Source organism: Sphingorhabdus sp., assembly GCF_046154385.1.
In the GTDB taxonomy this organism is placed as follows: Bacteria; Pseudomonadota; Alphaproteobacteria; order Sphingomonadales; family Sphingomonadaceae; genus Sphingorhabdus_B.
On sequence record NZ_JBJXFW010000045.1, the window covers coordinates 171,509 to 228,305 of the forward strand.

General features: G+C 56.2%; 50 protein-coding genes (1 of these 50 only partly in view). 36 read left to right on the forward strand and 14 right to left on the reverse strand.

What is annotated here, in order from left to right:
- Positions 1–291, forward strand: partial view of a methyl-accepting chemotaxis protein gene (locus ACKVOS_RS09340; protein WP_409211737.1) — the 3' end only. 975 nt of this gene lie to the left of the window's left edge; only the last 291 of its 1,266 coding nucleotides appear in the window; its start codon lies beyond the left edge, outside the window; the stop codon is at positions 289–291.
- Positions 292–411: 120 nt separating this feature from the next.
- Here the strand turns inward: ACKVOS_RS09340 and ACKVOS_RS09345 are convergent, their stop codons facing one another.
- Positions 412–1,194, reverse strand: a complete 783-nt coding sequence (locus ACKVOS_RS09345) for an SDR family oxidoreductase (protein ID WP_409211738.1) — start codon at positions 1,192–1,194, stop codon at positions 412–414.
- A gap of 128 nt (positions 1,195–1,322) precedes the next feature.
- Between ACKVOS_RS09345 and acs the strand changes: the two genes are divergently transcribed.
- The 4 genes from acs to ACKVOS_RS09365 all read left to right on the forward strand — a co-directional run bounded on the left by acs (position 1,323) and on the right by ACKVOS_RS09365 (position 7,985).
- Positions 1,323–3,308 carry an acetate--CoA ligase gene (acs, locus tag ACKVOS_RS09350; RefSeq protein WP_409211739.1) on the forward strand — a complete coding sequence of 662 codons (1,986 nt, stop codon included), beginning with the start codon at positions 1,323–1,325 and terminating at the stop codon, positions 3,306–3,308.
- Positions 3,309–3,403: 95 nt separating this feature from the next.
- On the forward strand, positions 3,404–4,558 hold the full coding sequence (locus tag ACKVOS_RS09355) for a CaiB/BaiF CoA transferase family protein (protein ID WP_409211740.1): 1,155 nt from the start codon (positions 3,404–3,406) through the stop codon (positions 4,556–4,558).
- 2 nt (positions 4,559–4,560) lie between these two features.
- Positions 4,561–5,775 (forward strand): acetyl-CoA C-acetyltransferase, encoded by a 1,215-nt coding sequence (locus tag ACKVOS_RS09360; RefSeq protein WP_409211741.1) that lies wholly within the window; start codon positions 4,561–4,563, stop codon positions 5,773–5,775.
- Positions 5,776–5,789: 14 nt separating this feature from the next.
- Positions 5,790–7,985, forward strand: a complete 2,196-nt coding sequence (locus ACKVOS_RS09365; RefSeq protein WP_409211742.1) for a 3-hydroxyacyl-CoA dehydrogenase NAD-binding domain-containing protein — start codon at positions 5,790–5,792, stop codon at positions 7,983–7,985.
- A 229-nt stretch (positions 7,986–8,214) separates the two neighbouring features.
- On the opposite strand, the gene ACKVOS_RS09370 is transcribed toward ACKVOS_RS09365, so the two are convergent.
- The gene (locus ACKVOS_RS09370; protein WP_409211743.1) at positions 8,215–10,803 is read right to left on the reverse strand and encodes a TonB-dependent receptor; all 2,589 of its coding nucleotides are present in this window, start codon (positions 10,801–10,803) and stop codon (positions 8,215–8,217) included.
- Between the two features lie 220 nt (positions 10,804–11,023).
- Here ACKVOS_RS09370 and ACKVOS_RS09375 point away from each other — a divergent pair, with 220 nt between their 5' ends.
- From ACKVOS_RS09375 to pgl, 7 genes are all read left to right on the forward strand, one after another.
- On the forward strand, positions 11,024–13,216 hold the full coding sequence (locus ACKVOS_RS09375; RefSeq protein WP_409211744.1) for a thiamine pyrophosphate-dependent enzyme: 2,193 nt from the start codon (positions 11,024–11,026) through the stop codon (positions 13,214–13,216).
- Complete coding sequence (locus ACKVOS_RS09380; RefSeq protein WP_409211745.1) at positions 13,213–14,247, forward strand: ACP S-malonyltransferase; 1,035 nt, start codon at positions 13,213–13,215, stop codon at positions 14,245–14,247. Before ACKVOS_RS09375 ends, ACKVOS_RS09380 begins: the two co-directional genes overlap by 4 nt.
- 99 nt (positions 14,248–14,346) lie before the next feature.
- Positions 14,347–15,792, forward strand: coding sequence for a glucose-6-phosphate dehydrogenase (gene zwf / locus ACKVOS_RS09385; protein WP_409211746.1), 1,446 nt, complete (start codon positions 14,347–14,349; stop codon positions 15,790–15,792).
- A complete protein-coding gene (gene edd, locus ACKVOS_RS09390) occupies positions 15,785–17,608 on the forward strand; it encodes a phosphogluconate dehydratase (protein ID WP_409211747.1) in 1,824 nt (607 codons plus the stop codon). Before zwf ends, edd begins: the two co-directional genes overlap by 8 nt.
- Positions 17,608–18,579, forward strand: coding sequence for a glucokinase (glk, locus tag ACKVOS_RS09395; protein ID WP_409211787.1), 972 nt, complete (start codon positions 17,608–17,610; stop codon positions 18,577–18,579). The genes edd and glk overlap by 1 nt, the downstream gene beginning before the upstream one ends.
- Positions 18,576–19,190, forward strand: coding sequence for a bifunctional 4-hydroxy-2-oxoglutarate aldolase/2-dehydro-3-deoxy-phosphogluconate aldolase (gene eda / locus ACKVOS_RS09400; protein ID WP_158898017.1), 615 nt, complete (start codon positions 18,576–18,578; stop codon positions 19,188–19,190). Before glk ends, eda begins: the two co-directional genes overlap by 4 nt.
- Positions 19,191–19,205: 15 nt before the next feature.
- The gene (pgl, locus tag ACKVOS_RS09405; protein ID WP_409211748.1) at positions 19,206–19,913 is read left to right on the forward strand and encodes a 6-phosphogluconolactonase; all 708 of its coding nucleotides are present in this window, start codon (positions 19,206–19,208) and stop codon (positions 19,911–19,913) included.
- A 105-nt stretch (positions 19,914–20,018) separates the two neighbouring features.
- Here the strand turns inward: pgl and ACKVOS_RS09410 are convergent, their stop codons facing one another.
- Positions 20,019–20,405 carry a PilZ domain-containing protein gene (locus tag ACKVOS_RS09410; protein ID WP_409211749.1) on the reverse strand — a complete coding sequence of 129 codons (387 nt, stop codon included), beginning with the start codon at positions 20,403–20,405 and terminating at the stop codon, positions 20,019–20,021.
- Between the two features lie 127 nt (positions 20,406–20,532).
- Positions 20,533–20,898: an RNA polymerase-binding protein DksA gene (gene dksA, locus ACKVOS_RS09415; RefSeq protein WP_409211788.1), complete on the reverse strand. Its 366-nt coding sequence runs from the start codon at positions 20,896–20,898 to the stop codon at positions 20,533–20,535.
- Between the two features lie 481 nt (positions 20,899–21,379).
- Here dksA and ACKVOS_RS09420 point away from each other — a divergent pair, with 481 nt between their 5' ends.
- The 3 genes from ACKVOS_RS09420 to surE all read left to right on the forward strand — a co-directional run bounded on the left by ACKVOS_RS09420 (position 21,380) and on the right by surE (position 24,727).
- A complete protein-coding gene (locus ACKVOS_RS09420) occupies positions 21,380–22,480 on the forward strand; it encodes a PEP-CTERM sorting domain-containing protein (RefSeq protein ID WP_409211750.1) in 1,101 nt (366 codons plus the stop codon).
- Positions 22,481–22,679: 199 nt separating this feature from the next.
- Positions 22,680–23,960, forward strand: coding sequence for a serine--tRNA ligase (gene serS / locus ACKVOS_RS09425; RefSeq protein ID WP_409211751.1), 1,281 nt, complete (start codon positions 22,680–22,682; stop codon positions 23,958–23,960).
- Positions 23,960–24,727 carry a 5'/3'-nucleotidase SurE gene (surE, locus tag ACKVOS_RS09430; RefSeq protein ID WP_409211752.1) on the forward strand — a complete coding sequence of 256 codons (768 nt, stop codon included), beginning with the start codon at positions 23,960–23,962 and terminating at the stop codon, positions 24,725–24,727. Before serS ends, surE begins: the two co-directional genes overlap by 1 nt.
- A 112-nt stretch (positions 24,728–24,839) precedes the next feature.
- Here surE and ACKVOS_RS09435 read toward each other — a convergent pair whose 3' ends face one another.
- Entirely contained in the window at positions 24,840–25,241 is a 402-nt protein-coding gene (locus tag ACKVOS_RS09435) for a DUF1761 domain-containing protein (protein ID WP_409211753.1), read from the reverse strand.
- 76 nt (positions 25,242–25,317) lie between these two features.
- Here ACKVOS_RS09435 and rimO point away from each other — a divergent pair, with 76 nt between their 5' ends.
- Together rimO and ACKVOS_RS09445 are read left to right on the forward strand one after the other, a co-directional pair.
- On the forward strand, positions 25,318–26,700 hold the full coding sequence (gene rimO / locus ACKVOS_RS09440; protein WP_409211754.1) for a 30S ribosomal protein S12 methylthiotransferase RimO: 1,383 nt from the start codon (positions 25,318–25,320) through the stop codon (positions 26,698–26,700).
- A gap of 187 nt (positions 26,701–26,887) precedes the next feature.
- Positions 26,888–28,105 (forward strand): cytochrome P450, encoded by a 1,218-nt coding sequence (locus ACKVOS_RS09445; RefSeq protein ID WP_409211755.1) that lies wholly within the window; start codon positions 26,888–26,890, stop codon positions 28,103–28,105.
- A gap of 31 nt (positions 28,106–28,136) precedes the next feature.
- Here ACKVOS_RS09445 and ACKVOS_RS09450 read toward each other — a convergent pair whose 3' ends face one another.
- From ACKVOS_RS09450 to ACKVOS_RS09460, 3 genes are all read right to left on the reverse strand, one after another.
- Positions 28,137–28,703 (reverse strand): hypothetical protein, encoded by a 567-nt coding sequence (locus ACKVOS_RS09450; protein WP_409211756.1) that lies wholly within the window; start codon positions 28,701–28,703, stop codon positions 28,137–28,139.
- A gap of 114 nt (positions 28,704–28,817) precedes the next feature.
- Positions 28,818–29,633, reverse strand: a complete 816-nt coding sequence (locus ACKVOS_RS09455; RefSeq protein ID WP_409211757.1) for a DUF1295 domain-containing protein — start codon at positions 29,631–29,633, stop codon at positions 28,818–28,820.
- Positions 29,630–30,235, reverse strand: a complete 606-nt coding sequence (locus ACKVOS_RS09460) for a lysophospholipid acyltransferase family protein (RefSeq protein ID WP_409211758.1) — start codon at positions 30,233–30,235, stop codon at positions 29,630–29,632. The genes ACKVOS_RS09455 and ACKVOS_RS09460 overlap by 4 nt, the downstream gene beginning before the upstream one ends.
- Positions 30,236–30,350: 115 nt before the next feature.
- Between ACKVOS_RS09460 and ACKVOS_RS09465 the strand changes: the two genes are divergently transcribed.
- The gene (locus ACKVOS_RS09465; protein WP_409211759.1) at positions 30,351–31,490 is read left to right on the forward strand and encodes a beta-ketoacyl-ACP synthase III; all 1,140 of its coding nucleotides are present in this window, start codon (positions 30,351–30,353) and stop codon (positions 31,488–31,490) included.
- 26 nt (positions 31,491–31,516) lie between these two features.
- On the opposite strand, the gene ACKVOS_RS09470 is transcribed toward ACKVOS_RS09465, so the two are convergent.
- Together ACKVOS_RS09470 and ACKVOS_RS09475 are read right to left on the reverse strand one after the other, a co-directional pair.
- Entirely contained in the window at positions 31,517–31,837 is a 321-nt protein-coding gene (locus tag ACKVOS_RS09470) for a PilZ domain-containing protein (RefSeq protein ID WP_409211760.1), read from the reverse strand.
- Between the two features lie 82 nt (positions 31,838–31,919).
- Positions 31,920–32,096, reverse strand: a complete 177-nt coding sequence (locus ACKVOS_RS09475) for a PspC domain-containing protein (RefSeq protein ID WP_409211761.1) — start codon at positions 32,094–32,096, stop codon at positions 31,920–31,922.
- A 393-nt stretch (positions 32,097–32,489) separates the two neighbouring features.
- On the opposite strand from ACKVOS_RS09475, the gene recF reads away from it, so the two are divergent.
- Positions 32,490–33,551 carry a DNA replication/repair protein RecF gene (gene recF, locus ACKVOS_RS09480; protein WP_409211762.1) on the forward strand — a complete coding sequence of 354 codons (1,062 nt, stop codon included), beginning with the start codon at positions 32,490–32,492 and terminating at the stop codon, positions 33,549–33,551.
- Positions 33,552–33,680: 129 nt separating this feature from the next.
- The gene (locus tag ACKVOS_RS09485) at positions 33,681–34,307 is read left to right on the forward strand and encodes a transposase (protein ID WP_409211763.1); all 627 of its coding nucleotides are present in this window, start codon (positions 33,681–33,683) and stop codon (positions 34,305–34,307) included.
- Between the two features lie 47 nt (positions 34,308–34,354).
- On the opposite strand, the gene clpA is transcribed toward ACKVOS_RS09485, so the two are convergent.
- Together clpA and ACKVOS_RS09495 are read right to left on the reverse strand one after the other, a co-directional pair.
- On the reverse strand, positions 34,355–36,697 hold the full coding sequence (gene clpA / locus ACKVOS_RS09490) for an ATP-dependent Clp protease ATP-binding subunit ClpA (RefSeq protein WP_409211764.1): 2,343 nt from the start codon (positions 36,695–36,697) through the stop codon (positions 34,355–34,357).
- A 128-nt stretch (positions 36,698–36,825) separates the two neighbouring features.
- Positions 36,826–37,023, reverse strand: coding sequence for a DUF1192 domain-containing protein (locus ACKVOS_RS09495; protein ID WP_409211765.1), 198 nt, complete (start codon positions 37,021–37,023; stop codon positions 36,826–36,828).
- Positions 37,024–37,097: 74 nt separating this feature from the next.
- On the opposite strand from ACKVOS_RS09495, the gene ACKVOS_RS09500 reads away from it, so the two are divergent.
- A complete protein-coding gene (locus ACKVOS_RS09500; protein ID WP_409211766.1) occupies positions 37,098–38,096 on the forward strand; it encodes an NAD(P)H-quinone oxidoreductase in 999 nt (332 codons plus the stop codon).
- On the opposite strand, the gene ACKVOS_RS09505 is transcribed toward ACKVOS_RS09500, so the two are convergent.
- A complete protein-coding gene (locus tag ACKVOS_RS09505) occupies positions 38,093–39,052 on the reverse strand; it encodes an alpha/beta fold hydrolase (RefSeq protein WP_409211767.1) in 960 nt (319 codons plus the stop codon). The genes ACKVOS_RS09500 and ACKVOS_RS09505 overlap by 4 nt on opposite strands.
- A gap of 161 nt (positions 39,053–39,213) precedes the next feature.
- On the opposite strand from ACKVOS_RS09505, the gene ACKVOS_RS09510 reads away from it, so the two are divergent.
- The 10 genes from ACKVOS_RS09510 to ACKVOS_RS09555 all read left to right on the forward strand — a co-directional run bounded on the left by ACKVOS_RS09510 (position 39,214) and on the right by ACKVOS_RS09555 (position 50,456).
- Positions 39,214–39,915 carry a DUF1013 domain-containing protein gene (locus ACKVOS_RS09510; protein WP_409211768.1) on the forward strand — a complete coding sequence of 234 codons (702 nt, stop codon included), beginning with the start codon at positions 39,214–39,216 and terminating at the stop codon, positions 39,913–39,915.
- A 475-nt stretch (positions 39,916–40,390) separates the two neighbouring features.
- Positions 40,391–41,500: an MBL fold metallo-hydrolase gene (locus ACKVOS_RS09515; RefSeq protein ID WP_409211769.1), complete on the forward strand. Its 1,110-nt coding sequence runs from the start codon at positions 40,391–40,393 to the stop codon at positions 41,498–41,500.
- Positions 41,501–41,517: 17 nt separating this feature from the next.
- Complete coding sequence (locus ACKVOS_RS09520; RefSeq protein WP_409211770.1) at positions 41,518–43,200, forward strand: long-chain-fatty-acid--CoA ligase; 1,683 nt, start codon at positions 41,518–41,520, stop codon at positions 43,198–43,200.
- Between the two features lie 483 nt (positions 43,201–43,683).
- Entirely contained in the window at positions 43,684–44,802 is a 1,119-nt protein-coding gene (gene dinB, locus ACKVOS_RS09525; protein WP_409211789.1) for a DNA polymerase IV, read from the forward strand.
- A 56-nt stretch (positions 44,803–44,858) separates the two neighbouring features.
- Entirely contained in the window at positions 44,859–45,503 is a 645-nt protein-coding gene (locus ACKVOS_RS09530; protein WP_409211771.1) for a TetR/AcrR family transcriptional regulator, read from the forward strand.
- 38 nt (positions 45,504–45,541) lie between these two features.
- Positions 45,542–46,483 carry an NAD(P)H-dependent flavin oxidoreductase gene (locus tag ACKVOS_RS09535; RefSeq protein WP_409211772.1) on the forward strand — a complete coding sequence of 314 codons (942 nt, stop codon included), beginning with the start codon at positions 45,542–45,544 and terminating at the stop codon, positions 46,481–46,483.
- 8 nt (positions 46,484–46,491) lie between these two features.
- The gene (locus ACKVOS_RS09540; protein ID WP_409211773.1) at positions 46,492–46,887 is read left to right on the forward strand and encodes a ribose-phosphate pyrophosphokinase; all 396 of its coding nucleotides are present in this window, start codon (positions 46,492–46,494) and stop codon (positions 46,885–46,887) included.
- Positions 46,884–48,212, forward strand: a complete 1,329-nt coding sequence (locus ACKVOS_RS09545; RefSeq protein ID WP_409211774.1) for a phosphotransferase family protein — start codon at positions 46,884–46,886, stop codon at positions 48,210–48,212. Before ACKVOS_RS09540 ends, ACKVOS_RS09545 begins: the two co-directional genes overlap by 4 nt.
- 143 nt (positions 48,213–48,355) lie before the next feature.
- Positions 48,356–49,621 carry an acyl-CoA dehydrogenase family protein gene (locus ACKVOS_RS09550; protein ID WP_409211775.1) on the forward strand — a complete coding sequence of 422 codons (1,266 nt, stop codon included), beginning with the start codon at positions 48,356–48,358 and terminating at the stop codon, positions 49,619–49,621.
- 7 nt (positions 49,622–49,628) lie between these two features.
- Positions 49,629–50,456, forward strand: coding sequence for a TIGR03084 family metal-binding protein (locus ACKVOS_RS09555; protein ID WP_409211776.1), 828 nt, complete (start codon positions 49,629–49,631; stop codon positions 50,454–50,456).
- On the opposite strand, the gene ACKVOS_RS09560 is transcribed toward ACKVOS_RS09555, so the two are convergent.
- The gene (locus ACKVOS_RS09560) at positions 50,443–51,519 is read right to left on the reverse strand and encodes a DUF2855 family protein (protein WP_409211777.1); all 1,077 of its coding nucleotides are present in this window, start codon (positions 51,517–51,519) and stop codon (positions 50,443–50,445) included. The two genes, ACKVOS_RS09555 and ACKVOS_RS09560, sit on opposite strands and share 14 nt — an antisense overlap.
- Before the next feature lie 183 nt (positions 51,520–51,702).
- Between ACKVOS_RS09560 and ribB the strand changes: the two genes are divergently transcribed.
- From ribB to ACKVOS_RS09585, 5 genes are all read left to right on the forward strand, one after another.
- Complete coding sequence (ribB, locus tag ACKVOS_RS09565) at positions 51,703–53,004, forward strand: 3,4-dihydroxy-2-butanone-4-phosphate synthase (RefSeq protein ID WP_409211778.1); 1,302 nt, start codon at positions 51,703–51,705, stop codon at positions 53,002–53,004.
- Positions 53,004–53,423, forward strand: coding sequence for a 6,7-dimethyl-8-ribityllumazine synthase (gene ribH / locus ACKVOS_RS09570; protein WP_409211779.1), 420 nt, complete (start codon positions 53,004–53,006; stop codon positions 53,421–53,423). Before ribB ends, ribH begins: the two co-directional genes overlap by 1 nt.
- 45 nt (positions 53,424–53,468) lie before the next feature.
- Entirely contained in the window at positions 53,469–55,067 is a 1,599-nt protein-coding gene (locus tag ACKVOS_RS09575) for a carboxyl transferase domain-containing protein (protein ID WP_409211780.1), read from the forward strand.
- A gap of 550 nt (positions 55,068–55,617) precedes the next feature.
- The gene (locus ACKVOS_RS09580) at positions 55,618–56,061 is read left to right on the forward strand and encodes an endonuclease domain-containing protein (RefSeq protein WP_409211781.1); all 444 of its coding nucleotides are present in this window, start codon (positions 55,618–55,620) and stop codon (positions 56,059–56,061) included.
- Positions 56,058–56,726: a lysostaphin resistance A-like protein gene (locus tag ACKVOS_RS09585; RefSeq protein WP_409211782.1), complete on the forward strand. Its 669-nt coding sequence runs from the start codon at positions 56,058–56,060 to the stop codon at positions 56,724–56,726. Before ACKVOS_RS09580 ends, ACKVOS_RS09585 begins: the two co-directional genes overlap by 4 nt.
- The last annotated feature ends 71 nt before the right edge of the window (positions 56,727–56,797 follow it).

Genomic DNA, 56,797 nt, shown 5'->3' on the forward strand with positions numbered 1-56,797 from the left:
GGCCATGGCGAAATTGTAGAGGCAATGGAGCAGATCAGCGCAATATCCGAACAAATCGACACAGCGGTAGTCGAGCAAAGTGCGACCAGTCTGGTCATTGCAGGCTTTGTCGAGCAAGCTGCAGACGCAACGTCCGACATAAGTGCGCGGGCCAATGATATTGGTGCGCGCGCCAGTCAGGTTCATGCCAATGCAGGCGAACTCGCGCGGGTATCGGCCTTGTTGCTATCTTCCGCCAAGGATATTAGTGAGCACAGCCGTTCATTCGTAAGCTCCATTCAATATGCATGACGCGATCGCGATAATGGGTTCCAATCTATCTAACCACGGCGCGGAACGGCTGAGACAAGGGCTGCTCTGTTATGGAGTTTGGGCATAAACTTATCCTGTAAAAAATTATCGAATGGATTGTTACCCGCCCGGAGACGCTGCCGAACCGGCCAATAAACCGCCATCTAAATGGACCTCGCTGCCGGTCATAAAAGTGGCATCATCCGACGCAAGCATCAGGGCGATAGCGGCCACTTCTTCGACTGTGCCGAACCGCTTTAGCGGCGTATCGGCGACCATTGCCGCCTTGCGTTCTTCCAGGTCCGGACCATCGCCGATCAATGCTTCCCACATTGGGGTCAAGATGGCAGCCGGATGGATCGAGTTGCAGCGGATGTTGAGACCCTGTTGCGCGCAATAGAGCGCGACGGATTTGCTGTGATTGCGAATGGCGGCCTTGGACGAGGCATAGGCGGCCGCGCCCGGTATGCCGACAAGGCCGGAGCGGGACGACATATTGATGATTGAGCCAGCCCCCTTTGCCCGCATTGCGCCAATCGCATAGCGGCATCCCAAAAAGGTGCCATCGAGGTTCACCGCATGGACACGGTGCCATTCGGCCAAGCTGGCGTGTTCGGGGTCGTGCGGGCCGGGGCTGTCTTCGAACCCGGTGATCCCGGCATTATTGACGACAATGTCGATTTCGGGAATTGCGCTGGCCAGATTCTGCCAATCTGCTTCGGATGCGACGTCGAGCCGGAAAAAGCGGCCGCCGATTTCTGCGGCGAGGGTCGAACCTGCTTTGGTGTCGATATCGCCAACAATGACATGGGCGCCTTCCTCGGCAAAGCGTCTGGCGATGGCCGCGCCAATTCCGCGCGCGCCGCCCGTGACGAGGGCGGATTTGTTCTGTAATTTGGGCATAGGGTTATCCTGTAGAATGGACTTCAAGGCGAACGTCATGCTGAATCTGGTTCAGACCGACGGACGTTATTTCGAAAGGCGTTCTGCTCTTTACCCTTGAATCACCGGACATACTCCACTTAAGCAGGATGCAGCATAAGGCCCAGCGCAGGAGAGAGCAAGTGAGTGAGCAACAGGACTGGTTTCCCGTTCCCGAAAGCGCAACCGAGCACACATATTGCACCGCTGCGGACTATGACCGGCTTTATGCCGAAAGCATTACCGAACCCGACGCCTTTTGGGCAACGCAGGCCGAGCGCATCGACTGGTTCACGCCGCCCACGAAAATCGCGAACTGGTCCTATGATCCTGTTTCGATCAAATGGTATGAAGATGGCGTCCTGAACCTGTGCCACAATGCGGTGGACCGCCATGTTGCCGTGGGGCGCGGGGATGCGATCGCCTTTATCTTTGAACCCGATGATCCCGCACAGGATGCCCGCCGCGTCAGCTATGCCCAGTTGCAGGGCGACGTCATTCGCATGGCCAATTGTCTCAAACAGTTGGGCGTTGCCAAGGGGGACCGGGTTACAATCTATATGCCCATGTGTGTCGAAGGCGCGGTCGCGATGTTGGCCTGCGCGCGGATTGGCGCTGTGCATAGCGTTGTCTTTGGCGGCTTTTCGCCGGAAGCCATCGCCGGACGGATCGAAGATTGCGCCAGCCGCTTTGTAATCTGCGCCGACACCGCCGTCCGGGGTGGCAAGTCAGTGCCGTTGAAGGCGAATATCGACGCGGCGCTTGAAAAGGTTGGCGGGGTGGATGCGGTACTGGTCGTGCGGCATACGGGCGAAGCCGTTGCGATGCACGAGGGTCGCGATCATTGGTTCCACGACATGCAGGTTTCGGGCGAATGCCCCTGCGAGCCCATGAATGCCGAAGATCCGTTGTTCATTCTCTATACGTCGGGTTCGACCGGAAAGCCCAAGGGCGTTCTGCATACGGTCGGGGGCTATTCCGTATGGACCGCGGCGACGTTCCATTATGTGTTTGATTACCAGCCCGGCGAGGTCTTTTTCTGCTCGGCGGATATCGGTTGGGTCACGGGCCACAGCTATGTGGTGTACGGTCCTCTGCAAAATGGCGGGACCAGCCTGATTTTCGAAGGAATACCGAGCTATCCCGACAGCGGACGCTTCTGGGACATTATTGACCGGCATCAGGTCAACATTTTCTACACCGCGCCCACAGCTTTGCGCGCTTTGATGCGCGACGGCGACGGGCCTGTGAAGGCACGATCACGGCAATCGCTCCGGCTTTTGGGCACGGTAGGTGAGCCGATCAACCCCGAAGCATGGCGCTGGTACCATGCCACGGTGGGTGAGGGGAAATTGCCCATCGTCGATACATGGTGGCAGACCGAGACGGGCGGGGTGATGATCACCACGCTGCCCGGCGCACATGGCATGAAACCGGGAAGCGCAGGCCGACCCTTTTTCGGCATCCGCCCGCAACTGGTCGATGCCGAAGGTGCTGTGCTGGCAGATGAGCAGATCGGCGGCGCGACAAGCGGCAATTTGTGCATCACGCATAGCTGGCCGGGGCAGGCGCGCACGGTGTATGGCGATCATGACCGTTTCGTGCAGACCTATTTTTCGACCTATAAGGGCAAATATTTCACAGGCGACGGCTGTCGCCGCGACGAAGACGGCTATTGGTGGATTACGGGGCGGGTGGACGATGTTATCAATGTCTCGGGCCATCGCATGGGTACCGCCGAAGTCGAAAGCGCGCTGGTGCTGCACGACAAGGTGGCCGAGGCGGCGGTTGTCGGTTTTCCGCATGATATCAAGGGGCAGGGCATTTATTGCTATGTCACGCTCAACATGGGCGAGGAGCCGTCGGACGAACTGCACGCCGAATTGCGGCAGCAGGTGCGGATCGAAATAGGCCCCATTGCATCGCCCGACCATATCCACTTCACCACCGCCTTGCCCAAGACCCGGTCGGGCAAGATCATGCGGCGCATCTTGCGCAAGATTGCGGAAAATGACTTTGCCGCGCTGGGCGACACATCGACCTTGGCAGATCCCAGCGTGGTTGATGCGCTGATCGAGGGACGGCAAAACCGTTAGTTGACGCTTGCGTCAACCTGAAGGACGGGGTAGAAGGCCGCAGTTAATCGTGCGGTTAAATATCTGTGCCGCCCGTTCCGTAACGGAAGGATGCCATGACTGATTCCTCTGCCAAGGCCGGCCCGCTATCCGGCATCATGGTCATTGAACTGGCCGGTATTGGCCCCGGTCCCTATGCGGGGCAATTGCTGGCAGATATGGGCGCGGATGTGGTTGTGATTGACCGGCCGGGCGGTGGAATGCCCAAGGCGGTTGATGGTCGCGGCAAGCGGTCCATTGTGCTCGACCTCAAAAAACCCGAAGCGGTCGAAGCCTTGCTGAAGCTGGTCTCCAAAGCCGATGTGCTGATCGAAGGCCTCCGTCCCGGCGTGACCGAACGCATGGGTGTCGGGCCAGAAGCGTGTCACGCGATCAATCCGGGCCTTATTTACGGCCGCATGACTGGCTGGGGTCAAAGCGGTCCGTGGAGCCATATGGCAGGTCACGACATCAACTATATCAGCATGACCGGCGTCCTGAACGCCATCGGCAAGGACGGACAACCGCCCGTTCCGCCGCTCAACATGGTCGGCGACTTTGGCGGCGGTTCGATGTTCTTGCTTGCCGGTATATTGGCCGCGCTGGTCGAGCGTGGGCGGACCGGCAAGGGTAATATCGTAGATGCCGCGATCATTGACGGCACGCACAGCCTGATGAGCTTTGTCCACGGCATGGCGGGTCTCGGCCAATGGCAGACCAGGCGTGAGGCCAATCTGCTCGATGGCGCTGCGCCTTTTTATCGTTGTTACATGACGGCGGACGGCAAATTCATGGCGGTCGGCTGTATCGAATCGCAATTCTTTGCGGCGATGATGGAGCGTTTGCCCATCGATCAGGAAGCGTTCGGACATCAGCATGACGTGGCCGCCCGGGCGAAACAGCACGAGATGCTGGAAGATGTGTTCGCGACCAAAACCCGCGATGAGTGGGAGGCGATTTTTGCCGGGACCGATGCGTGCGTCACGCCGGTGCTGGACTATGTCGAAGCAGCAGCGCACCCCGCCAATGCCGAGCGGCAAGCTGTCCTGCAGGATGGTCGCTGGCTGCACCCGCAAATCGCGCCGCGCCTTGCAACGCAGCCGCTGGCTACCCATTTCGAAATTGCAACAAAAGGCGGTAACTATGCAACGATTTTGGACGAAGCAGGGTTATCCGATTCCGAAATATCCCAATTGATCGCGGCGGGTGCCGTGGTCGCAAACAAGGACTGATTATGACTGAAGCCTATATCTATGACACGGTACGAAGCCCTCGCGGCAAAGGGCGTTCCGATGGCGCGCTGCATGAAATTACACCGCTTGATCTGGCGGCGCAGGTCTTGGCAAGTGTGCGTGATCGTAACGGTCTTGCGCCTGATGCGGTGGAAGATATCGCCTTTGGTTGCGTCTCCCCGGTGGGCGAACAGGGGGCGGTGATTACGCGAACAGCCGCGCTTCAGGCCGGGTACGCGCACACCACGTCAGGTATTCAGGTAAACCGTTTCTGCGGATCAGGGCTTGAGGCATCGAATATTGCGTCAGCGAAAGTTATGTCGGGCGAATGCGATCTGGCGATTGGCGGCGGCGTTGAATCGATGAGCCGTGTGCCAATGGGTTCGGACGGCGGCGCTTGGCCGATTGATCCGCGCTCGGCCATCGCCAATTATTTCATTCCGCAGGGAATATCCGCCGATCTGATTGCGACGATCTATGGATATAGCCGCGACGATGTTGATGCCTATTCGGTCGAGAGCCAAAAACGCGCGGCTAAAGCTTGGGCTGAAAAGCGGTTTGCAAAATCTATCCTACCCATCCGCGATGTGATTGGCGAGGTGATCCTTGATCATGATGAACTCATGCGCCCCGAAACGGACATGCAATCGCTTGGCGCCTTGTCGCCAGCTTTCCAGATGATGGGCACCATGATGCCTGGCTTCGACGATATTGCCATGATGCGGTATCCCGAGGTCGAGAAGATCAACCACGTGCATCATGCAGGGAACAGTTCGGGCATTGTCGACGGGGCTGCTGCGGTGTTGATCGGCAATAAGGAAGCCGGAGAACGACTCGGCCTGAAACCGCGCGCACGCATTGTTTCAATGGCGTCCATCGGTTCTGAACCGTCGATCATGCTCACGGGCCCCGAATTTGCTGCACAAAAGGCTATGTCGCGTGCGGGAATGGACAAGGGCGACATTGATGTGTGGGAATTGAACGAGGCATTTGCTGCCGTTGTCCTGCGCTTCATGGAGGCACTCAACATCGACCATAATGATATCAACGTGAATGGCGGCGCGATTGCTATGGGCCACCCGCTGGGTGCAACCGGCGCGATGATCTTGGGCACCGTTCTGGACGAACTGGAACGATCCGGAAAATCGACCGCGCTCACCACCCTGTGCATCGGCGCAGGCATGGGCACTGCGACTATCATCGAACGCGTGAATTGATCGGGATTTCGAACATGACTTACAAAACTTTTTCCGTCGACATCGACAGCGACGGCATCGCGCTTGTCACCATCGACATTCCCGGCGCGACCATGAATGTCTGGAATGGCGACCTGATTGCCGAATTCGGTGCGTGGGTCGAAGACTTCACAACCAACGACGCGGTCAAGGGTGCCGTTATTACATCCGGCAAAGCTAACGGATTCCTCGCGGGCGCAGACCTCACCATGCTGAGCGGGGCAAAGGCGAACAGCACGAAAGAAGCCTTTGACCAGGCATTCGCGCTAAACGCCTTGCTGCGCAAGATGGAAGCCGGCGGTAAGACCGCCAAGGCGTTGACCAGCGGTCAGGCCTCGGCAAAGCCGGTCGCATGTGCCCTTAACGGCCTCGCTCTGGGCGGTGGCTTGGAACTGGCCCTTGCGTGCCATTATCGCGTTGTTGCCGACAATCCGAAAATCCAGCTCGGCATGCCCGAGGTGATGGTTGGCCTGTTGCCCGGTGGCGGTGGTACCCAGCGTACACCTCGCCTGATCGGCCTGCAAAATGCGGCCATGATGATCATTCAGGGCAAGTCGCTCGACCCCGCAACGGCAAAGGCGCAGGGTTTGGTGCATGACGTTGTCCCGGCTGCGGACCTGATCGCCAATGCCAAGGCATGGGTAAAGGCCAATCCGAAGGTCACTGCACCTTGGGATAAGAAGGATTTCAAATTCCCGGGCGGTGCAGGCGCAATGGACCCACGTTCGGTTCAGCTTTTCGTCGGACTGAACGCCATGGCGCACAAGGAAAGTAAGGGCAATTTCGATGCCGTGAAGGCGATCTTGTCCTGCCTTTATGAAGGCTCGATCCTTCCGTTCGACACGGCGCTTCGCGTGGAATCGAAATATTTCACCAAGCTGCTTTCGGGCAGCCAGGCCAAGAATATGATCCGCACGCTGTTTATCAACAAGCAGGCTGCAGAAAAGGGCGCCGGACGTCCCAAGGATGTGCCTCCCGTCGAAATCAAGAAAGTCGGCGTTTTGGGCGGCGGCCTGATGGGATCGGGCATCACCCATGTGACCGTCAAGGGCGGCATGGATGTTGTTGTTCTCGACCGCAGTCTGGAAGACGCCAACAAGGCGGTCGAATACAGCCGCAAGATTATCGACAAGGCCGTGGGCCGTGGCAAAATGTCCAAGGAAGCAGGCGAGGCATTCATGGCCCGCATTACGCCGACCGATAATTATGACGATCTGAAAGATGTCGACCTGATCATCGAGGCGGTGTTTGAACGCCCCGACGTAAAAGCCGACGTCATCAAAAAGGCAGAGGCGGTTATTCGTCCCGACGTCGTATTTGCTTCCAACACGTCAACTTTGCCTATCACCGGCCTTGCGAAAAATTCGGTCCGTCCGGAACTGTTCATCGGACTGCACTTTTTCTCGCCCGTAGAAAAAATGCCGCTGTTGGAAATCATCCCCGGCGAACTGTCGGGCGACCGCGCTTTGGCCGCAGCATTTGATTATAATGCGAAGATCAAAAAGACCCCCATCGTCGTCAAAGACGTGCGTGGTTTCTTCACCAACCGCGTTTTCCCACCTTATATGGGCGAAGCGATGAAGCTGGTGACCGAAGGCGTGAAGCCTGCCCTGATCGAAAATGCGGCCAAGTCGCTGGGCATGCCCATCGGTCCGCTGGCGTTGCTCGATGAAACCACGTTGCAGCTTGGCTATGATGTGATGCAATCGACCAAGAAGGAATTGGGCGACGCTTACCAGCCAAGCGGAACCGAAGATTTCATGGAACTGATGGTCGTCAAGCTGGGCCGTAAGGGCCGCCGCTTCGGCTCTGGTTTTTACGACTACGATGAAAAGGGCGAGCGCCTGACTTTGTGGCAGGGAATGGCCGATCATTATCCCCTGGCGGAAAACCAGCCGACGGTGGAAGAGGTCAAGCAACGCCTTCTCTACATCCAGTTGATTGCGACGGCGCAATGCTTTGAAGAAGAAGTCGTGTGCGATCCGCAAAGCGCGGATCTTGGGGCGATCTTCGGATGGGGTTTTGCGCCCTATACCGGCGGTCCGATGAGCTATATCGACACCGTCGGCCTCGAAAACTTCGTCCGCACCGCCGACAGTCTGGCACAGCGTTTTGGCAGCCGTTTCGCGCCGCCGAAAAGCTTCCGCGAAATGGCGGATACAGGGGCGACACTTTATAAGGCGGCTGCTTAAAGACGCGGGTTAGCGTTCTAATCTAAGTCCTTCCGTTCGTGTCGAGCGAAGTCGAGACACCAATCGGTAGCGAACTACTGCACGGCATCTCGACTACGCTCGATGCGAACGGATTGGGCATGGAAGTATTCAGGGTGACGGTCGCTATAATTTGAACCTGTTTAGTATTTGCGCGCAAAAAAAGGGGCGGCCTCCACTGGGAAGGCCGCCCCTTTTTCGATTTAGCTTCTTAGAACTTCGCGCGAACCGTTACGCCATACATGCGGGGTTCTTCGACAAAACCGATCAGCGAACGGGTGCCAGCGCCACCACGCAACGGGGTGTTGGCGGTAATGCCGCGGGTAATTTCGTTCGTCAGGTTCGTGCCCCACAATTCAAAGGTGAAACGCTCATCCGGCGTGGTGAGCCCGATGCGCGCATTCATCTTGAAATAATTTTCCTGCTCCGCAAGCGGAATGGGAAGACCATTTGTGTCCAGATTGATAGTCCGTGTGGTCCGGCTGTCCGAATAGTTCATGCTGCCGTTGACCAGCAATCCCCAGCCTGAGCTGTTGAGCGGACCGTCATAGGTCAACCCGATGACGCCGGTGAATTTCGGAGCGTTGGTAAGATCTTGACCGCAAAGCCGGGTTACAGAACCCAACGCAGCGGGGGCGACACCGTTGGCGCAATTGCTCGGATAACGCGCATCGGCATAGGTTAGGGCCAGATTGCCTTTCACATAATTGCCGAAATCACCGAACAGTTCGAGCTCCGCACCGGTTGAACGGGCGGAGTTTACGTTAAAGGTCAGAAACTGGACGCCGGTGAATTCGAGAACCTGGAAATCGCTCATTTTCATATCGAACAAGGCAAGGTTCGCCTTGATCGGTCCGAAGGTGCCTTTCACCCCGATTTCGATCTGGTCCACTTTTTCGGATTTGAACCGCGGATCTGCAAAAATCGGAGCAACCGTGCCGCCACCCGCCAGCACGGCGCCGGAATTGGTGATATTGGCCGCCGTTGGATCAAGGTTAAACCCGCCCGATTTGAAGCCGTGGCTGTAACCCGCGTAAAGCAAAAGATCCGGATTGGCTTTATATCCGACTTGCGCCGTGTAGGTAATTTCGTCGTCTTTGAAGACGTTCGACCATTCACGCGGCAAGGGCAGGAAGTTGCTGGCAAGGCCGCCGCCCAATCCCGCAGGTGCCGCCAAGGTGACTGGTGCTGCGAACGGGAAGCAGTTAAGCCCAACAATGCCTGATTGAACTGCGCCGGGCAATCCAGCGCCAGAGAACGCGCCGGTCAGAACGCCGTTCACACTTGCCTGGCATGCGCCGTTTATAGAATTAAGCTGGTCAAATGATGCCGTCTTTTTCTCGTCAACATAGCGCGCGCCTAATGTCAGGCTCAATTTATCGGTGAAGTTGATGACATTATGCGTAAAAATAGAGAAGCTTTTAGCATCTTGACTAAACCGGTTTTCTGCAAAAGCACCCGCCGAGTTTACCGGAATTCCGCCATTGCCCAATGCGGTAAATGCAAATAGTGGATTAACTCCGAGTGCATTTGCAAAGTTAAACGCGCTATTGGCCCGTTGGTAATCGGTCCCGAATGTCATGGTCTGGTCTTCGACAATATCTTCCGTCGAATAGAAACCGCCGACCAGCCAGTCGAGATGATCGTTGAACGCCGTTCCCTGAAACCGCAGTTCGTGGGTCATTGTTTTGATCCGGTTGCCTGTTGGCAAAATGCCGGGACGGGAATTTTGGCCACCTGCACCGGTTGTAAATATGGCCAATGACACGAAATCTGATTCCTGCGTCGAATTGGATTCAAAGTTTCTATACGAACCGATATACGTCATTTTGACGCCACCAAGGTCCCATTTCAGTTCGCCCGAAACACCCCATTGTTCGGCACCATTGACGAAAAGCTGACCATTGGTTGCCAGATTATTCAACGCTGAAGGACCAGATTGATCGACCCCATCATTCGCCAATCCATGGAACGCAAAGAAGGGTGCCAGTTCGGTTTCACGAACGATAACGGCGTCGCAGCAATTTTCGTCGACCTTGGAATAATCAGCAAGCAAGCGGATGCTGACATCGGCATTGGGCTCGATATAGAGTTGGCCGCGCAACATATAACGGTCGCGGTTGTTGCTTTCCGCGCCGGTTGAGCTTTTCAGATATCCATCCCGTTTGCGATAGGTACCCGAAATTCGGAATGCTGCGACATCCTGTGCGATCGGGACGCTGACCCCGCCTTGCACATTGATGAAATTGAAATTGCCATAAGATGCGTTGGCAAAGCCTTCAAATTCGGAGAGGTTGGCGCGCTTCGTTGTGATATTGAGCGCACCGGCCGATGTATTGCGTCCGAACAACGTGCCTTGTGGCCCACGCAAAATTTCGAGCCGTTCCAGGTCGACTAGGTCGCCAAGCGCTACGCCGGGGCGCGATTGATAGACGCCGTCAATGAAAACGCCGACCGAGCTTTCCAGGCCGGTGTTATTGCCGGTGGTGCCGACGCCGCGAATTTTGATCGAGGTGCCCTGGGTTTCAGTCTGTGATGACTGGATGTTGAAACTGGGCGAAATCGAGGACAAAGTTTTGATGTCCGAAACACCTTCGCGTTCCAATGCCTCGGGCGCTACTGCTGTCACAGCGAGGGGAATGTCCTGCACATCCATCGCACGCAAAGTTGCGGTCACAATGATCGGCTCATCCCCATCGTCATCGGCTGCGGACTGTTGGGCAAAGGCGGCAGGTACCGCCAAAGTGCTGCAAATCGTGCCGCACAAAGCGGCCGTCATTATACGGTTAAAACGACGCATTTCTCTCTCTCCTCCATATTGACTGTGGATTTTGCGACATTTTCTGTTCGTCTCGATCCAGCAGTCACTTACAAATTCACTGGGATTTCCCGGGGAATAAGCTCTCTCTCAATCAACATCCTATCGAAGAATTTTCACAAATCCAGTGATTTAATCAAGCGATTGAATTTTGCGATTTGGTGTGGCTTTTGCGTGTCGCTTCGTTATTCAGTGTCGGGATATGTTTGACCGACCCACTATAATCGATGACGCTTTTACGCGCCGTGTTGCGGCGCAAGATTTTCCGGCACCGCGCAGCAATATTGCACCATTTTCAATTTCAACGCATCAACTGGTCGATCTGTTCGACAGCCAGATCATGAGCCGCCATCTCGATTTGTGGGCGCGGCGGTCGAAGGGGAAGACATTTTATTCGATTGGCAGTTCCGGCCATGAAGGCACCGCAGCGATGGCGACGGCGACGCGGCACACCGATATGGCGTTCCTGCATTATCGCGATGCTGCGTTCCTGATCCAGCGTAAGAAGCAGTTCGGCGGCCTGACCCCGTTATACGATATGGCTCTGTCTTTTGCCGCCTCTGCTGATGATCCGATATCGGGCGGAAGGCACAAGGTATTGGGCTGCGCCAATACGTTCGTTCCCCCACAAACCAGCACCATCGCCTCGCACCTGCCAAAAGCGGTGGGCGCGGCGCATTCACTGGGGATGGCACAGCGGTTGAAGCTTGAGGACGCTATCCTGCCGCATGATGCGGTGATCTTGTGCTCCTTCGGCGATGCGTCGGCGAACCATTCGACGTCGCAAGGGGCATTCAACTCGGCCTGTTGGGCCGCCTATCAGCATTTGCCGATGCCGATCATCTTCCTGTGTGAAGATAATGGCATCGGGATATCGGTGCGCACGCCGGGCGGCTGGATCGAAGCGAACTTCGCGCACCGGCCTGCGCTGCATTATATACAGTGCGACGGGGCAGACCTGAACGATGCCGTGCGCGGGTGCAAGGAAGCAGTCGACTATGCGCGGGCGCGGCGCAGGCCGGTGTTCCTGCATATGCGCACCGTCCGCCTGATGGGCCATGCCGGGGCAGACGTAGAGGCAAGCTATTCGGCGCTCGCCAATATCGAGGCTGCCGAGGCGCAGGACCCGTTGCTGCACAGCGCCCGCATTTTACATGAACAGGCGGGGCTTTCAGGGGACGAAATCGTCCAACGCTATCAGGATATGCGCGCTCGCGTCGACCATGTGGCGCAGGACGCGCTGGCCAAGCCACGGATCGAGACTGCGACTGACGTCATGGCGTCGATTGACCCCATAAAAGGTTTCAAAGCATCGCCGACTTTGCCGGATGCACCGGCCCGTGATGCCCTGTTTGCCAAGGATCAGCGCAATTTGGCCAAGCCAGTAACGCTTGCGAAGTCCATCAACTTTGCGCTCGCCGATCTGATGCAGCGCTACCCCAATGTCGCGCTATTTGGCGAAGATGTGGCGCGCAAGGGCGGAGTGTACGGGGTGACCCAGGGGCTGCAGGAGAAATTCGGCGCGGCGCGGGTCTTTGATACATTGCTCGACGAACAGACCATATTGGGCCTCGCCATCGGGATGGGGCATAATGGCTTTGTACCGATTCCGGAAATCCAGTTTCTGGCCTATCTGCACAATGCCGAGGACCAGATTCGCGGGGAGGCGGCCACTCTGTCCTTCTTCTCCAACCGCCAGTATCGCAATCCGATGGTCGTCCGCATCGCCGGACTTCCCTATCAAAAGGGCTTTGGCGGGCATTTCCACAACGACAATAGCCTTGCGGTGTTGACCGATATTCCGGGTATCGTCGTCGCCTGTCCCTCAAATGCCGCAGACGCGCCCGCCATGCTGCGCGAATGTGTCCGGATGGCGCATGAGGATGGCAAAGTGGTTGTATTTGTCGAACCCATCGCGCTCTATCACACAACCGATTTGGTGGAGGCCAATGACGGGGCGTGGACGGCACCTTATGTTGCGCCCGCCGACGCGCAGCATATCGGCTTTGGCGAATTGCACCAGCATGGGAGTGGTTCGCAACTTGCGATCATAACCTACGGAAATGGTTATTTTCTTTCGCGGCAAGCAGAGGCTGAATTGCGCGCAGGGGGGATTGATTTGCGGATCATCGACCTGCGCTGGCTACACCCGTTGAACGATGCCGCCATAGTGGAGGTTGTTGCCGACTGCCGGAATATCCTGATCGTCGATGAAAGCCGCCGGACAGGCAGTTTGAGCGAGAAGCTGATGACCATACTTGCCGAGGCGGGGCGTGGGGATAGTACACGCCGGGTCACTGCCGAAGATTGCTTTATCCCCTTGGGCCCCGCCGCAGAGCTGGTTTTGCCAAGCCGCGAGTCGATCATCGCAGCGGCAAAGGCGGCTGTGGCATGAAAGAGACTGCACTTGTCGTCTGCCCCGGACGCGGCACCTATAATGCGCCGGAACTTGGTTATCTGAAAACCCATCATGCCGGCCGCTGGGCGATGGTCGAACAACTCGACGCGCTCCGCCGTTCGCTGGGGCAGGTGCCGATTTCGGAACTGGACGGTGCCGAGAAATATGCGCCGTCGGTCCATATGACGGGCGATAATGCATCCCTGCTAATCTACGCCTGTGCCTTGGCCGATTTCGCGGCGATTGACCGGGAACGCTACGATATTGTTGCGGTCACCGGCAATTCAATGGGCTGGTATTTGGCATTGGCTTGCGCCGGAATACTCGATTTCGAAGGTGGAGCGCGGTTGGTCAACAATATGGGTGGTATGATGCACCAGCATGGCGTCGGCGGGCAAATCGTCTGGCCGATTGTGGATGCCGATTGGCGTGTCGATCCCGAAAAAGACAAATTAGTCAGTGAGATACATCAAGAAGTTGTATCTCTCCCTGATATAGAAGTCCATATTTCCATCCATCTCGGTGGCATGATCGTGTTCGCGGCGGATGATAATGGCCTGAAATGGTTGGCGGAGCGTTTGCCCAAGGACGACCGCTTCCCCATGCGTCTGATGCACCATGCGGCTTTTCACAGCCCGCTGCTCGACCATATCCCGGAAATGGCGCGCGCCGCCAATCCGTTGGCAGATTTCGGTGCCGGTGGGCTTTCGGCGGTGGACGGGCAGGGCAAGGTCTGGTCTCCCAAGGCATTCGATCCGGCTGCGATCTATGATTATACTCTGGGAGCGCAGTTGAACCGGACCTATGATTTTACCCGCGCGGTTCAGGTCGCGGCGGCCGAATTTGCGCCGGATAAGATCATTGTCCTAGGCCCCGGCACAACGCTCGGCGCACCTACCGCGCAGGCCCTGATCGCATCAGACTGGCGCGGCCTTTCCGGAAAAACGGATTTTCAGGCCCGTCAGGCGGAAAATCCGGTGATATTGTCGATGGGAATAGCCGATCAGAGGGCGCAGGTGGTCCGTTAAGGGCGGTGCATACGAATAAGCGCTAGACGCGAGGGGTCGGCAAGCTAAGTGATGGCGCGTAATCGACGCGCAGGACGCCGATTGTTGGAGATAGGCTGCATGAGCGAGCATAGTTCGACCCTCTTGTTATTCGGCGCGACCGGCGATCTTTCGCGGCGGATGTTGCTACCTTCCCTTTATGCGCTGCACGCCGACGAGCTGATCGACCCTGCCTTGCGCATTTTCGGCACCGCGCGCAGCGCCTATAGCGATGCCGAGTTCCGCGAATTTGCGCGCACCGCACTTTGCGAATTTCTGCCGGAAGACCGCAAGGCAGAAGGCATGATCGATGCCTTCCTGCAGCGTCTCCACTATCAGGCGCTGGATGCGTCGCAGCCTGACGGCTTTGCTGCGTTGGCCGACAAAATCGGCGACATTTCGGGCGGCCTTTCGATATTCCTATCGACCGCCCCGTCGTTGTTCGAACCCACCATCAGAGGACTGCACAGCGCAGGGCTCGCGGGCGACAATGTGCGTATCGGTCTGGAAAAGCCATTAGGCAATGATCTCGCCAGCAGTTGCCAGATCAACGATGCGGTCAACGCCGTCTTCCCGGAAAAGCGGACGTTCCGGATCGACCATTATCTCGGCAAGGAAACGGTGCAGAACCTGATGGCGCTGCGCTTTGCCAATATGCTGTTCGAGCCGTTGTGGAATGCGAATGCTATCGAGCATGTCCAGATTACCGTGAGCGAAACGGTCGGTCTGGAAGGACGTGCCGGCTTTTATGACGACACCGGTGCGCTACGCGATATGGTGCAGAACCATATGCTCCAGCTCGTGGCGCTAACCGCGATGGAGCCACCCGCCAATCTGGATGCCACTGCAATCCGCGATGAAAAGGTCAAGGTGCTCCGCGCCTTGCGGCCCGTTGCCGAGGGCGATGTTGTGACCGGCCAATATGGCGATGGCGCAGTCAAGGGCGAGGCGGTGAAAAGCTATGATTCCGATCTGGGCAAGCCATCCGACACCGAAACCTTTGTCGCCATCAAGGCCTATGTCGATAATTGGCGCTGGCAGGGTGTACCCTTTTTCCTGCGCACCGGAAAGCGTCTGCCTGAACGGCGGAGCGAGATTGTGATCCAATTCAAACCGGTACCGCACAATGTGTTCGGCGCGCGCGGCGGACGGTTGGAGGCCAACACCCTGATCATCCGGTTGCAGCCGGAGGAATATGTGCGTCTGCTGGTCATGGCCAAGGAACCGGGTCTCGATCGCGGCGGGGTTACGCTGCGTGAAGTGCCGCTCGACCTGTCGCTTACCACCGCTTTTGCAGGATCGCGCCGCCGAATCGCCTATGAACGGCTCCTGCTCGATTTGATCGAGGGTGACCAGACCCTGTTCGTGCGCCGCGACGAGGTCGAGGCACAGTGGAAATGGGTCGATGCCATCCGGGATCTATGGAAGACGACCGGATTGAAGCCCAAAAATTACGGCGCAGGTAGCTGGGGGCCCAATGCCGCCATCGCACTTGCCGAACGGGATGGAGTAAGCTGGCATGAGTAAGCTGAACGCCACCTTGGAAGCGGTTACCGCATGGGTCATCGAACGGTCAAAGCCGGGACGCGCTACCTATCTGGACCTGATTGCGCGGCAACGGGATGCGGGCGTCAACCGGCCCACCTTGAGTTGTGGCAATCTCGCCCATGGCTTTGCCGCCAGCGGTGAAGACAAGGCCGCAATCCGTGGCGGCAAGGCGATGAATATCGGCATCGTCAGCGCCTATAATGATATGCTGTCCGCACATCAGCCCTATGGACGCTACCCTGAACAGATGAAGATCTTCGCCCGCGAAGTCGGCGCCACGGCGCAGGTCGCTGGAGCCACCCCGGCCATGTGCGACGGGGTGACGCAAGGGCAGGATTCGATGGAATTGTCGCTGTTCAGCCGCGACGTGATTGCCATGGCGACCGCCGTAGGCCTGAGCCACGGGATGTTCGAAAGCATCGCGATGCTCGGCATTTGCGACAAGATCGTGCCCGGCTTGCTGATCGGTGCATTACGCTTCGGCCATTTACCGACGATATTGATTCCCGCAGGCCCCATGCCGTCCGGACTCGCCAACAAAGAAAAGCAACGTGTCCGTCAGCTATATGCCGAAGGCAAAGTCGGCCGCGCAGAATTGCTGGATGCGGAAGCTGCCTCCTATCATGGGGCAGGGACCTGCACCTTTTACGGCACGGCCAATTCCAACCAGATGATGATGGAAGTGATGGGGCTACACATTCCCGGTGCGGCCTTCATCAATCCGGGTACGAAATTGCGCACCGAATTGACGCGCGCGGCGGTGCACCGCCTTGCCGAAATCGGATGGGAAGGCGACGATTACCGTCCGCTCGGCCTCTGCGTCGATGAAAAGGCGATTGTAAATGCCTGCGTCGGATTGCTGGCCACTGGCGGGTCGACCAACCATGCCCTGCATATTCCAGCTATTGCGCGTGCGGCAGGCATCATGATTGATTGGGAAGATCTCGACCAATTGTCGTCCGTGGTGCCATTGATTGCACGTGTCTATCCCAATGGTTCGGGTGACGTGAACCACTTCCACGCGGCAGGCGGGATGGGCTATGTGATCCGCGAGTTGCTGGATGCAGGGCTGTTGCACCGCGACATCATGACCGTCGCGGCGGACGATCTGACCGCTTATGGTCAAGAACCGGTATTGCAGGATGAGCAACTGTGCTGGCGCGAGGCACCTGCTGTGACTGCCGATGAATCGATGCTCCGCCCGCCCTCCAACCCGTTCAGTCCCGACGGCGGGATGCGGCTCGTCACCGGCAATCTGGGCCGCGCTACCTTCAAAACCAGCGCAGTCGATCCGGCGCGGTGGACCATTGAAGCGCCGGTGCGGGTCTTCCACGACCAGAACGACGCTTTGGCCGCGTTCAAGGCGGGTGAACTCGATCGCGATGTGATCGTCGTTATCCGGTTCCAGGGGCCGGCCGCCAATGGCATGCCCGAACTGCACAAGTTGACCCCGCCGCTCGGTGTGCTGCAGGACAAGGGCTTCAAGGTCGCGCTCGTCACCGATGGCCGTATGTCGGGTGCGTCGGGCAAGGTTCCTGCAGCGATCCACCTCAGTCCCGAAGCTGCACGCGGCGGTGCCATTGCGAAATTGCAGGATGGCGATGTGGTTCGGCTCTGCGCCGATGACGGGTCTCTGAATGTTTTGGTCGATGAAGCGGAATGGGCGGGCCGGATGGCTGTTCCCATGCCTTCGGGCCATGTGGGTACAGGACGCGAATTGTTCGCGCTGATGCGCGCCACCGCCGATGAGGCAGAGAAAGGCGGCTCGGCGATGCTGGCGGCAGCAGGTCTGTGATGGAGATTGTTTCGGTCGATATCGGCGGCACCCATGCCCGCTTCGCCATTGCCGAGGTTTCCGGCGGGCGTGTCGTCTCGCTGGGTGAAGCGGTAACGCTCAAGACGGCGGAGCATGCGAGCTTTCAAACCGCGTGGGAGGATTTTGGCCGGATCACCGGAAAGCCTTTGCCGCGCGCTGCCGCAATCGCGATTGCCGGACCTGTCGATGCCGATGTGATTAAGCTGACCAATAATCCCTGGATTATCCGGCGGTCGCTGGTTTGCGAAAAACTGGGCGTTGACAGCTTCGTCATTGTCAACGACTTCGGCGCTGTGGGCCATGCTGTGGCGCAGGCAGATGCGGAGCATTTTCTGCACCTGACCGGGCCGGTGCAGCCCTTGGCCGATAGTGGTACAATCAGCATCATTGGACCCGGAACCGGGCTTGGCGTCGCGCATATCTGGCGCAAGGGCGACGGTTACCATGTGCAAGCGACCGAAGGTGGGCATATCGATTTCGCACCTCTCGACAGTATCGAGGATGCGTTGCTCGAACGGTTGCGGAAACGGTATCGCCGGGTTTCGGCGGAACGCGTCGTGTCGGGGCCGGGGCTAGTGGAAATTTACGAAGCCTTGGCCGCTCTGGAAGGCAAAGCCGTCCAGCAACTTGACGACAAGCAGCTTTGGCAATTGGGCATGTCGGGTGAGGACAGTCTTGCCGCAGCCGCTGTTGACCGTTTCTGTCTGTCGCTGGGCAGCGTCGCGGGCGACATTACCCTCGCGCAGGGTGGATTTGCAGGTGTCGTGATCGCCGGTGGCCTCGGGCTGCGGATCAAGGATATCCTCGTCCGCTCAGGCTTTGCCGAGCGTTTCCGTGCCAAGGGGCGCTTCGAATCGTTGATGGCTGGAATTCCGGTTAAACTCATTACCCATCCGCAACCCGGCCTTTTCGGCGCGGCGGCGGCTTATGCACAGGAGCATGCGCAGTGAACGCAATCGAAACCATCATGCGCACCGCACCGGTCATTCCGGTGCTCGTCATCGAAGACGTCGCCCACGCCCGCCCGGTCGCCGAAGCGCTTGTCGCCGGCGGGCTTCGCGTGCTGGAGGTCACCTTGCGCACGGCGGCGGCGCTGGATGTCATCGCGGAAATGAAGAAAGTGCCCGGCGCGATTGTGGGGGCAGGGACCGTTGTCGATATCCCCGGTCTTGAAAGCGCGATTGCCGCTGGTTCGGAATTTATTGTGTCGCCGGGTCTGACCGAAAATCTAGGAAAGGCTGCGGTTGCCAAGGGCATCCCGTTCCTGCCGGGCATCGCCAATGCGGGCGATATCATGCGCGGGCTGGATCTGGGCCTCAAACATTTCAAATTTTTCCCGGCTGAGGCGAATGGTGGGCTTCCGGCGTTGAAATCGCTGATCGGTCCCTTTGGCCAGTGCAAATTTTGCCCCACGGGAGGCATCAAACAGGAAACCGCTGCCGATTGGTTGGCCGTTTCTGAAATTTTATGTGTTGGCGGTAGCTGGCTTGTTGGTAAAGGGACACCGGATGTTGTGGCGATAGAGGCCGCAGCGCGCGCCGCCGCGGCGCTACGCACATGATGGAGTAACAAGCGCATGGCCGAAGAAGTTGAATGGTGGGATTTTGATGCCGCAGAAGATCTGATCGATGCGGTCGTCGGCGATGTCAGCTTCATCATTGAAAGCGCTCTCGATGCGCGAGGGCAAGCCTTGGTTGCATTTCCCGGTGGTTCGACGCCAAAGCCGATTCTGGAAAAGCTGGCACAAGCCAATATCCGTTGGAAAAGCGTCACGATCATCCCGACCGACGACCGGTTGGTTGCGGTGGATAACCCGTTATCCAACGTCGCGATGATCGCTAAAATCTTCATTCCAAAGGGCGCAAGGGTTTTGCCAATTACCAGCGACGCCGCCGATCACAAACTTGCCGGAAATGCAGCAAACGCGCGGCTTGCCGATTTGCATTGGCCGCCCGACCTTGTCTGGCTGGGCATGGGGGCCGATGGTCATACAGCATCTATTTTTCCCGGACCGGACATGGACGATGCCCTGCATGGCGGCAAAGATATTCGGGCAGTTGGCGTGGCTCCCGATCCATTGCCGGAAGAAGCGCCGGTAAACCGGGTTACTCTGACCGCCGCCGCTATTGCATCGGCGCGCACGACAATTATTGTTATTTCAGGCACACAGAAACGCGAAGTTCTGGAAAAGGCAATCGAAGACGGCGCGAAATCGACCAGTCCCGTCGGCCAAGTCTTGGAACGGATTACGATTCCGGTCGATATTTATTGCCTTGATGCGTAATGCTGGCGTGGCAAGGGTTGGGGACAGTCCCTAAAGGGACAGTTCCCGTATAGCGCAACCTTGGGGACTGTCCCTTTAGGGACTGTCCCCGATAAACCCGCGCAATTACACCCGGCGCATTTTGCTCGGCGCGGCCGGATTATTAAGCTTCTTGAGATAATTAGGCATTTCGATTTCGCTAGTGCCAACCGGTTTACGCGCATCTTTCGGGTTGATGGGATGGTCAAAGGCGATGCCAATTCGGCCTTCGGTGACCCACGCGACATGGCCGCTGATCCAACCTATGCTTCGTAAATGAATTTCCACAGGTTCACCGCGCGCTACACGAAGCGGTGCTTCTGCCATCAATCCACCGGCAGAAAGGTTGCGAATTCGTACCTCGCGGTCATCGCTGATGCTGTTGAATCGCAATATTGCCTTAAGCAAAAGGCTATCACGGTTGTTGCCGCGTTTGGCGGACGCTGGGTTATCAATTTTCAACAGATCGGTCATATCGCGCTACCAGAGAAGAAATTGTCTTCATGTTAAGCGATATTAGTGGCAGCGAAATGTAGCCAAAAGGTTAATATGGCACCAAAAGGTGACGAATTTCGACAACATCAATTAACCAAATTTGCGATCAATCGTCGCGGGACACACGTTCCTGCCGTTCGTGCCGTTCCTGCGCTTCCAACGTCATGGTCGCAATTGGCCGGGCGCGTAACCGGGCGAGCGAAATAGGCTCGCCAGTTACCTGGCAATAGCCGTATTCACCCTCGGATATCCGGCGTAATGCGGCATCTATCTTGGAAATAAGTTTGCGTTGCCGGTCACGGGTCCGCAGTTCGATGCTCCAGTCGGTTTCGCTGGACGCCCGGTCGTTCAAGTCAGGTTCCCGTATCGGACCGTCCTGCAACTGGTTCAAAGTGCCTTGCGCTTCGGCAAGGATACTGTTCTTCCAATCGATCAGTTGCTTTTCAAAGAATTTCAATTGACGGTCATTCATGAACGGCTCGTCATCGGCCGGAACATAAGATGGATCCAAATCAATATCTATAACTTTGATTTCACTGGAATTTTCGTGAGGCTTGGCGCTGGCGCCCATTATGAATTCTCCACCTCTTGCGGTCCGGGGGGAACCACGGAATCCCGCTTAAATTCAACTCTCGGGCGGCGATATAGACTCGGGGCTATAGGCGCACAAGCGCCAAATTGCCTAACTGCACAATGCGCCCGGAAAAGCTGTGGAAATGACCTTCGCCGCGCAATGGTCGCCGTGTAAACAGTTCCAGTTCGGGACGATTTGCCATTTTCCCACTGAAATTCGGTAATTTTCCGAAGGTGACCTGTCCAAACAGGGTTAATGCAATTGAGTTTAACCAATAGTTCTGCGTTTCTGGCTAAATCAGGAGACGTGAAATGGGGTCCGTCTCTCCGACGTAAATTCTGCCCCATAGCCGAAGAAGGTCGAAATTATGTCAGTACGCATGGCTTTAGCGAAATTATGTGCCTGCACATGTGGCGGTGCGTTGATCGGTGGTGGCGCGATGAAAGTGGCAGATACGCCGCCCGCGCAAGTCCAGAAAATAGCCAAGAAGAAGCATAAGGTACGTAAAATCGCGCACCATGCACCGGTCCGGAAAGTAAAACGGGTCCGCAAGGTCGTCCGTACAACGACGACCAGCACCTGCACGCCAAGTGTTGTAACCGTAGCCAGCCAGGGAATGCCGCCGATTCCGGTGCCGTTCTTGCCATCTGCGCCCTATGAAGGCGGCAGCGGCGGTGGCGTGCCTATCCTGATCGGAGGTTCGGGCGGTTTCGGCGGTGGATTTGGTGGTGGATTTTTCGGTGGATTTTCCGGTGGCGGAAGTGGCGGTGGATCAGTTGTTATTTCATCGACATCCAGCAGCACCGGCGGAATAAGCAGTTCGACGTCATCTGGTGGTTCAGGCGGTTCAAGCACTTCGACGGGTGGTTCAAGTACCTCGAGTACTTCGGGCGGTGTATCTACATCTACAGGTGGCATAAGCACATCTACCTCTACAGGCGGCGTGAGCACGTCGACAGGCGGCGTGTCCACTTCAACAGGCGGCGTTTCAACTTCGACCGGTGGTGTATCGACTTCAACAGGCGGCGTTTCGACATCATCGGGCAATGTCAGTACATCCAGCGGTGCGGTGACGAGCTCGGGATCGTCGTCCTCGTCCAGCTCATCGTCCTCGTCCAGTTCGTCGTCCAGCAGCAGTTCGTCTTCGGGCGGCGGCTCTGGCGGTCACGGATCATCGAGTGACGGTGGTTCCGGAGGAAGCAATGGCTCGAGTGGTTCATCTTCGACCAGCTCTTCGTCCACAGGTTCCTCATCGGGCGGATCGTCCAGCTTCGGTGCAAGCTCGTCTTCTTCGAGCAGCAGCTCTTCATCCTCGTCCAGTTCATCGTCTTCATCGTCAAGTGGCGGATCGAGCGGCGGATCAACGGGCGGAACCGATGTTCCTGCACCACCAATGGTTCTGCTCTTTGGCGCGGCGGCCGCAGGCCTGTTTGCCCGCCGTCGTGCCGCCAAGAAATCCAAGGATACAATCGCAGCATAGGGGGTGCTGCCTTGTATCTGTTGAAAGGGCGGTTCTCGGAGCCGCCCTTTTTTTGTTTGTTAATGTTGGGGACAGTCCCCAAGGGGACAGTCCCCAGTGAAGTTCAACGGGGACTGTCCCTTCAGGGACTGTCCCCAACACCTTACGCCACACCCTTTTTCGTTGCGAAACCTCCGGCGCGTCGGCATAGCCTGCCGCCATGCACGACTTGAAATATATACGCGAAAATCCCGAAGCTTTTGACGCGGCGCTCAAACGGCGCGGGGCGGCTGCTGTGTCGGCGTCTTTGCTGGCGCTCGATGAAAAACGGCGGGCGGTCCAGACCGAAATGCAGGCATCGCAAGCACGGCGTAACGAAGCGTCAAAGGCAATCGGTGCCGCAATGGGGAAGGGCGATGCCGCCACGGCTGAGGCGTTAAAGGCCGAAGTCGCATCGCTGAAAGACAGCATGCCACAAATGGAAGAGCAGGAACGCGCCCTGGCGTCCGAGCTGGACGGGCTGCTCGCCGCTCTGCCCAATTTGCCGGCTGACGACACGCCGGACGGTGCCGACGAACACGACAATATCGAAATATCACGCTGGGGCACCGTGCGCGAATTCGACTTCGAACCCAAGGATCACGCCGACCTTGGTCCACTCCTCGGCCTAGATTTTGAGACGGGCGTAGCAATCTCCGGCACTCGATTTACGTTCATGCGGGGGCAAATGGCGCGATTGAACCGGGCAATCGGTCAGTTTATGCTCGATCATCAAACGCAGGTGAACGGCTATAACGAATGTAATACACCGGTTCTCGTCAATGATGCTGCCATGTACGGCACGGACAAGCTTCCCAAATTTGCCGAAGATTCGTTCCGCACCACCGATGGGCGCTGGCTTATTCCCACAGCCGAAGTCCCACTGACCAGCAGCGTGGCTGGCCAGATTTTGGACGATGCTGAACTGCCGATCCGCTTGACGGCGCATACTTTATGTTTCCGGTCAGAGGCGGGTGCGGCGGGCAAGGATACCAAGGGCCTTATTCGTCAGCACCAGTTCGAAAAGGTCGAGCTGGTTTCAATTGTTCGCCCTGAAGACAGCGCGGCGGAGCATGAATGTATGACGGGCGCAGCCGAATCGATCTTGCAGGCGTTGGAGCTTCCATATCGCAGATTACTGCTGTGCACCGGTGATATGGGTTTTGGCGCTCGCAAAACATATGATCTGGAAGTCTGGTTGCCGGGGCAGGGGCTGTATCGCGAGATTAGCAGTTGTTCCAATTGTGGCGATTTTCAAGCACGCCGGATGAACACCCGCTACCGTCCCGCAGACAGCAAAGGGACGGCGTTCGTGCACACGCTGAACGGTTCTGGCCTTGCCGTAGGTCGTACATTGGTGGCCATCCTCGAAAATTATCAACAAGCCGATGGAAGTGTCTTAATTCCTTCGGCTTTGCTGCCCTATATGGGCGGAATTACCCGATTGGAGCCGATGGCCTGATGCGTATATTGCTGACAAATGACGACGGCGTGAATGCGCCGGGGTTGAAGGTGCTCGAACAGATAGCGCGGACAATCAGCGACGATATCTGGATTGTCGCCCCGGCCGAGGAAAATTCGGGTGCGGGGCATTCGCTGACACTGACCCGTCCGGTTCGCATCCGGCAACATGGCGACAAGCATTATTCGGTTTCGGGAACACCGACAGATTCGGTGATGCTCGGTCTGGGCGTCATCATGAAAGACGCGAAGCCGGACCTGATCTTGTCCGGCGTCAATCGCGGCGCGAATCTTGGTGATGACATCACCTATTCGGGCACCGTGTCCGCCGCCATGGAAGGCGCGCTTGCCGGCGTGCAGTCAATTGCAATGAGCCAGGTCTACAGCAAGGAAGGCATGGCCGACAGCGTGCCCTTTTCCGCGGCTGAGGCGTGGGGTGAACGGGTTCTTCGGCCATTACTCGATATGCCGGCAACGCCGCGCACGCTGATCAACATCAACTTTCCCGCTCTGTTGCCGCAGGATGTCAAAGGCATCCAGGTCGCACGGCAGGGTTTCCATGATTATAGCCGCGGCTCGATCGTCAAGGGCACCGACCCGCGCGGTTATGATTATTACTGGTTCGGCTTGCACGGCATGGTGCACACATCGGGGCATGACACTGACCTCGAAGTTATTGAGGACGGTTATATTGCGGTCACGCCGTTGCAACTTGACCTGACGCACCGCGAGTCGCTTGCGGCCTTGCATCAGGCTTATGAGGGCTGACATTGTTGGGGAAAGTCCCCAAGGGGACAGTCCCCGAGTTTCTACGGGGACTGTCCCTTCAGGGACTGTCCCCAACCCACTGAGTTTCTAAGGGGACTGTCCCCAACCGACATCAACTGCCCAGAAAAACGAAAACCAGCCCCATCGCGGCGTAGAACACCACCCAATAGCCCGCATCAATCGCGAACAGCTTCCCCGATTTGCGTGCGAACAAATAATTGGTACCGATGGCCGGCACGATATAGCCCAGCGCAATTCCGCAGGAGATCATTAGAGTGGCCCGGGTATTCGTGTCGAAAAACGCCAATAAGTGCCCCAAAAATACCGCCGACAGCGCTGAAAAGGCAAAGGTTAGCCCGTAAATCTTGAGCATGTTGCCTTGCTTTAATTCCTCTTCGGTAAAGCCGTTTTCGGCCATCCAGATTTTGCCGAACAGCGGTCCGTACCATAGTCCGCCGACCAGAAATCCGGTTGCGGCGGCGACCAAAATCGCCAGTAAATTTGCATTTGCCATGATGTTTCACCCCTCCAAATGAATATGTTAAATATGCGCCTGTTTGCGGTTCGTGACAAGCGCGCATAAACCCGCTATGCGCGCGGCCAACATGGCAACTCAAATCAAAGCAGCGCCCAAGGTGGGCATGGTCTCCCTCGGCTGTCCCAAGGCACTGGTCGACAGCGAACGTATTCTGACGAAGCTGCGCGCCGACGGCTATGGCCTGTCGCCCGATTATGCGGGTGCAGATGTGGTGTTGGTGAACACCTGCGGATTTCTCGACTCTGCCAAAGAGGAGAGCCTTGAAGCCATTGGTGAGGCGATCGCCGAAAATGGCCGCGTGATCGTTACCGGATGCATGGGCAATGAAGCCGACGTCATTCGCGCCCGCTTTCCGGACGTTTTGGCCATTACCGGCGCGCATCAATATGAAGATGTTGTGTCGGCCGTCCACGCGGCTGCACCCCCTGCGCGCGGGGCCTTTGTCGATCTGGTGCCTGAGGGCGGCCTGAAACTGACACCCCGCCATTATAGCTATTTGAAGATTTCCGAAGGCTGCAACCATAGATGCGCCTTTTGCATCATCCCGTCACTGCGCGGCAAACTCGCCAGCCGCCGGATTGATGCGGTTCTGCGTGAAGCAGAAAAGCTCGTGTCCGCGGGGACCAAGGAATTGCTGGTCATAAGCCAGGATACATCGGCCTATGGCGTCGATACGCGCCATGAAAGCCGGCAGTGGAAAGGTCGCGATGTTCGCGCGCATATGACCGATCTGGCCCGCGAGCTGGGCGGTCTGCGGACAAGCGAAGGCGTCGCGCCATGGGTTCGCCTGCATTATGTTTATCCCTATCCGCATGTGGATGATGTAATCCCGTTGATGGCGGAAGGTTTGCTGACGCCTTATCTCGACATTCCGTTCCAGCATGCTGCGCCCAATGTGCTGAAGGCCATGAAGCGGCCCGCAAATGAAGCCAAGGTGCTCGAACGCATCCGCAACTGGCGTAATATTGCGCCCGATATCGCTATCCGCTCCAGCTTTGTCGTTGGCTTCCCCGGCGAAACCGAGGCGGATTTTGAATATTTGCTCGAATGGCTGGACGAAGCACAACTCGACCGCGTTGGTGCGTTCCGTTTCGAACCGGTCGAAGGCGCGCAGGCCAATGCGCTGCCCAATCCGGTGCCGGAAGAGGTGAAGGAAGAGCGTTTTCAGCGGATCATGGCCAAAACCGCCGCCATCAGCGCGGCGAAACTGGCGGCGAAGGTGGGACGGACTTTGCCGGTCATCATCGACGAAATTGGCGAGCCCGACGAAGACGGCAGCATCGGCGCCACGGGCCGCAGCCAGGCGGATGCGCCGGAAATCGACGGCCATGTCTACCTGCGCGACGTCGCGGCGACGGTGAAGGAAGGCGATATCGTTTCGGTCGCGATCGAGGATGCGGATGAGCATGACTTATTTGGGGTGATTGCGGGGTAGGGTCCTAAACGGCGTTGGGGACAGTCCCCAAGGGACAGTCCCCGTAAAGCGCGCAAGGGGACAGTCCCCGTAAAGCGCGACGTTGGGGACTGTCCCTTCAGGGACTGTCCCCTGACCACCACACATCGCTTGCCGCGAAAAAACATCTGGGATAGTCGGGGCGAAACCCGATAACCGAAAGTCCCCCATGTCCGACGATAATCCGCTTCCTACCGGCTACCAGCTTTCGGCACTGGATCCGACCTATCGCGAGACACCGTGGGTGCCGCTCGACCGGCTGCGCGCGGCGGATCCTGTGCATCATGACCAGCAATTGGGCCGTTATTTCCTGACGCGCGGCGCGGAAGTGTCGGAGCTTATCAAGAATCGTGAACTAAATGCCGACCCGCGCAAGGCCAATGACGGCAGTTTTTCCAAGACGCTGTACGGGAATAACAGCAAGGAACTGTCGATCCTGATGCTCGATGACCCTGAGCATAAGCGGCAGCGGACGTTGGTGTTGCAGGCGTTTAACAAGCGGTCGGTCGATGCGCTGCTGCCCCGGATCGAGCAGATTGCGCGTGACCTGCTTGACGACATTGCCGCTGCGGACGGCGAGTTTGATTTTGTGCAGCTTTTCGGGTCGCCCCTGCCGACCACGGTGATGGCGGAATTGCTGGGGATAAATGCGGCGGACCGCAAGGATTTCCGGCGTTGGTCGCTTGGCTGTATGCAGGCGCTCAATCCTTTCCGCACGCCGGAGCAGACCGCGTTGTATGAGGAATCGACGACGGTGCTCGCCGATTATCTGGCGCGCGAGGTGGACCTGCGGCGGACCAACCCGAGCGATGACCTCATCACCCGCCTGGCGCAGGCCGAGGAGGCGGGCGATACGCTGACCACGCAGGACATCGTGTTGCTGATCCGCTTGCTGCTGATCGCGGGCAATTCGACTACGACCGATATGTTGGGGGCAGGGGTGGTGCAATTGCTGAAGAACCCTGAACAGCTCGCCAAATTCCGTACGCGCCCCGACCTGCACGACAATGCGATGGACGAAATCCTGCGTGTCGAACCGCCGGTCACTCAAGTGCTGCGCAGCGCGCATCAGGATATGCAGGTTGCGGACAAGCAGGTGAAGCAGGGCGACACGATCCACATGTCGCTGTTCGGCGTGCATTTCGATCCGGAGGTCAATCCCGACCCGCTGAAGTTCGACATTGAGCGGCCTAATATTCAGCATTTCGCCTTTGGCGGCGGCGCGCATTATTGCCTTGGCGCCGGGCTGGGCAAGGCACAGGCGAAGATTGCGCTACCGATGCTGTTCGAACGCTTCCCGGACCTCGCCTTTGCGCCAGAGCGGGAAGTGAAGCACAAGATCGCGCCCGCGTTTAACGGCTATGGTGAGATCTGGCTGGTGAAGTAGGAGGCTATTGCACCCCATACCTTATGTGAAACTAAGGTTTACTCTCAGCTGGTTCGACCACCTTGGCTTGGAAATTTAATGGATTCGAAATCTGGGCAGCGGAATTGGCAATAGAGGGCAGGTTTTTGATTTCGGAAAGTGTTAATGCAACGCTTTGTTCAAATGCTCTGTTCATTAGGGCGAGATATTCCGATCTTTCGATCGCGCCGTTATAATGCATCATGCAGTAAACAAATGATGTTGATCTTAGAAATTCAAGACCTTGAGACCTTCTGGTTAACTGCAAGATCGCCGTTTGCAGCGATTGTCCTGCCGACAATTTGACATCTTTAGCTTCGAGCGTTGCAATCGCTTGACTGGAGATCGCTTCAGCCACATCGGGAGAAGGTTCAGCGCAAACCTTGCCCGGCCCAAAGATCAAGATTGTCCTGCGATCTGCACGTGAAGTTAAAACCGACATTTTGTCCGCCGATGACGGACCCATTCTTACTCGGTCCTCGATCAACGGATTGACACTGCGTGGAGAAAAATACCGGTTTCCGCATGCGTTCAATAACAGGCTACAGGATGATAGAAATACTAAAGTGGATGTTTTCATGACGCACTCCTCAAAGGTAGAGCGCGACCCGTTTTTAAATTTATAGTAATACTATATATACAAATTTTCCCTGTTCTATCGGAACAAACTCCATATCGGACAGGTATTCAAAAATTAGATTTCGCCCTTCTTCGGCGGCAGCGGGAAGAAGCCGGATGTACGGGCCACATATTCCGCATAGCCCGGCCGTGTTTTCTTCATGCCATATTCCAGCAACGGCTTGCCCGACCATTTGGTGAGCGTGAAGGTCAGGAATAAGGGGCCGATAATGCTGATCCAACCGGGCAGTCCGGTTTCGGCAGCAATCAGCCAAATGCCCCACCAGGTGCAGGCATCGCCGAAATAATTGGGGTGGCGGGTATAGCGCCACAGGCCGGTGTCGAGCACCTTGCCCTTGTTGGCCGGATCTTTCCGAAAGGAGTCCAATTGTGCGTCGCCTATGGTTTCAAAAGCAATGCCGATCAGCGCGATAGCCGCGCCTAGGGCGCCCAAAGGCCCGATGACGGTGCGGCCTCCCTCGCTCGCCCAGATGCCGAGTTGTGCAGGCAGGCACGTTATGAACAGCAGCGGCGCTTGTGTGAGAAACACCGAATGCAGGGATGTCTTCGACCAGCTCCAGCCCGTTTTCTTCATGCGGCTGGCCATGATTTTGGTATAACGGGGGTCCTCGCCATGCGCGCGCCACCGTATCCAGAGATGCAAGGTCAAGCGCAGTCCCCACAATGTTGTCAACGCCAGTAGCAAATGGGATCGCGCACCTGGCATAGTCGATTGCGCCCAGGTGGCCCATGCCAGCAACACCATACCAAATGCCCAGAACGCATCGATGAAGGAAACATCGCGAATACGGACGGAATAAGCCCACAAAAGCAGAATGACGATGATCAGGGATGCTGCGTTAATTGCGAGTATCGATATTATGTCCATCATTCGTCCTCCGAAGCGAAAATTGCGGTCATGCCTCTCGCGGGATGGCGTGGCGTCACTTTTGCGTAGATTTCGGCAACCTTTGTCATATCCGCTTTATAATCGCCGGTTGGCCAGACAGCAGGGCCCAATCCGCCGGATCTTGACGAATAGTCCATCATCCCAACCACCAAAGGTACGCCTGCGCCCATTGCGATGTGATAAAATCCGGTCTTCCATGCCTTTACATTCCCTCGCGTACCTTCTGGCGCGATTGTAAGCATGAATTCCGGCCGCCGGGCAAATTCATCCACCATTTGCTGGACATAATTTTTATTGGACGACCGATCGACCGGAACGCCGCCCATATCGAGCATGAAGTTTTTCCACGGCCACCGGAATAGCGATTTTTTGGCCATAAAATGGGGCATGATCCCGAGTTCTTCGGTCAGACCCAGAAAATAGACAAAATCCCAGTTCGATGTATGCGGGGCAGCGATAAGCACGAATTTCCGGGGTTCCGGCACTTCGCCATGCGCGCGCCAGCCTTGCTGTCGGTAAATGCCGACCAAGGCTCTTCGAAAAAGTCGTGAAAACCAGCTCGGCTTGCGTACTTCAAATGACATTCACGTCCTCCCCGCCCTGTGTTTAGCGATGTTGCCAGTCCATGCAAACGGCTTGTTTCATAGATACGCAGGCGCTAGGCATTGGGACGCAATTCAATTGAATACAGGAAAAATAATGTCGCAAAACGCGCAGACTGCAATACCGGTAATTTCCTCTACCGGCCTGTTTACCCCGACCGACAGCATCAGCAATGAGGAGTTGGTCGCCAGTTACAACGCGTATGCGGACCGTTACAATGCCGCGAACCCCGATGCCGAACCGCTAACGCACAGCTCGGTCGAATTTGTTGAAAAGGCAAGCGGCATCAAATCGCGCCATGTTATCGACAAAGCCGCTATTCTTGACCCCGACATCATGGAACCGCGCTACCGCGAGCGACCCAATGATGAAATTTCGCTGATGGCTGAAATCGGCGTTGCCGCATGTCGCGATGCATTGGCCAAAGCGGGGCGCGATATCGCCGATGTGGACGCTGTTTTATGCGCCGCATCGAATATGCAACGGGGATATCCGGCGATGGCCGTCGAAATCCAGCATGAATTGGGCATGGAGCGCGGTTTCGGGTTCGACATGAATGTGGCATGTTCGTCGGCCACCTTTGGTATCCAGACAGCGGCGGATTATATCCGTAGCGGGAATGCGAGGTCGGTTCTGGTGGTCAATCCGGAAATAACCTCCGGGCATTTGAACTGGCGCGACCGGGATAGCCATTTTATCTTTGGCGATGTCGCCACAGCAATATTGGTCGAGGCAAAAGATATGGCGCCCTCGACCCACTGGGAAATTCTTGGAACCCGGCTGAAAACCCAGTTTTCGAATAACATCCGCAACAATTTCGGCTTCCTCAACCGTGCCCACGGCAACGGCCCAGTCGACCAAAGCGGACCGCACAATGACAAGCTTTTCGTTCAGGAAGGACGCAAGGTTTTCAAAGAAGTGGTGCCAATGGTGGGCCAGATGATCATTGAACACGCCGACAGCCTGGGGTTAACCGGTGCCGACTTGCGGCGTCTTTGGCTGCATCAGGCGAACGCGGGTATGAACCGGCTGATTTCGCACAAGGTGTTGGGTCGTGAGGCGAATGAGGATGATAGCCCGACCGTGCTCGACACCTATGCAAATACGTCAAGCGCTGGCTCCATCATTGCATTCCACACGCACAATGAAGATCTGAACGCAGGCGATATCGGTCTCATATGTTCTTTTGGTGCCGGATATTCGGCGGGTTGCGTTTTTGTGCGAAAGGTCGCCTGACGCACGTCAAACCGGCGCAATTGTGCTCAGGCTTTCCTCAGCATCGGGTAAGTGCGTATCACATGTTCAAACACGGCCTGATACAAGGGGCGTTTGAATTCGCATCCGTAAAAGTCGTGCCGATGCCAAGCTATGCGGGCTTCCATTGGTTCTAGCCCTTGCATGGTAAGGAAAACCATACGGTCTTCCGGGATCAAAAACATACAGTGCATTTTGAAACCGGATTGCGAAAGGTCGATTACAGATATCTTTTGTTTACCGCCACCACGTTCCCGGATCTCTCCGGGAATGCTGACCTCTCCGCGGGGGAACAACCGCGAATTAACGTGATATCTGCCTTCGACCAACTGGTGGCTCCTGTGCGACCAACTTATGTTTCCTTTTTATACGGCAACAGGCAAGGAAATTTATTCAAACCAATTCGTTAATTTAGTCTAAAATCATTGCCAGCAAGATGTATATCAGAATTGGCGATCCAAATCCAATCAGGGTGGCAACCGCAAAGATTAACCGGACAATCAACGGGTCGATGCCTGACCAGTTGGCCAAACCTGCACAAACACCAAGGATTTTCTTGTTGGCTTTATCAAGAACCAAGCGTGTCATTTTTATAACTCCCTAATTTCAAAAATTGTTTTTGTGGCTGAAAAGATCAGGCAACAATGCTTGCGATCGGGGCAATGGCAGGGGCAACGCTCGTACCGATGGTGATGAAAGCGCAAACTACGGCGGCAAAAACAGATGCGATCTGGGTGCGTGAAGATATTGTCATTTCTATATTCCTTTCAAAATGCCGAACCATTTCGGCGATGCAAGATATATAGCAGGGGGCGTGCCAGTTTGATTTAATTGATAAATATCAATATGATAATATGTATCTAAATGATTTTTAAGTGTTGTAACATTTCATATATTGGTGATTTTTCCCAATATTTAGCAGATGGGTTCCGTGAAATATCCGTTTGACGATAGCTGATCATTCTATAGCAGATGCGGGCAATGGCCCTATCTGTGTTGACCTTGACCAATTTTAGAAATCATACGCTGTTAACATTGCGGCCACAGGCGCAGTTTATCGCTTTGCATGGCGCAAACGGGGCTGGAAAGACAAATATTCTGGAGGCCGTATCGCTGCTTGTACCCGGTCGCGGATTACGCCGTGCCGCTTTATCGGAAATGGCAAACAGTATCAGCAATAGCGGCTTCACAATTTCGGCGGAACTGGACGGAACCATCATCGGAACCGGTGTTGAAGCCGCTCAGCTGGATCGACGCAAGGTCCGCATAAATGGCGCGAATGCCAGCATCAACAATCTGGCCGAATGGCTATCGGCGATCTGGCTTACGCCGTCGATGGATCGGCTTTTCGTCGATGGTGCAGGTGCGCGCAGGCGGTTTCTCGACCGGCTGGTGCTGGCGCTTGAACCCGGCCATGCGCGACATGCCAGCCGGTATGAAAAGGCGGTGCAACAACGCAACCGGATTTTGGCAACACATGCCGCCCCGGATCCCTTTTGGCTTGATGCAATTGAAACGCAGATGGCCGAAAGCGGCAACTTCATTGTTGAAGCGCGCGCACGGATGTTGGCCGCGCTTGATGTACAACTGGCTATTCTTCCCAAAGACCCTTTTCCCGTTCCCGATATTGTTTTGGCCATGGAAGGGCCAACAAATGCCCAGGAATTGCGGGAAATCTGGCGATCATCACGGCGCAAGGATGCAGGGGCAGGGCGGACTTTGACCGGTCCGCATCGCGCAGATCTTGTGGTGCATAACCGGGCGAACGGGCAGGCGGCCGACCGGTGTTCAACCGGCGAGCAGAAGGCATTGATGCTCTCGCTCATCCTCGCCCACGCGGCCCTGGTATCCGCGCAGCGTGGCGCGCCACCGATATTATTACTCGACGAAGTAGCCGCCCATCTCGACCCCGACCGCCGCGCGGCATTGTTTGCACGATTGGGTGAGACAGGCGCACAGGTGTGGATGACCGGTACCGAAGCCGCGTTGTTCGACACAATCGGCCCTGCGGCGCATTTGGTGGCGGTTCCGGGAGTGGGTTGAAGCTGAAACGAGGTTGGGGACAGTTCCTAAAGGGACAGTCCCCGGTGCAGTTCGACGGGGACTGTCCCCAACCGCGACCTCACTACATTAACTCTTGAATAGCATATAACTTAAGTTTAACATTCTGTTATGCCACGCGCTCCCCGCATTGTAATACCCGGAGTAGCACATCACGTCACACAGCGTGGCAATCGGCAGCAGGCCTTGTTTTCCTCAGATAGTGACAGGAGGGACTATATCCGGATATTGGCAGATGCGCTGAAACGTTCGGGTACCCGCTGCCTTGCATGGTGTTTGATGGACAACCATGTCCACTTGATGCTCGTTCCAGACCGCCTTGACGGACTGCGTGCACCATTGTCGAGCGTTCACACAAAATACGCACAACGGGTCAATTTCAGGCAAGGTTCCAGCGGTCATCTTTTTCAGGGCCGCTTTGCAAGTTACCCGATGGATGATCGGCACATGATGTTCGCAGTCCGCTATATCGAATGCAACCCGGTTAAAGCCGGAATTGTGGCGACCGCAGAAGAATGGCGCTGGTTAAGCGCTCGTGCGCATATTGATTGCCTGGATGATGGGCTGACGGACTGGCGTGAACTGCGGCAATATGTATCGAATTGGCGGGCAATGCTCGCGGACGGACTTGATGCCAGTGACGCGGTTGAATCGGCGCTGCGATCCGGACAGGCAGTAGGCAATTTGCGCGACCTGCGACCGTTGGGGACAGTCCCCAAGGGGACAGTCCCCGTATAACGTAACCTTGGGGACTGTCCCTTTAGGGACTGTCCCCGACGTTCGCGCTAATCTGTTTTGCTTTGCTTTTCTTTCGCGGGCTTTTTCGGAGCTTTTGTTTTCGCAGCTTTCGGCGGTGCCGGGGTTACTTCGAAGACGGGTTCGCCATCTTTCATGTGCACAGCAACTTCGCCGCCATGAATCAACTTGCCGAATAACAATTCCTCGGCAAGCGGCTGCTTGATTTTTTCCTGAATCAAACGGCCCATTGGGCGGGCGCCATACAGCTTGTCATAGCCACGTTCGGTCAACCAGGCGCGGGCTGCGTCGTCCAGCTTGATATGGACATTCTGGTCGGCCAGTTGCAGTTCGAGTTGCAAGATAAACTTGTCGACAACGCGCGCGACAACTTCGGTTGGCAGATAAGAGAACGGCACCTGAGCATCCAGACGGTTACGGAATTCAGGTGCAAACAGCTTCTTGACCGCCTCGTCCCCTGCATCTTCCTTGCTGATATTGTTGCCGAAACCGATGCCTTCCTTTGCCATATCGCTGGCCCCGGCATTGGTTGTCATAATCAAAATGACATTGCGGAAATCGACGGTCTTGCCGTGATGATCGGTCAAACGGCCATTATCCATCACCTGCAACAATATGTTGAACAGGTCAGGATGTGCCTTTTCAATTTCATCGAGCAACAACACACAATGCGGGTTCTGGTCGACCGCGTCGGTCAGCAGGCCGCCCTGATCGAAACCGACATAGCCCGGGGGGGCGCCGATAAGGCGGGATACGGAATGGCGCTCCATATATTCGCTCATGTCAAACCGCTTGAGTGGAATACCCATGATAGAGGCAAGTTGCCTTGCGACTTCGGTTTTGCCGACGCCGGTCGGACCGGAAAACAGATAATTGCCAATCGGCTTGTCGCCATCGCGCAAACCTGCACGCGACAATTTGATCGCGCTTGCCAAAACTTCGATGGCTTTGTCCTGCCCGAACACGACCCGCTTCAGATCCGCTTCGAGCGTGCCCAAAGCGGTTTTGTCGTCGGTTGAGACGTTTTTCGGCGGGATGCGGGCAATGGTTGCGATGACGGCTTCGATTTCGCGCGCGGTGATCAACTTGCGACGTTTCGATGGAGCGACAAGCATTTGCATCGCGCCAACTTCGTCGATGACGTCGATGGCCTTATCCGGTAATTTGCGGTCATTGATATAGCGTGCCGAAAGTTCAACTGCGGCCTTTAACGCGTCGGGCGTATATTTCACCTTGTGATGTTCTTCAAACGCGCTGCGTAAACCGGCGAGAATTTTGATCGTATCTTCGATCGTCGGCTCATTCACATCGATTTTCTGGAACCGGCGCAGCAACGCACGATCCTTTTCGAAATGATTGCGGAATTCCTTGTAGGTGGTCGAACCAATGCACCGAATGCTGCCGCCGGATAACGCCGGTTTCAAAAGGTTTGAAGCATCCATCGCGCCGCCGCTCGTCGCGCCAGCGCCGATAACGGTGTGGATTTCGTCGATGAACAAAATCGCATCAGGTAGCTTTTCCAGTTCGGAAACAACGGCTTTCAATCGTTCCTCAAAGTCACCGCGATAGCGTGTACCCGCCAATAACGCGCCCATATCAAGCGAATATATCACCGCTGGCAACAGCACTTCGGGAACTTGATTTTCAACAATCCGGCGGGCGAGGCCCTCTGCAATTGCGGTTTTGCCGACTCCGGGTTCACCCACATAAAGCGGGTTGTTCTTTGACCGGCGGCACAGGATCTGGACGGTGCGGTCAACCTCTGCGCTTCGTCCGATGAGCGGATCGATTCGGCCCTGCTTGGCTTTTTCATTCAGGTTGACGGTGAATTGATCGAGCGCGCCTTCCTTCTTTTCCTTTTTGGATTTGGTGTCTTCGGGTTCTTCGCTTTTTTGCTCGCTGCCCTGAATTTGGCGCGGTTCGGCGAGTTTGCCGTCTTTGCCGATGCCGTGGCTGATGTATGAAACCGCGTCGAGCCGGCTCATATCCTGCTGCTGCAGGAAATACACCGCGTAACTTTCGCGTTCGGAAAATAACGCAACAAGAACATTTGCGCCGGTTACAACGTCTTTGCCGGAGCTTTGCACATGCAATATAGCCCGCTGGACGACGCGCTGAAACCCGCTTGTGGGTGACGGGTCAACCTTGCCTTCAACACGCAAGCTTTCCAGCTCGGTGTCGAGATAGGTCATTACGACGTCGGACAATTCGCCCAGATCGACGCCGCACGCCTGCATCACCTTGGCGGCATCGCTATCTTCGATCAGCGCAAGCAGAAGATGCTCCAGCGTGGCATATTCATGTGCGCGGTCACCGGCGTGCTTGAGCGCGTTGTGAAGCGTTGCTTCCAGCGATTCCGCAAATGATGGCATATATTGTTTCCTTAATCGTGGGTCGCCGAACTTACGTTCATTATATCGGTTTGGCCTTTTGCGCTTTCAACCGGCTTATTCAAGATAACGGCAAAAGCGTGAAAAATTCATAGACTGATTTCGGTTTTTCATTTCCGAAACAAGGCATCAGCGGCACTGCGGTGGCGGGTTGCAAAAGCAATTTTTCCTTCACAACGCACGATTTCCGATTTTAATATGCCTATCCGGGCCGCCAATTCGTCGACCGACAAAGGGTCAAGGTCCTGCCTGACCAATAGTGCCAGCGGATCGTCACGGCGGAGTGGTAAATTCTCGTCGCTTTCCATGTCGAGTAGTGTTGACTGGACTGTGGTTGCTGTCAATAAGTTCCGGTGGCTTCAGGGGTGTAATGGGGGACGGAATGGCAGATTTGCCACAGATGATGACGGCAATCGAGATTTCGGCGCCCGGTGGCCCTGAAGTCCTTGTGCCTTGCCAGCGTCCGGTTCCGGTTCCGGGACCGGGTGAAGTTTTGCTGAAGGTTGCTTATGCGGGCGTCAACCGGCCCGATGTTATCCAGCGAAAGGGGCTATACCCGCCGCCGCCCGGCGCGAGCGACTTGCCCGGCCTCGAAGTATCCGGAACTGTTGTCGCCGTCGGCAATGCTGTGGATCGGAACGAGATAGGGGCGATGTATTGCGCGCTGGTTTCGGGGGGCGGTTACGCCGAATATTGCGTTGCACGGCTCGACCAATGCTTGCCGGTGCCGGCATCGCTCGGTATGGCAGAAGCGGCAGCTTTGCCCGAAACCCTGTTTACCGTGTGGCATAATGTGTTCGAGCGCGCCTATGTATGCGAAGGTGAAACAATCCTGGTTCATGGCGGGACCAGTGGCATTGGCAGTATGGCGATCAAGCTTGGCAAATTGTTCGGGCTGCACGTTATTGTAACATGCGGTTCCGATGAAAAATGCAGCGCGGCCCTTGCCCTGGGGGCGGATCACGCGATCAATTATAGCGCCCTGGACTTCGTCGAAGAGGTCAAAAGACTTACCGGTGGGCAGGGCGCGCATATCGTGCTGGACATGGTCGCCGGCAGCTATGTCGCGCGCAATTTGCAATGCTTGCGCGACGATGGCCGTCATGTGACCATTGCGGTGCAGGGCGGGATGGTCGCCGAAATCAACATGGCACAGGTCATGATGCGCCGCCTGACGCTGACCGGATCAACATTGCGACCGCGTTCGGCGCAGTTCAAGGCGCTGCTCGCACAGGAAATCCAGGTTCATGCCTGGCCAATGGTCACCGATGGGCGGTTGCGTCCGGAAATGGACCGGGTTTTCCCGCTGTCGGACGCCGCCGCTGCCCACGCGCACATGGAATCAGGGGAGCATGTGGGCAAGATCGTTCTGGAAATTTAGCCTGCGGTTAGACTGTCCAACCAGACCTTCACGTCATTGGCGCTTTGTTCCGGCACTTCTTCCATCGGAATGTGGCCGACCTTGGGATAGATGACAAGCTTGGCGCCCGGTAAGGCATCAGCGAACCATTTGGCAGATTCTACGGGTATGAGATTGTCCTCTTCACCCCACATGATCATCACCGGGACCATGATCGCCGCCAGTCCCTCTTTCGACGCCTGCCGGTTATTATGCGGCAGGGCAAAGCGCTTCATCGTTGCCTCGCGATTGCCGGGGAACCGGTTCAGTTCCCAATAACGGTCGACCAGCGCATCATCGATTTTGGATTGCACTGACATCGACGTCTTGATGCTCGATTCAAACATGCTCCGTGGAGCAATAAAGCGGGTCAGTTCCTTGACCACCGGCATCCGCGCCAGCCGGAACCCGATGGGGATTTTACGCGCCTGCCATTGCGGCGCCCCCGCCGCATCGATCAACAGCACCGCGTCGGTTTTATCCGGATGGGCAAGGGCGAACATCCATGCTGTCCCGCCGCCCATCGAATTGCCACCTATAACCGCGGATTTGACCTTCAGTCGCGTCATCAACCGGTCAACAACATCAACAAAGACAGGATAATCATACACGCCGCCCGGATGTTTGCCGGTTAAACCGTGCCCCGGAAGATCCAGGCTGATGACACGATAATCTGCGCCTAAAATCTTCACCCAAGTTTCCCAAGTGTGCAGGGAGGCATTGGACCCGTGGATCAGCATGATCGTCCGGCCGTCGCGCACGCCCTCATCGCGATAATGGACCTTCAGGCCTGGCTGGAGGTCTACAAATTGTGATGCGCCATTGCCATATTTTGCTTTCATCGCCTTTGCATCGGTGTCGGGTGCATATCCCCAAAGAAACAGGCCCGTAAATGCAATCAGGATCATTATTCCCAAATATTTCAACAGCCGTTTCATAAGTTTCTCCCGCTTTTTCAGAATGAATGCACCCGAGTTGTTTCCGGCGCAAGTGTCATCGCGGATTGCGGCTTGCCGATTGCGGCAACTTGGCCTAAAGTCCCGGACAACATATTCAGGCCGCGCCGCAAGGTGCGGCCCTTATTATTGGAGCAATAAAAATGGCCACCCCTTTGATGCAGCACGCGACCGCCGCCTGGCTGGTCGATAACACCGCGCTCAGTTTCTCGCAAATTGCCGAGTTTTGCGGAATTCACATCCTCGAAGTGCAGGCTATGGCGGACGATATGACCGGCTCCAAATATACCGGCCGCGACCCTGTGCACGCCGGTGAACTTTCGATGGACGAAATCGAAAAAGGTCAGGCGGACGAAGATTATGTCCTGAAAATGTCGAAAGGGCCTGACCAGGTCCGCCGCACCAAAGGACCGCGCTATACCCCGGTGTCAAAGCGTCAGGACAAGCCGGACGGCATCGCATGGTTGCTGCGGAACCATCCTGAAATTTCCGATGGCGCGATATGCAAGCTGATCGGCACGACCCGTAACACCATTGCCGCCATCCGTGAGCGGAGCCACTGGAACATTGCGGAAATTCAGCCCAAGGATCCGGTGACTCTGGGCCTGACATCGCAGCGCGAACTAGACGCTATCGTCACACGCGCCGCGAAAAAGGCTGGCATTGATAACACCGCCATCGACGATGCGCGCCTTGGAACCGATCGCGAAGCATTGATCGAAGAGCTCCGCGCCGAACGTACCGAAGCCGCCCGCAAGGCCGAAGCCGCCCTGAACGGCGAAGACCCAGACGTGGCGAAACCCGAGCTGACGGCCTACACGCTGTTCAAAAAAACGGGCGAGTAAACTTTCTCCTTCCTCCGCCCGGGCCTCAAGGTTCGGCGGGCAAGGCAAGGGGACAGTCCCTGAAGGGACAGTCCCCGAGGGTGAATCTACGGGGACTGTCCCTTTAGGGACTGTCCCCAACATTCGACGCATAGGTTCTCACCGTCGAAGCCCTTCACCAACTGCGCCTAGGCCTGTTGGCTAAGGCTCCATATCCTCTCCCAACGGGAGAGGGGGTGTTCGGAATTCGATAATCCCACACCCGTCACCCTGAACTTGTTTCAGGGTCTATCGTGCAGCGGCTCCGTCGGTATAAGCTAAAAGCAACCGTGCGTCGCAGCATGGCTTGTCACTACAGGTGGGGTGAGGGCTTGCAAATGGACCCTGAAACAAGTTCAGGGTGACGGGCGCTTAATTGCAGTGCATTTACTTTCGCTCTATAACCTTCCCTAACGTCAGCATTGCTTTAACCGCGCAGTTAAGGCACGACGGTGGGATGGCCCCTAAAGCACCGCCCGCATATGATATGTCGCTTGTCGACCATGGATTTGAAGCCAAAGAGCTGAAAGGCCTGACCTATCCGTTGGGCGATCATGCGCCGGGATATGGCGAAATCTATCAGTTAGCGCCCGACCTTGGATGGACGCGGATGCCGGTTCCGGGGAATTTGTCGCATATCAATCTGTGGTTGCTCGATGATGATGCGCCGCAGGGCAATGGTTATGCGATTGCCGATACCGGCCTGTTCCTTCCCGATGTGGTCGATTACTGGAAATCGATGTTTGCAGGGGCGTTGTCGCAGCGGCAACTTACGCGGATCTTTGTGACCCATTTTCACCCCGACCATGTGGGTTGCGCCGGCTGGTTGGCCAACAAGTTCAAGGTTCCGGTCTGGATGAACCGCACCGAATGGTTATTGACGCGATTGCTGGTGAACGAACAGCTGGAACATCCCCCCGAAGACATTCTGCGCCGCCGGAAATTATACGGCTATGATGACGAGCGCCTCGATAAAATGCGAAAGGGCGGTTGGGGCAATTTTGCCCGTGCCGTATCGCGCTTGCCAAGTGGGCATCACAGGCTCGACGACGGCGCTGTCGTGCGGGTTGGCAATCGTGACTGGCAGATCTTGACCGGCGGTGGCCATACGCCGGAACATGCCTGTATGGTTGATCACCGCAATGGGGTGATCATCGCAGGCGACCAGATTTTGCCGCGCATCACTTCGAATGTGTCGATCATGGACAGCGAACCGGATGCCGATCCGTTGGCCGAATGGCTGGCGTCGATTGCAAAGTTCAGGGCTGCCTTGCCCGAGGATATGCTCGTTCTGCCTGCGCACGGCTTTCCGTTCAAAGGAATCCACACCCGTCTGGACCGATTGGCAGCGGGGCATCATGAACAGCTTGACCGGTTGGAAGCGGCGCTTCGGACCACCGAAATGCGCGCCGTCGATACATTCGGCCTGCTGTTTGGACGGCCGATCGATGACAGTATCTTCAGCCTCGCCGCCGGCGAAGCGATGGCGCATTTACGGTATCTCGAACGCGCGGGGCGTGCGACTTTGGAGGTCCGCGACGGCGTGGGCTGGTATAGTTCACAATAATATCGCATCGTGGGAATATGACAAACAGCATCTGGCAAACGCATTATCTCCACCCGTCAAAATGGGACCAGCATTTTGCGCCGCTGGCCATGCACGATATGTTTTTCCAGTCGGCCGAACGCATGGGCAAGGCGGCTTTGGCCGATTTCATGGGCCGCAAATACAGCTATGCCGAAATGGCCGAAAACGTCCGGCGCGTGGCCAAAGGCCTGCAGGACAAAGGGATAGGGAAGGGCGACCATATCGGTCTGTTCCTGCCCAATGTGCCGCATTATATCGCTGCTTATTATGGCGCGCTTGCCGCAGGGGCGACGGTGGTCAATTTTTCCCCGCTCTATTCGGTGGATGAATTGGCGCATCAGGTGGCCGACAGCGGTACGTCGATCCTGTTCACGGTGTCGGCTGCGGCGCTTTTGCCAACCGCGATCAAGGTGTTGGACAACAGCAGTTTGAAGGAACTGGTCGTGGGCAGCGTGGCCGAAGCCTTGCCACGCGCCAAAAGCTGGGCCTATCGCCTGTTCAAGCGCAAGGATATCGCAGCTATTCCGGCCGACGATCGCATCACATCCTATGCAGACCTGACTGCAAATGGCGGGGATTATGCGGTTCAGCCCTGCGATCCTGAAAAGGACATTGCCCAGTTGCAATATACAGGCGGTACGACCGGCGTGCCCAAGGGCGCGATGTTGAGCCACCAGAATATCACCGCCAATGCGCGGCAGATCAACATGCTGGACCCGCATAGCCGAATCAACATGCCGGACAATCCCGCAGAAGACCGCATATTGGGCGTACTGCCATTCTTTCATGTTTTTGCGAACGCGACTGTTTTGAACCGGACCATTTTCAATGGCGGCGAAATCGTGATGTTGCCACGCTTCGAAGCGAAAGCGGCGCTGGCGGCGGTGAACCGGACCCATGTGACATCGCTGCCCGGTGTGCCGACCATGTATCAGGCCCTGCTTGACTGTCCCGATATCGCAAAAACCAATTTTACCAGCCTGCGTGCCTGCATTTCCGGCGGGGCACCTTTGGCTGCCGAGTTGAAAGCCCGCTTTGAAGAGCGCAGCGGTGCCGTCGTAATCGAAGGCTATGGCCTGACCGAAAGCTCCGGCGTGGTCTCCTGTAACCCCTATGAGGGGCTGAATAAGCTTGGCAGCATCGGACAGCCTATTCCGGGCACCGATGTGAAGTTGCTCGACAAGGAAGACCCGACCAAGCCCGCACCACCGGGCGAGCCGGGCGAGTTGGTCTTTGCAGGGCCACAGGTCATGTGCGGCTATTGGAAACGGCCCGATGCCGATGCCGAAGTGTTTGTCGGCAAATATCTGCGCACCGGCGATGTGGCGACAATCGATGAGGATGGCTTCATCCATATTGTCGACCGCCTGAAAGACATGATCGCGGTCGGCGGGTTCAAGGTTTTCCCCAGCCAGGTCGAAGATGTGCTCTACAAACATCCAGCGGTAAAAGAGGCGCTCGTGATCGGCGTGCCCGACGCCTATCACGGCGAAATGCCGCGCGCATTCGTAACATTGCAAGACGGTGCCACGGAAGATGGCGCGGCGCTGATGACATGGCTGAACCCGCAATTGGGCAAGCATGAGCGGGTGCAGGCCGTTGTGGTGCGCGACGCTTTGCCCAAGACGATGATTGGGAAGCTGGACCGGAAGGCCTTGCGGGCGGAGATTGGGTGTTAGGTTTTTTAGCTAGAAGGAAGAAGGGCTAGAAGGAAGAAGGCGTTGGTGTGGGCGTTCGGCGCCGCTCGATATTTGCGGCGTTACCTCTCCTAATTTGTTACCCTGAACCATCCTAATTCGTCACCCTGAACTTGTTTCACCTCCGGTGACTTCGTTTCAGGGTCCATTTTTCAGATTTTGTCCACCAAATCTTTGCGAAGCCAAACAACTCCGAACGGTTGCTTTGTTCTATACCAGATGGTCGTTGCTTCACGATAGACCCTGAAACAAGTTCAGGGTGACGGTGTTGGGAAAACGTCATGGCGTTGGCAAGAATGGTGACGGTGATTGTAGGAAATTGGTTGCAATTCAATTGCATCCGTTAAGGCCAAAACCCACGCCTTCTTCCTCTTAGCCCTTCTTCCTTCTAGCTAAATATCTTCGGCCAAAAAATCCCGCAGACGATTTTCCATAGCAATCCCCAAAACTTCCCCATAATCCACGCTGGTGTCCAACCCCGACGCCCCGCAACCTGTCCGCAAGATCATCCATGTCGATATGGATGCCTTTTTTGCGAGCGTGGAGCAGCGGGATAATCCGGAATTGCGCGGTAAACCCGTTGCGGTCGGCGGGTCGTCCAAACGGGGCGTGGTGGCGGCGGCGAGTTATGAGGCGCGGGCCTTTGGTGTGCGTTCGGCCATGCCCTCGGTTACGGCGCAGCGGCAATGTCCTGACCTGATTTTTGTAAAGCCCCGCTTTGAAGCTTATCGCATGGTATCGCGGCAAATCCGGGACATTTTTGCGCGGCACACCGATCTTATCCAGCCTTTGTCGCTGGATGAGGCCTATCTGGATGTGACGCAGGACAAGCAGGGCATCGGCTCGGCAGTCAAGATTGCCAAGGCGATCCGTGCTGCCATCCGCGCCGAGACTGGCCTGACGGCGAGCGCGGGGGTCAGTTATAACAAGTTTATCGCCAAGCTTGCGAGTGACCAGAACAAACCCGATGGATTGTGCGTTATTTTACCTGAGCAGGGTGCGGAATTTGTGGCCGGCCTGCCGGTACGGCGCTTTCATGGCGTGGGGCCGCGCACGGCGGAGAAGATGGCAAAGCTTGGCGTGCATACCGGCGCCGACCTCGCGCAAAAGGACGCCGCATGGCTGGCGCATCATTTCGGAAGTTGGGGCAGCCATTTGTTCAAGGCGGCGCGGGGGATTGATGACCGGCCGGTCAACGCCAACAGCGTCCGCAAATCCTTGGGCGGAGAGCTGACCTATTTTGACGACAAGCGCAGCGAGGATGAGCTGCGCGAGGCGTTGGACGAGATTATCGATATCGTGTGGGACCGGATCGAACGCTATCAGGCTAGGGGCAAGACATTGGTGTTGAAGGCCCGCTATTCGGATTTCCGCACCATCACCCGGTCGCGCACTGTGCCGCATATATTAGCCGACCGCGCGGAATTTGCGCAATTGGGCCATGCGTTGCTGGACCAGATATTGCCGGCAGAAATGGGCGTCCGGTTGCTCGGATTGACACTGTCCGGGCTGGTCGGTGATGCCGGTGATGCAGAAGATGCGACAGGGCAGGGCCGATTTGCGTTCGACGGCATTGAAGATTGAAGATATTCGCCATATATCAAAAAACTGTTGTGCTCATATAATACAGGAACCCCCCCATGGCCCGCCCCCAAACCGATATCGAGGCTGGAAAAGCCGAATTGCTGAACGTCGTTGATGATCTGGTCCGGCAACGCGGCGCGGTCGATATTTCGATGACCGATCTTGCCGCAGCAGCAGGAATGTCGCCGTCTAACCTCTACCGCTTTTTCGACAGCAAAGAGGCATTGCTGGAGGCGGTGGCGGAGCGGTTCTTTGAAGACAAGAGCAAGATCATGGTCGAAGTGACCGAATCCGATCTTCCTGTCCGCGAAAAAATGTACCAGTTTTTTGCGCGGCGGTTTTTGGTGATGGTCCAGAAGTACGAAGCTGAGCCAGACCTGCTGAAAAGCTATCTCGAAATCGGTCAGCAACATTTCGAAGTCGTGCGCGGCTATGTCGATCTTGGTGATCATTATCTATCGCTGATCGTTGCCGAGGCGATGGAGCAAGGCTATTTTCAGGGTCTGTCGATTGACGAAACCGTGTCGCTCGTCAATCAGATGGCCCAATGCTACACCAATCCTGAGTCCATCATCTATATAGGAACGACCAAATTAAAGGTCGAAAAATTGGCCCAAATCGTCGATACGATGTTCAACGGATTAGGCGCGCAAGCTTCAGCCGAGTCAAAAAGAGAACAGCACATTAAAATAGTATCCTGAAATACTTCATATTTTTAAAAACCGGCGGTAGAGCGGCCATGACTAAAATTAACAACCGCATCACCCGGTTATTAGGTGTGGAATATCCTGTTGTTCAGGCTCCGATGGGCTGGATCGCCCGGGCTCAATTGGCATCTGCGGTGTCAAACGCCGGTGGATTGGGAATAATCGAAACATCGTCAGGCCAACTCGAAGAAGTGCGCGCCGAAATCGTCAAGATGCGGGAGCTGACCGATAAGCCTTTTGGTGTCAACATCGCCCAAGCCTTTGTCCGCGATCCCGGAATAGTGAATTTCGTGGTCGATCAGGGTGTGAAATTTGTGACGACTTCAGCGGGGGACCCCAACAAATATTGCGGCCCGTTGAAAGCGGCTGGTCTGACCGTGTTCCATGTTGTTCCGACTTTAGCCGGCGCTTTGAAAGCGATTGATGCTGGAGTCGATGGTCTGGTGGTCGAGGGTGGCGAAGGCGGCGGGTTCAAGAATCCCAAAGATGTGGCGCTTATGGTGCTGTTGCCGCTCATCCGCAGCAAAGTCGAAGTGCCCATCATTGCGGCAGGCGGCATATTATGCGGCCGTACAATGGCAGCCGCTTTTGCCCTTGGTGCCGAGGGCGTGCAAATGGGAACGCGTATGGTCAGCGCAGCGGAATCGCCAGTGCACCAGAATTGGAAAGACGCCATCATAACCGCCAAGGAAACCGATACGCTGTTCCTGAACCGGCACGGCCCGGGACCTGCATTACGTGCGCTGCGGACGGAGCGGACGACGAAGCTCGACCTGGAACCGAGCGATAACATCATGGGCGAAATGCGCGGAGTTCTCGATCTTTATTTCGGCGGTGATATGGAGGCTGCCATTGCACTCTCAGGTCAGGTGGCCGGGCGCATTGACGAGGTCAAGCCCGCCAAACAGATTATAGACGAAGTGATTGCCGATTTTCACGACATCATGGGGCAGATGGCAAAAGCCTATTTATAGGACGAATATTGGACGCAGTACTTGAAGATTTTCTAAGCGATCCCGCGGCCGACCTGTCGGCGCTACACGACGTCGCTCGGATCAAGAAAATTCTCGAAAACTGCGCACAAGAAGGTCGCGCGATCAGCTACTCCGAGCTTCTGTTGACCCTCGGCTTCCGCTTCACCCGCCCTAAAATGCGCGCAGTTTGCAAGACGCTCGACCGGATCGACATGCTAACAGCGCAAGAAGGCGCACCTGCGCTGGCGGTGCTGGTGGTCCGCGAAGGCGATGGACTGCCGGGGCAAGGTTGGTGGACCGGCCGGACCGATTATCAAGGCCAATGGACCGGATCGGAGGCGCAGGCGCACATCGCCGAGTTGCAAAGTAAGGTCTTCGCTTTCTGGAAGGGACGCAACGGATGACCGAGGTTTTCGCTGCAACACTGCTGCAATTTGTGAGGCGCAATCTGGGAGGAGACGGTTCGATAGACGATCTCAGGCGTCTGTCCGGCGGTGCCAATATGGAAAGCTGGTCTTTTGATTATGCCGGCCAAGGCTATGTCCTGCGCCGTTCACCATCGGCTGACTTGACGGCGGGGCGTGCCTATGGCCATGATGTCGAAGCCGCCTTGGTGCGTGCTGCCTTTGCCGCCGGAGTGAAAGCACCTGAAATAGTGGCAGAGATTGAATCGTGCGATGATTTGGGTGCTGGCTATCTGATGCGGCGCGTCGATGCCGAGGTTAATCCCGCCACGATCCTCAAAGATCCACCCCCGCAATTGCTTGCTGATCTTGCCCGCGAACTGGCATTGATCCACAATGTGGCGCGGGACATTTTGCCAGAGTTGCCAGCGACAAGCGGGCAAAGCCTGTTGGCAGAACTCAAGGCGCGGTTTTTTGGCTTTGGCGGTGACCGGCCTGTCATGGCGCTCGCTTTGCGCTGGCTTGAGGATCAATGTCCGGTGGATGTCGACCCGGTGCTGTTGCATGGTGATTTCCGAATGGGCAACATCATGGTGGATACACACGGTCTTGCGGCGGTACTTGATTGGGAACTCGCGCATTTGGGTGACCGGCATCAGGATTTGGCATTTGGCTGCATTAACAGCTGGCGTTTTGGCCAAATTGATCGCCCGGCTTTCGGTCTCGGCCAGATAGAGGTTTTTTGGGCAGAATATGAAGCCGCCAGCGGTGTTACCGTTGATCCTGAACGGTTTCGCTGGTGGCTGGTCTATGCGACTTTGTGGTGGGGGATGTGCTGCCTTCAGATGGCGGATATCTGGCGCAGTGGACTAGACTCCGGATTGGAGCGCGCGGTGATTGGCAGACGCGCTTCGGAAACCGAAGTGGATCTGTTGCTGCTTCTGGAACTCGACGCGCCCGCAGCAGAGCGTAGCACTGTCACGATCCCTTCCACCACCGCAGTCCGACGCACCGGTGAACCATCCGTGTTTGAAATGCTGGAAGCGATCACAGGTTGGATTGAAAACGAGGTCAAGCCAAAGGCGCAGAGCAGAGACCGGTTCATGGCCTCGGTCGCGCTAAATGCATTGGGTATGTTGAAGCGGGAATCTGAGCATCAGACCACATTATATGACAAAACCCTGTCCGACGACCTGCTCGCTGGGCGAAAGTCATTGGCGACACCTGGTTTGCTTGCCCAGTTAAAGCAACAATCGATGCAGAAATTGCGGGTTGACCAGCCGAAATATTCGGCTCTCGCCAAGGCAATCGAGCTTTGGATTTAATTGTGCAATTAAATCTTCTTGAAAAGCATGGCACGCCCTGTCAATTCGTCCACTACCATTTGGGATCTATGGGATTGCGAAATCGGCGGGGGGCTGAAAATCTGCCTCATTTTCTGCAGTTTTCGCGGCACGGGAGAGAGTAAATGTTATTCGCGATTCCAAAGGAAATCACTGACTATCTCACCATTCTCGATGAATTTATCGAACGCGAAATCAAGCCGATTGAAAGCCGCGACGACAATATCCGCTTTTTCGATCATCGCCGTGAACATGCCCGGACCGATTGGGACAATGGCGGTCTTCCGCGTCCCGATTGGTGGGCGTTATTGGCCGAAATGCGGCAGGTTGCCGACCGGGCAGGCCATTATCGCTATGCCATTCCGAAAGAATATGGAGGTCAAGAAGGCAGCAATTTGGCGATGGCAGTCATCCGGCATCATCTGGCGCACAAGGGGCTTGGATTGCACAATGACCTTCAAAACGAGAGCAGTATTGTCGGCAATCTGGTTCAGGTGTTGATGCTTCGGGATTTTGGAACCGAACAACAAAAGCGCGATTTTATCCCGCTTATGCTCGAAGGCAAAATGGGATGGAGTTTCGGTTTAACCGAAGAGCATCATGGCAGCGATGCAACCCATATGGATACGCGGGCGGTGCCGGAAGTACGAGATGGCGTGGCCGGATATCGTATAAATGGCAACAAGATGTGGACGACAGGCTTGCCCTACACGTCGCATGTCATGACATTCGCGCGGACGAGTGGAGAGAATGGGAAAGCAAAAGGGATTACCTGCTTTGTTGTACCTACAGATGCTGCGGGGTTTGAAATCGGCGAATATCTATGGACGTTCAATATGCCAACCGATCACCCTAAGGTGAGATATAAAGACGTTTGGGTCCCCGAAAGTGCAATATTGGGGGAATTGGACAATGGCCTCGCCGTCGCGCAGCATTTCGTTCACGAAAATCGCATCCGTCAAGCCGCGTCTTCACTCGGCGCGGCGCAATATTGTATCGACGAGGCGGTGCAATATGCGCGGGAGCGCAAGCCATTTGGCAAGCCGCTTGCGGTAAACCAAGGCATCCAGTTTCCTTTGGTCGAGTTGCAAACCGATGCGGAAATGCTGCGATTACTAATTTATAAAACCGCTGCAGAGATGGACACCATGTCCAAACCGGAAGTAGCCGTTCGACTGTCAGACAAGGTCAGCATGTGCAATTACAAGGCCAACCGTCTGGTATGCAATGCCGCCGATTTCGCTATGCAGGTTCATGGTGGTCTTGGGTATTCGCGGCACAAACCATTTGAGCATATTTACCGCCACCATCGGCGCTATCGCATTACCGAAGGCGCTGAGGAGATACAGATGCGTAAGGTTGCCGGGCATATGTTCGGGTTTATGGGTTAGGGGCAATATGCAACAGGCACAGGATTTTTACGACGAATGTACAGCGCTCTTCGCACTGCTTGAACCGCTTTCTGATGGAGAATTTGAAACCGGAACCTTGTTCAAGGGATGGACGATCAACAACATCCTGCGCCATTTGCACGTGTGGAATATCGCTGCGGATCTGTCGCTTGAGGATGAGGCTGGCTTTACGGAATTTTTGCAACAAATGGTCGCTGGTATTCGCGATGGGCGGCTGCCGGATTTTGAATCGACTTATCTTGCGGGGCTTTCGGGGCAACAACTGCGGCAGACATGGATCGCACAAGCGCAGATCATGACGGAGCATTTTGCGGCGGCAGAGCCAAAGCAGCGCTTGAAATGGGTCGGCCCGGATATGAGCGCCCTCAGTTCCATAACCGCGCGCCTTATGGAAACATGGGCTCATGGCCAAGCGATCTACGATGTGTTGGGTGCCGTGCGCCAAGACGGTGATCGGATCAGCAACATCGTGCGCCTTGGGGTGAATACTTGGGGCTGGACTTGGAAAAACCGACGAATGGAACCGCCCGGGCCTATGCCGCATTTGCAACTGAAGGCTCCATCAGGCGCTCTTTGGGAATATGGCGACGTATCTGAGAGCGGTCTGATTGAAGGCAGCGCAACAGAATTCTGTCAAGTGGTCACCCAATGCCGCAATATCGCCGACACCGATTTAAGAGTCATCGGTGATGTTGCAAAACAATGGATGGTGGTCGCACAATGCTTCGCCGGGCCGCCCCAAGATCCACCAAGGGCTGGTGTGCGCTTTCGAAAATCCAATTTGAACGACGGCAAAATCTTCAAGGATGAATAATGATTCCCCTGTGCGGGTCAGTCCGTCCCTCCAGCGTTTCGACAAAGCTCTTTGCGGCATTGTCGAGGCCTTGGCGCTTGTCCAAAGCGACGACGCCGTCGACGGCTCCCAAAAAGCTTTTCCAGCTTTTGGCGACTGCTTCACCGAAAGCTTTGGGACCCAGTTCCTGTATGGAAGCCACAGCATGATCGGGCGCGAAAAACAGGATTGGTTTTGGCCCAGCCATTTCGCCGTTGCCGCCAAGGCCGCGCGCCTCGACATGGGTCGCACCAACCAGACAGCTATATTTCAATTGGTTTCCAAGCACGGCATGGATTTCATGGAGCAATTGGCTGTTACCCGCAAAATCAACCGAAACCGAAGGTTCCTGCGGCAGTTGTGCGACATCTTCATAGGCAAGTACCTGGTCATAAAGTCCGCTTTTTTCGACAAATGCGAAATTGCCGTTGGAGGTCAGGCCGATACGTTTAATGTCCGGGGACATGTCTTTGGCGACACTGGCCAAGCCCATCGACGTCTTGGACGATGCGCTTGTCATGATGAGATTTTGTGCACCAAACCATGTTTCGCGGCGGAACATGGACTCAATCAGAAATCCTGTCTTAAACAACGGGCCGAACAACATGCGTTCTGCTTCTTTGGACGGATCATGTTCCGGATCCGCGTTCAGGCGGCTATATTGATTGTAAATCGGGCTCATAGGCTGACGGTGTGCAGCCATATCGGTAAAGCCCCCCTGGCTTATCTTGCCGGGCACAACATCAAGATGGGTCCCCATCGGCAAATAGCCGTAAATGCGCTCGCCAATTGCGATTTCGGGATGGCGCGAAGCCTCTACGATTGCGTGCCCCCACATCGGTACAATCCCAAAATCACCCTGAGCCGGGAAAAAGTTCCAATATCCAAACAAATCGCCGATAACGGCATAGGTAATATTGTTCGCAGTTACAGAGAAGCTCTCAATCCTCAACCGCACTTCGCCATCGCCCAGCAATGGTAAGTCCTCGTCATGAACAACAATGTTACCAAGTTCCGCCTTTTTAACCCAAACTGTCGACGCCATAATGTCTCTCCTATTGGGCGAACCTTAGTTGGACATATATGGGCTTTCAATGCTCGACGTTGCAAATGGTCATATAAAAATATACCAAATTTACGTGGCGTTACCGATCTGTCGTGCCTTCAATCACATATAGTTGTGATAACGTCTTTGACAATCACATTGTAATGTGAATATATGCGAATCATGTCTATGCAACTTATCACAAAACTTCGCTCTCTCGTCCATGAAGGTGGATTATCCCGTTCAGGCTTGGCCCGCGCCGCTGGCCTTCATGCCAACACCTTGCGCGACCTGGACCAGCCCGATTGGAACCCGACGGCAGAGACGCTACGTAAGCTGGAAAGCTATTTGTTTGCGAATGACGACACACCGGCGCTTGTCCCGATTGAAGAAATTATCGAAGAAGCGCGCAATGGCCGCATGTACATATTGGTCGACGACGAAGATCGGGAAAATGAGGGTGATTTGATAATCCCGGCGCAAATGGCGACACCTGATGCTGTCAACTTCATGGCGACCCACGGGCGCGGCTTGATATGCCTTACTTTGACTAAGGATCGGGTCGATCAACTGGGCCTGGATTTGATGAGCCGTGCGAATGGAACACGGCACGAAACGGCATTCACGACGTCGATCGAAGCGCGCGAAGGTGTCACCACCGGGATTAGCGCCGCCGATCGTGCGCGGACTGTGTCCGTCGCAATTGATGCTTCAAAAGGCCGTGATGATATTGTGACTCCGGGACATGTGTTTCCGTTGATCGCCCGTGACGGCGGGGTGCTGGTCAGGGCAGGGCATACCGAGGCTGGATGCGATATTTCGCGTCTTGCGGGACTGAACCCTTCCAGCGTCATCTGCGAAATCATGAAAGATGACGGCACCATGGCGCGGATGGATGATCTTGTGTCGTTCGCACGGCTTCACGGCTTGAAAATGGGCACGATCAGGGACCTGATCGCTTACCGCCGCAAGCATGACCACTTGGTCGAAAAGCGCGCCGAAATGAAATTCAATAGCCGTTGGGGTGGCGAATGGACGGCGATGACCTTCTATAACAAAGCGACCGGCGACGAGACCATGGCGCTGGTCAAGGGCCGTGTAGACCCTGAAAAACCTACTTTGGTGCGTATGCACACCATGTCGATGTTCGTGGATGTCTTCGGGGAAGAAAACGAACGGGCCGGGCTTTTGTCACGGTCAATGGAAGCGATCGCCGCCGAAGGCGCTGGCGTCGTTGTCGTGATCAATAAACCAATGAAAGGCATTGTGACGCGATTCATGCAATTGCGTGCCGAAGGCAAGCAGGCGGGCGCTCCTGAAGTCGAAGAATTACGCGATTATGGCGGCGGTGCACAAATTCTCACGGAATTGGGTGTACAGGATATGATCCTGCTCACAAATACACATCACACACTGGTGGGGCTGGAAGGCTATGGTCTTTCCATCGTAGGTGAACGGCCCATACCGGGTACCGGAGGCGAATAATGGCTAAGTTCCTGATAGTTGAAGCGCGTTTTTATGACCATTTGAACGATATGCTGGTCGCTGGAGCGAAGGCAGTTTTGAAGGCCGCGGGGCACGAAGTTGAAGTTATCACGGTTCCCGGTGCATTGGAACTGCCTGGTACAATCGCGATGGCCGCCGAAAGCCAGCAATATGACGGCTTTGTCGCCATTGGAGTCGTGATCCGCGGCGAAACCTATCACTTTGAAATCGTGGCTGGCGAAAGTGCGCGCGGAATCATGGCGCTGACAATGGACGGCATCGCTATCGGCAATGGCATTTTGACCGTCGAAAATGAAGAGCAGGCGCTGGTGCGCGCGGATCCCAAGCAAAAGGACAAGGGCGGAGAGGCTGCAAAAGCGGCGCTTGCTCTCTACGAACTGCAAGGGCGCTTTGCGTAATTTAGTTTCAATTGCACCAAATTTTCTGGCAGGGTAGGCCGTGTTATGACCGCACCTGTTTTACCCAGCCAAATCAATCCAGACGCCGATGAATTTCGAAAGCGCAGTACGCATAACCGGGCGTTGCGCGACGAACTTTGGGCCAAGGTCGCAAAAGCCGCGCTGGGCGGGAACGAAAAGTCGCGTGAACGCCATACTTCGCGCGGCAAGTTGCTTCCGCGCGAACGTGTTGAACGCTTGCTCGATCCCGGTTCACCCTTCCTCGAAATCGGCCAGCTCGCTGCTTGCGATCTCTACGACGGAGAAGTTCCAGGCGCTGGCCTGATCACCGGCATAGGCCGCGTCTCGGGCCGCCAGTGCATGATCGTGTGCAACGACGCTACGGTTAAGGGTGGCACCTATTACCCGATGACCGTCAAAAAGCATCTGCGCGCGCAAGAAATTGCCGAGGCCAACCGCCTGCCTTGCATCTATCTGGTTGACAGTGGCGGCGCGAATTTGCCGCATCAGGACGAGGTTTTCCCCGACCGCGACCATTTCGGTCGCATCTTCTTCAACCAAGCGAACATGAGCGCCAAGGGCATCCCGCAAATCGCCTGCGTCATGGGCAGTTGCACTGCGGGCGGTGCCTATGTTCCCGCAATGTCCGACGAGAGCGTCATCGTCCGCAATCAGGGCACGATCTTCCTCGCTGGCCCGCCCTTGGTAAAGGCCGCGACGGGGGAAGAAATCAGCGCCGAGGATCTGGGCGGCGGCGACTTACATGGCCGCAAGTCGGGCGTGGTCGATCATGTTGCCGAGAATGACGAACATGCGCTGACCATCGTGCGCGATATTGTCAGCCATTTGGGCCCCATCCACAAACTCGACATCGACCTTAAAGATCCCCGCCCGCCAAAATATGACGCAAAAGAACTCTACGGCGTCATCCCCGACGACGTCCGCGCGCCTTATGACGTGCACGAAGTGATCGCGCGCATCGTCGACGGTAGCGAGTTTCACGAATTCAAGGCGCTCTATGGTAGCACGCTCGTCTGCGGTTTTGCCCATATCTGGGGGCAACCCGTCGCGATCCTCGCCAATAACGGCGTGCTGTTTAGCGAAAGCGCGGTCAAAGGCGCGCATTTCATCGAACTCGCCTGCCAGCGGCGAATACCGCTCTTGTTCCTCCAGAACATCAGCGGCTTCATGGTCGGCGGCAAATATGAGGCGGAGGGGATCGCCAAGCATGGCGCGAAACTCGTCACGGCAGTCGCCACCGCGAGCGTGCCCAAGATCACCGTGCTGATCGGCGGCAGCTTCGGCGCGGGCAATTATGGTATGTGCGGGCGGGCTTATTCGCCGCGCTTTCTGTTCACCTGGCCCAACGCGCGGATCAGCGTGATGGGCGGCGAACAGGCGGCGAGCGTGCTGGCTACTGTGCATCGCGATGCGGCGGGATGGACGGCGGAGGAGGCGGAGGCGTTCAAGGCCCCGATCCGCCAGAAGTATGAGGATGAAGGGAATCCGTACTACGCGACGGCCCGGCTGTGGGATGATGGAATTATCGACCCGGTGCAGACGCGGGATGTGTTGGGGTTAGCGTTGGGGGCTTGTGCGGGTGCGCCGGGTGGGACGACCGAATTCGGGGTATTCCGGATGTGAGTATGGACATTTCGCCCGACCAGGAAGCCAAACGCATTCTGCTAGGCCTAGCCGTTTTTTTCACTACCGTGATGGCTATCAAAGTTGGCATACTAATAGCGTTCGGCTGGCTCTTTCTTTAGTGATAAGTTTTGCACTAGGAATATGGCTAAAGACGGCTGTAGATGTTGGAATCGACAATTTCTTTATAGAAGCCGTTTGCGCTCTTTTATCGCTTGCTTTCCTTCTTATGGCAGCAATTATTGGCCTGGCAGCAATCGCATCTACGTTCTCGCTGATCGAATCGGCATTGGATGTCTTCGTGAGCAGCGGTGGACCACCACCTGAAAATTATAGATATTGAGATGACCCAATCCCTCGTCATCACGCACCAGAGCGAAAATGCCAACCGGATCATCCGCCCCCAAATCCTACCCGGAACGGGGAGGGGGACCAAGCGAAGCATGGGGGAGGGGCACAGGAGGGGACGCGCTGTGGTGAGAGATGACGCTCAACCGAGAGTGCCCCTCCCCCAGCTTCGCTGGTCCCCCTCCCCCGTTGGGAGAGGAACATGATCACCGGCCCTCCGCGCTCCGTCAAACTGGCGCGCAAATTGCGGGCAGAAATGAGCCTGCCGGAGGTCATTCTGTGGCGCGAACTTCGCAAGCGACCCGGCGACCTCAAATTCCGGCGACAACATCCAGCGGGCGTCTATGTCCTGGATTTCTATTGTGCCGCAGCCAGTCTGGCGATCGAGGTCGATGGTATGGCGCATGATGGGCACGACGCCGACAGACGCGATGCGGCGCGGACGGCGTTTTTGAAATCGCAGCATGTGGCGACGATGCGCGTTCCGGCTCAGGCGGTATTGGATAGTCTGGAAGCCACGGTCGCGCGCATTGTCGAGGTTTGCGAGGAGAGGGGGGAGCGGTTGAGGGAGCGGCGGGAGCTCACGAAAGTGCCCCTCCACCATCCTTCGGATGGTCCCCCTCCCCGTTCCGGGGAGGTTCTGTGAGCCGCGCCACTCCCTCCAAACCCCTCATCCTCCTCGGCGTCGCCATCGCCATCATCGGCAACGCCCTGTTCGCCTTCTCGCAACTCGAACCCGACGCCAGCATCCCCGCCCGCCTGCTCCGCGAGGGCACGGCGTGGCTGCTGCTGGCGGTCGTCGTCGGCTACGCCCTACGCATCGAAAAACTCCCCGCAACCTCCCTCGGCCTATGCCCCTTCAGCTGGAAGCAAACCCAATTACCCGGCCTCGCCGCAGGCATCGCCCTCACGCTATTCGCGGGAGCGGCGGTATATATTGCGCAAACCGTCTTCCATCTCGAAGCCGACAACCACCTCATATCCATGCTCGCCGGTATGCCATGGTGGATGCTGGTCCTGCTCTCCCTGCGCGCGGGTTTCGTCGAGGAAATCCTCTTCCGCGGCTATTTGCTTGACCGGCTGACCCGGCTGAGCGGACGCCGGTGGATCGGAATAGTCGGCTCGATCGCGCTGTTCACCGCGATGCATTTCGGCGGTTGGCAAGCGGGCCAGCTCATCCTCGTCGCGCTGGCCGGCACCCTGTTCACCGCGCTCTATCTGTGGAAACGAAACATCATGATTTGCGTTATCGCGCATTTCACGGTCGATCTGATCGCCGCTTTGGCCATAACCGCGAATGCGCAATCCTGAACGAAGATTTCGCTGTCCTACATGCGAAAATCGCTGATATCATCGCAGTATGACCCAACCCGCCACCCCCG

Coding starts and splice junctions, on each gene's coding strand:
- ACKVOS_RS09485 (WP_409211763.1), top strand. CDS start 33,681: ATGCCACGCGCTCCCCGCATTGTAATACCCGGAGTAGCACATCACGTC.
- ACKVOS_RS09545 (WP_409211774.1), top strand. CDS start 46,884: ATGACCGAGGTTTTCGCTGCAACACTGCTGCAATTTGTGAGGCGCAAT.
- ACKVOS_RS09510 (WP_409211768.1), top strand. CDS start 39,214: ATGGCCACCCCTTTGATGCAGCACGCGACCGCCGCCTGGCTGGTCGAT.
- ACKVOS_RS09410 (WP_409211749.1), bottom strand. CDS start 20,405: ATGACCGATCTGTTGAAAATTGATAACCCAGCGTCCGCCAAACGCGGC.
- ACKVOS_RS09465 (WP_409211759.1), top strand. CDS start 30,351: ATGTCGCAAAACGCGCAGACTGCAATACCGGTAATTTCCTCTACCGGC.
- ACKVOS_RS09460 (WP_409211758.1), bottom strand. CDS start 30,235: ATGTCATTTGAAGTACGCAAGCCGAGCTGGTTTTCACGACTTTTTCGA.
- ACKVOS_RS09575 (WP_409211780.1), top strand. CDS start 53,469: ATGACCGCACCTGTTTTACCCAGCCAAATCAATCCAGACGCCGATGAA.
- edd (WP_409211747.1), top strand. CDS start 15,785: ATGAGTAAGCTGAACGCCACCTTGGAAGCGGTTACCGCATGGGTCATC.
- ACKVOS_RS09515 (WP_409211769.1), top strand. CDS start 40,391: ATGGCCCCTAAAGCACCGCCCGCATATGATATGTCGCTTGTCGACCAT.
- ACKVOS_RS09535 (WP_409211772.1), top strand. CDS start 45,542: ATGACTAAAATTAACAACCGCATCACCCGGTTATTAGGTGTGGAATAT.
- ACKVOS_RS09495 (WP_409211765.1), bottom strand. CDS start 37,023: ATGGAAAGCGACGAGAATTTACCACTCCGCCGTGACGATCCGCTGGCA.
- glk (WP_409211787.1), top strand. CDS start 17,608: ATGGAGATTGTTTCGGTCGATATCGGCGGCACCCATGCCCGCTTCGCC.
- ACKVOS_RS09375 (WP_409211744.1), top strand. CDS start 11,024: ATGTTTGACCGACCCACTATAATCGATGACGCTTTTACGCGCCGTGTT.
- ACKVOS_RS09370 (WP_409211743.1), bottom strand. CDS start 10,803: ATGCGTCGTTTTAACCGTATAATGACGGCCGCTTTGTGCGGCACGATT.
- ACKVOS_RS09365 (WP_409211742.1), top strand. CDS start 5,790: ATGACTTACAAAACTTTTTCCGTCGACATCGACAGCGACGGCATCGCG.
- pgl (WP_409211748.1), top strand. CDS start 19,206: ATGGCCGAAGAAGTTGAATGGTGGGATTTTGATGCCGCAGAAGATCTG.
- ACKVOS_RS09560 (WP_409211777.1), bottom strand. CDS start 51,519: ATGGCGTCGACAGTTTGGGTTAAAAAGGCGGAACTTGGTAACATTGTT.
- zwf (WP_409211746.1), top strand. CDS start 14,347: ATGAGCGAGCATAGTTCGACCCTCTTGTTATTCGGCGCGACCGGCGAT.
- ACKVOS_RS09555 (WP_409211776.1), top strand. CDS start 49,629: ATGCAACAGGCACAGGATTTTTACGACGAATGTACAGCGCTCTTCGCA.
- clpA (WP_409211764.1), bottom strand. CDS start 36,697: ATGCCATCATTTGCGGAATCGCTGGAAGCAACGCTTCACAACGCGCTC.
- ACKVOS_RS09530 (WP_409211771.1), top strand. CDS start 44,859: ATGGCCCGCCCCCAAACCGATATCGAGGCTGGAAAAGCCGAATTGCTG.
- ACKVOS_RS09550 (WP_409211775.1), top strand. CDS start 48,356: ATGTTATTCGCGATTCCAAAGGAAATCACTGACTATCTCACCATTCTC.
- ACKVOS_RS09345 (WP_409211738.1), bottom strand. CDS start 1,194: ATGCCCAAATTACAGAACAAATCCGCCCTCGTCACGGGCGGCGCGCGC.
- acs (WP_409211739.1), top strand. CDS start 1,323: ATGCAGCATAAGGCCCAGCGCAGGAGAGAGCAAGTGAGTGAGCAACAG.
- ACKVOS_RS09355 (WP_409211740.1), top strand. CDS start 3,404: ATGACTGATTCCTCTGCCAAGGCCGGCCCGCTATCCGGCATCATGGTC.
- ACKVOS_RS09505 (WP_409211767.1), bottom strand. CDS start 39,052: ATGAAACGGCTGTTGAAATATTTGGGAATAATGATCCTGATTGCATTT.
- ACKVOS_RS09420 (WP_409211750.1), top strand. CDS start 21,380: ATGGCTTTAGCGAAATTATGTGCCTGCACATGTGGCGGTGCGTTGATC.
- serS (WP_409211751.1), top strand. CDS start 22,680: ATGCACGACTTGAAATATATACGCGAAAATCCCGAAGCTTTTGACGCG.
- ACKVOS_RS09450 (WP_409211756.1), bottom strand. CDS start 28,703: ATGAAAACATCCACTTTAGTATTTCTATCATCCTGTAGCCTGTTATTG.
- ribH (WP_409211779.1), top strand. CDS start 53,004: ATGGCTAAGTTCCTGATAGTTGAAGCGCGTTTTTATGACCATTTGAAC.
- ribB (WP_409211778.1), top strand. CDS start 51,703: ATGTCTATGCAACTTATCACAAAACTTCGCTCTCTCGTCCATGAAGGT.
- rimO (WP_409211754.1), top strand. CDS start 25,318: ATGCGCGCGGCCAACATGGCAACTCAAATCAAAGCAGCGCCCAAGGTG.
- ACKVOS_RS09580 (WP_409211781.1), top strand. CDS start 55,618: ATGATCACCGGCCCTCCGCGCTCCGTCAAACTGGCGCGCAAATTGCGG.
- recF (WP_409211762.1), top strand. CDS start 32,490: ATGGCCCTATCTGTGTTGACCTTGACCAATTTTAGAAATCATACGCTG.
- ACKVOS_RS09475 (WP_409211761.1), bottom strand. CDS start 32,096: ATGACACGCTTGGTTCTTGATAAAGCCAACAAGAAAATCCTTGGTGTT.
- ACKVOS_RS09445 (WP_409211755.1), top strand. CDS start 26,888: ATGTCCGACGATAATCCGCTTCCTACCGGCTACCAGCTTTCGGCACTG.
- ACKVOS_RS09520 (WP_409211770.1), top strand. CDS start 41,518: ATGACAAACAGCATCTGGCAAACGCATTATCTCCACCCGTCAAAATGG.
- surE (WP_409211752.1), top strand. CDS start 23,960: ATGCGTATATTGCTGACAAATGACGACGGCGTGAATGCGCCGGGGTTG.
- ACKVOS_RS09455 (WP_409211757.1), bottom strand. CDS start 29,633: ATGATGGACATAATATCGATACTCGCAATTAACGCAGCATCCCTGATC.
- ACKVOS_RS09435 (WP_409211753.1), bottom strand. CDS start 25,241: ATGGCAAATGCAAATTTACTGGCGATTTTGGTCGCCGCCGCAACCGGA.
- ACKVOS_RS09500 (WP_409211766.1), top strand. CDS start 37,098: ATGGCAGATTTGCCACAGATGATGACGGCAATCGAGATTTCGGCGCCC.
- dksA (WP_409211788.1), bottom strand. CDS start 20,898: ATGAATGACCGTCAATTGAAATTCTTTGAAAAGCAACTGATCGATTGG.
- ACKVOS_RS09360 (WP_409211741.1), top strand. CDS start 4,561: ATGACTGAAGCCTATATCTATGACACGGTACGAAGCCCTCGCGGCAAA.
- ACKVOS_RS09380 (WP_409211745.1), top strand. CDS start 13,213: ATGAAAGAGACTGCACTTGTCGTCTGCCCCGGACGCGGCACCTATAAT.